The organism is Caballeronia sp. dw_19 (assembly GCF_018449515.1).
GTDB lineage: Bacteria > Pseudomonadota > Gammaproteobacteria > Burkholderiales > Burkholderiaceae > Caballeronia.
The window spans coordinates 57672-115342 of the sequence record NZ_JAAVUQ010000023.1 but is presented as its reverse complement, the minus strand read 5'-3'; the positions used below and the strand labels follow the sequence as shown (position 1 = coordinate 115342).

58 protein-coding genes (1 of these 58 only partly in view) are annotated in these 57671 nt (G+C 58.1%); 30 read left to right on the top strand and 28 right to left on the bottom strand.

Translation table 11 applies throughout. The annotated features are described in order from the left end of the window. The 4 genes from HB376_RS26530 to HB376_RS26515 all read right to left on the bottom strand — a co-directional run. On the bottom strand, positions 1-480 hold the 5' portion of the coding sequence (locus tag HB376_RS26530) for a xanthine dehydrogenase family protein molybdopterin-binding subunit (protein WP_213766699.1). The gene continues 1761 nt to the left of window position 1, outside the view; the window shows 480 of its 2241 coding nt (coding positions 1-480); it begins with the start codon at positions 478-480; its stop codon lies off the left edge, out of view. 27 nt (positions 481-507) lie between these two features. Further along, positions 508-1518: a xanthine dehydrogenase family protein subunit M gene (locus tag HB376_RS26525; protein WP_213766698.1), complete on the bottom strand. Its 1011-nt coding sequence runs from the start codon at positions 1516-1518 to the stop codon at positions 508-510. Between the two features lie 13 nt (positions 1519-1531). After that, positions 1532-2200, bottom strand: a complete 669-nt coding sequence (locus tag HB376_RS26520; RefSeq protein WP_213766697.1) for a 2Fe-2S iron-sulfur cluster-binding protein — start codon at positions 2198-2200, stop codon at positions 1532-1534. A 183-nt stretch (positions 2201-2383) separates the two neighbouring features. Further along, positions 2384-3430, bottom strand: coding sequence for an FUSC family protein (locus HB376_RS26515; protein ID WP_346730589.1), 1047 nt, complete (start codon positions 3428-3430; stop codon positions 2384-2386). A 298-nt stretch (positions 3431-3728) separates the two neighbouring features. Here HB376_RS26515 and HB376_RS26510 point away from each other — a divergent pair, with 298 nt between their 5' ends. Beyond that, positions 3729-5177 (top strand): NAD-dependent succinate-semialdehyde dehydrogenase, encoded by a 1449-nt coding sequence (locus HB376_RS26510; RefSeq protein WP_213766695.1) that lies wholly within the window; start codon positions 3729-3731, stop codon positions 5175-5177. 46 nt (positions 5178-5223) lie between these two features. On the opposite strand, the gene HB376_RS26505 is transcribed toward HB376_RS26510, so the two are convergent. The 8 genes from HB376_RS26505 to HB376_RS26470 all read right to left on the bottom strand — a co-directional run bounded on the left by HB376_RS26505 (position 5224) and on the right by HB376_RS26470 (position 14348). Next, positions 5224-5640: a PIN domain-containing protein gene (locus tag HB376_RS26505; protein WP_213766694.1), complete on the bottom strand. Its 417-nt coding sequence runs from the start codon at positions 5638-5640 to the stop codon at positions 5224-5226. After that, complete coding sequence (locus HB376_RS26500) at positions 5627-5863, bottom strand: DNA-binding protein (protein ID WP_165102037.1); 237 nt, start codon at positions 5861-5863, stop codon at positions 5627-5629. Before HB376_RS26500 ends, HB376_RS26505 begins: the two co-directional genes overlap by 14 nt. Positions 5864-6039: 176 nt before the next feature. Beyond that, positions 6040-8757, bottom strand: a complete 2718-nt coding sequence (gene acnA, locus HB376_RS26495; RefSeq protein ID WP_213766693.1) for an aconitate hydratase AcnA — start codon at positions 8755-8757, stop codon at positions 6040-6042. Between the two features lie 72 nt (positions 8758-8829). After that, positions 8830-10281 carry a bifunctional 2-methylcitrate dehydratase/aconitate hydratase gene (locus HB376_RS26490; RefSeq protein ID WP_213766692.1) on the bottom strand — a complete coding sequence of 484 codons (1452 nt, stop codon included), beginning with the start codon at positions 10279-10281 and terminating at the stop codon, positions 8830-8832. Positions 10282-10302: 21 nt separating this feature from the next. Beyond that, positions 10303-10830, bottom strand: a complete 528-nt coding sequence (locus tag HB376_RS26485; protein WP_213766691.1) for a hypothetical protein — start codon at positions 10828-10830, stop codon at positions 10303-10305. A gap of 142 nt (positions 10831-10972) precedes the next feature. Beyond that, complete coding sequence (prpC, locus tag HB376_RS26480) at positions 10973-12145, bottom strand: 2-methylcitrate synthase (RefSeq protein ID WP_213766690.1); 1173 nt, start codon at positions 12143-12145, stop codon at positions 10973-10975. A gap of 30 nt (positions 12146-12175) precedes the next feature. Next, complete coding sequence (locus HB376_RS26475; RefSeq protein WP_213766689.1) at positions 12176-13171, bottom strand: aldolase/citrate lyase family protein; 996 nt, start codon at positions 13169-13171, stop codon at positions 12176-12178. Between the two features lie 190 nt (positions 13172-13361). Then, positions 13362-14348, bottom strand: coding sequence for a malate dehydrogenase (locus HB376_RS26470; RefSeq protein WP_213766688.1), 987 nt, complete (start codon positions 14346-14348; stop codon positions 13362-13364). Between the two features lie 560 nt (positions 14349-14908). On the opposite strand from HB376_RS26470, the gene HB376_RS26465 reads away from it, so the two are divergent. The 7 genes from HB376_RS26465 to gltA all read left to right on the top strand — a co-directional run bounded on the left by HB376_RS26465 (position 14909) and on the right by gltA (position 20820). Beyond that, on the top strand, positions 14909-15697 hold the full coding sequence (locus tag HB376_RS26465) for a GntR family transcriptional regulator (protein WP_213766687.1): 789 nt from the start codon (positions 14909-14911) through the stop codon (positions 15695-15697). A 156-nt stretch (positions 15698-15853) separates the two neighbouring features. Next, positions 15854-16264, top strand: a complete 411-nt coding sequence (gene sdhC, locus HB376_RS26460; RefSeq protein ID WP_213766686.1) for a succinate dehydrogenase, cytochrome b556 subunit — start codon at positions 15854-15856, stop codon at positions 16262-16264. Between the two features lie 2 nt (positions 16265-16266). Then, positions 16267-16641, top strand: coding sequence for a succinate dehydrogenase, hydrophobic membrane anchor protein (gene sdhD, locus HB376_RS26455; protein WP_089162203.1), 375 nt, complete (start codon positions 16267-16269; stop codon positions 16639-16641). A gap of 3 nt (positions 16642-16644) precedes the next feature. After that, positions 16645-18423 carry a succinate dehydrogenase flavoprotein subunit gene (sdhA, locus tag HB376_RS26450; protein ID WP_213766685.1) on the top strand — a complete coding sequence of 593 codons (1779 nt, stop codon included), beginning with the start codon at positions 16645-16647 and terminating at the stop codon, positions 18421-18423. A 15-nt stretch (positions 18424-18438) separates the two neighbouring features. Beyond that, positions 18439-19143 (top strand): succinate dehydrogenase iron-sulfur subunit, encoded by a 705-nt coding sequence (locus HB376_RS26445; RefSeq protein WP_031362534.1) that lies wholly within the window; start codon positions 18439-18441, stop codon positions 19141-19143. 14 nt (positions 19144-19157) lie between these two features. Further along, the gene (locus HB376_RS26440; protein WP_213766684.1) at positions 19158-19430 is read left to right on the top strand and encodes a succinate dehydrogenase assembly factor 2; all 273 of its coding nucleotides are present in this window, start codon (positions 19158-19160) and stop codon (positions 19428-19430) included. Between the two features lie 88 nt (positions 19431-19518). Next, a complete protein-coding gene (gene gltA / locus HB376_RS26435) occupies positions 19519-20820 on the top strand; it encodes a citrate synthase (protein WP_213766683.1) in 1302 nt (433 codons plus the stop codon). Positions 20821-20942: 122 nt separating this feature from the next. Here gltA and HB376_RS26430 read toward each other — a convergent pair whose 3' ends face one another. From HB376_RS26430 to gspG, 11 genes are all read right to left on the bottom strand, one after another. Continuing rightward, a complete protein-coding gene (locus tag HB376_RS26430) occupies positions 20943-21413 on the bottom strand; it encodes a type II secretion system GspH family protein (RefSeq protein WP_213766682.1) in 471 nt (156 codons plus the stop codon). Further along, positions 21407-21790 carry a prepilin-type N-terminal cleavage/methylation domain-containing protein gene (locus HB376_RS26425; RefSeq protein ID WP_213766681.1) on the bottom strand — a complete coding sequence of 128 codons (384 nt, stop codon included), beginning with the start codon at positions 21788-21790 and terminating at the stop codon, positions 21407-21409. Before HB376_RS26425 ends, HB376_RS26430 begins: the two co-directional genes overlap by 7 nt. A gap of 7 nt (positions 21791-21797) precedes the next feature. Next, a complete protein-coding gene (locus HB376_RS26420; protein ID WP_213766680.1) occupies positions 21798-22280 on the bottom strand; it encodes a type II secretion system protein in 483 nt (160 codons plus the stop codon). 1 nt (position 22281) lies between these two features. Beyond that, entirely contained in the window at positions 22282-24618 is a 2337-nt protein-coding gene (locus tag HB376_RS26415; protein WP_213766679.1) for a secretin and TonB N-terminal domain-containing protein, read from the bottom strand. Between the two features lie 11 nt (positions 24619-24629). After that, complete coding sequence (locus HB376_RS26410; protein WP_213766678.1) at positions 24630-25001, bottom strand: hypothetical protein; 372 nt, start codon at positions 24999-25001, stop codon at positions 24630-24632. Positions 25002-25240: 239 nt separating this feature from the next. After that, complete coding sequence (locus tag HB376_RS26405; RefSeq protein ID WP_213766677.1) at positions 25241-25663, bottom strand: hypothetical protein; 423 nt, start codon at positions 25661-25663, stop codon at positions 25241-25243. Positions 25664-25815: 152 nt separating this feature from the next. Next, a complete protein-coding gene (locus tag HB376_RS26400) occupies positions 25816-26370 on the bottom strand; it encodes a PilN domain-containing protein (protein WP_213766676.1) in 555 nt (184 codons plus the stop codon). Then, the gene (locus HB376_RS26395) at positions 26371-27201 is read right to left on the bottom strand and encodes a hypothetical protein (RefSeq protein WP_213766675.1); all 831 of its coding nucleotides are present in this window, start codon (positions 27199-27201) and stop codon (positions 26371-26373) included. It abuts the gene before it with no gap. Continuing rightward, a complete protein-coding gene (locus HB376_RS26390; RefSeq protein WP_346730588.1) occupies positions 27182-28801 on the bottom strand; it encodes a GspE/PulE family protein in 1620 nt (539 codons plus the stop codon). Before HB376_RS26390 ends, HB376_RS26395 begins: the two co-directional genes overlap by 20 nt. Positions 28802-28902: 101 nt before the next feature. Further along, positions 28903-30159 (bottom strand): type II secretion system F family protein, encoded by a 1257-nt coding sequence (locus HB376_RS26385; protein ID WP_213766674.1) that lies wholly within the window; start codon positions 30157-30159, stop codon positions 28903-28905. A 44-nt stretch (positions 30160-30203) separates the two neighbouring features. Beyond that, complete coding sequence (gene gspG / locus HB376_RS26380; RefSeq protein ID WP_255631581.1) at positions 30204-30614, bottom strand: type II secretion system major pseudopilin GspG; 411 nt, start codon at positions 30612-30614, stop codon at positions 30204-30206. A gap of 620 nt (positions 30615-31234) precedes the next feature. Here gspG and HB376_RS26375 point away from each other — a divergent pair. From HB376_RS26375 to HB376_RS26365, 3 genes are all read left to right on the top strand, one after another. Next, positions 31235-31456, top strand: a complete 222-nt coding sequence (locus tag HB376_RS26375; protein WP_213766672.1) for an RHS repeat domain-containing protein — start codon at positions 31235-31237, stop codon at positions 31454-31456. 225 nt (positions 31457-31681) lie between these two features. Beyond that, on the top strand, positions 31682-37810 hold the full coding sequence (locus HB376_RS26370) for an RHS repeat-associated core domain-containing protein (protein WP_213766671.1): 6129 nt from the start codon (positions 31682-31684) through the stop codon (positions 37808-37810). Then, positions 37807-38217, top strand: coding sequence for a hypothetical protein (locus tag HB376_RS26365; RefSeq protein WP_213766670.1), 411 nt, complete (start codon positions 37807-37809; stop codon positions 38215-38217). The genes HB376_RS26370 and HB376_RS26365 overlap by 4 nt, the downstream gene beginning before the upstream one ends. Positions 38218-38252: 35 nt before the next feature. On the opposite strand, the gene HB376_RS26360 is transcribed toward HB376_RS26365, so the two are convergent. Together HB376_RS26360 and HB376_RS26355 are read right to left on the bottom strand one after the other, a co-directional pair. Beyond that, positions 38253-38477, bottom strand: a complete 225-nt coding sequence (locus HB376_RS26360; protein WP_213766666.1) for a SymE family type I addiction module toxin — start codon at positions 38475-38477, stop codon at positions 38253-38255. 72 nt (positions 38478-38549) lie between these two features. After that, on the bottom strand, positions 38550-38939 hold the full coding sequence (locus tag HB376_RS26355) for a helix-turn-helix transcriptional regulator (protein WP_213766665.1): 390 nt from the start codon (positions 38937-38939) through the stop codon (positions 38550-38552). 104 nt (positions 38940-39043) lie between these two features. On the opposite strand from HB376_RS26355, the gene HB376_RS26350 reads away from it, so the two are divergent. The 8 genes from HB376_RS26350 to imm40 all read left to right on the top strand — a co-directional run bounded on the left by HB376_RS26350 (position 39044) and on the right by imm40 (position 47169). After that, a complete protein-coding gene (locus HB376_RS26350) occupies positions 39044-42109 on the top strand; it encodes a CHC2 zinc finger domain-containing protein (RefSeq protein ID WP_213766664.1) in 3066 nt (1021 codons plus the stop codon). Positions 42110-42176: 67 nt separating this feature from the next. Beyond that, positions 42177-43244: a site-specific tyrosine recombinase XerC gene (gene xerC / locus HB376_RS26345; RefSeq protein ID WP_346730587.1), complete on the top strand. Its 1068-nt coding sequence runs from the start codon at positions 42177-42179 to the stop codon at positions 43242-43244. 43 nt (positions 43245-43287) lie between these two features. Further along, positions 43288-43575, top strand: a complete 288-nt coding sequence (locus tag HB376_RS26340) for a hypothetical protein (protein ID WP_213766662.1) — start codon at positions 43288-43290, stop codon at positions 43573-43575. 883 nt (positions 43576-44458) lie between these two features. Beyond that, the gene (locus HB376_RS26335) at positions 44459-44725 is read left to right on the top strand and encodes a hypothetical protein (protein ID WP_213766661.1); all 267 of its coding nucleotides are present in this window, start codon (positions 44459-44461) and stop codon (positions 44723-44725) included. Between the two features lie 195 nt (positions 44726-44920). After that, positions 44921-45481, top strand: coding sequence for an RHS repeat-associated core domain-containing protein (locus tag HB376_RS26330; RefSeq protein WP_213766669.1), 561 nt, complete (start codon positions 44921-44923; stop codon positions 45479-45481). Positions 45482-45487: 6 nt separating this feature from the next. Then, complete coding sequence (locus HB376_RS26325) at positions 45488-46009, top strand: hypothetical protein (RefSeq protein WP_213766668.1); 522 nt, start codon at positions 45488-45490, stop codon at positions 46007-46009. A gap of 59 nt (positions 46010-46068) precedes the next feature. After that, on the top strand, positions 46069-46857 hold the full coding sequence (locus HB376_RS41650) for an RHS repeat-associated core domain-containing protein (protein WP_276572817.1): 789 nt from the start codon (positions 46069-46071) through the stop codon (positions 46855-46857). Positions 46858-46860: 3 nt separating this feature from the next. After that, on the top strand, positions 46861-47169 hold the full coding sequence (gene imm40, locus HB376_RS26315; RefSeq protein ID WP_213766667.1) for an Imm40 family immunity protein: 309 nt from the start codon (positions 46861-46863) through the stop codon (positions 47167-47169). A gap of 82 nt (positions 47170-47251) precedes the next feature. Here the strand turns inward: imm40 and HB376_RS26310 are convergent, their stop codons facing one another. Together HB376_RS26310 and HB376_RS26305 are read right to left on the bottom strand one after the other, a co-directional pair. Further along, on the bottom strand, positions 47252-47476 hold the full coding sequence (locus tag HB376_RS26310) for a SymE family type I addiction module toxin (RefSeq protein WP_213766666.1): 225 nt from the start codon (positions 47474-47476) through the stop codon (positions 47252-47254). A gap of 72 nt (positions 47477-47548) precedes the next feature. Then, positions 47549-47938 (bottom strand): helix-turn-helix transcriptional regulator, encoded by a 390-nt coding sequence (locus tag HB376_RS26305; RefSeq protein WP_213766665.1) that lies wholly within the window; start codon positions 47936-47938, stop codon positions 47549-47551. Between the two features lie 104 nt (positions 47939-48042). Between HB376_RS26305 and HB376_RS26300 the strand changes: the two genes are divergently transcribed. The 11 genes from HB376_RS26300 (at position 48043) to HB376_RS26250 (ending at position 57048) form a co-directional block, all read left to right on the top strand. Next, positions 48043-51108: a CHC2 zinc finger domain-containing protein gene (locus tag HB376_RS26300; RefSeq protein ID WP_213766664.1), complete on the top strand. Its 3066-nt coding sequence runs from the start codon at positions 48043-48045 to the stop codon at positions 51106-51108. Between the two features lie 67 nt (positions 51109-51175). Next, complete coding sequence (gene xerC, locus HB376_RS26295; RefSeq protein WP_346730587.1) at positions 51176-52243, top strand: site-specific tyrosine recombinase XerC; 1068 nt, start codon at positions 51176-51178, stop codon at positions 52241-52243. 43 nt (positions 52244-52286) lie between these two features. Further along, on the top strand, positions 52287-52574 hold the full coding sequence (locus HB376_RS26290) for a hypothetical protein (RefSeq protein ID WP_213766662.1): 288 nt from the start codon (positions 52287-52289) through the stop codon (positions 52572-52574). An 883-nt stretch (positions 52575-53457) separates the two neighbouring features. Next, on the top strand, positions 53458-53724 hold the full coding sequence (locus HB376_RS26285) for a hypothetical protein (protein WP_213766661.1): 267 nt from the start codon (positions 53458-53460) through the stop codon (positions 53722-53724). A 222-nt stretch (positions 53725-53946) separates the two neighbouring features. Further along, on the top strand, positions 53947-54006 hold the full coding sequence (locus tag HB376_RS41235; RefSeq protein ID WP_255631584.1) for a hypothetical protein: 60 nt from the start codon (positions 53947-53949) through the stop codon (positions 54004-54006). A gap of 34 nt (positions 54007-54040) precedes the next feature. Next, positions 54041-54556: an HNH endonuclease signature motif containing protein gene (locus tag HB376_RS41790; protein WP_213766659.1), complete on the top strand. Its 516-nt coding sequence runs from the start codon at positions 54041-54043 to the stop codon at positions 54554-54556. A 6-nt stretch (positions 54557-54562) separates the two neighbouring features. Continuing rightward, positions 54563-55042 (top strand): DUF4265 domain-containing protein, encoded by a 480-nt coding sequence (locus HB376_RS26270; RefSeq protein WP_213766658.1) that lies wholly within the window; start codon positions 54563-54565, stop codon positions 55040-55042. Positions 55043-55194: 152 nt separating this feature from the next. Further along, on the top strand, positions 55195-55767 hold the full coding sequence (locus HB376_RS26265) for a toxin C-terminal domain-containing protein (protein WP_346730586.1): 573 nt from the start codon (positions 55195-55197) through the stop codon (positions 55765-55767). Between the two features lies 1 nt (position 55768). Further along, complete coding sequence (locus tag HB376_RS26260) at positions 55769-55966, top strand: hypothetical protein (protein WP_213766656.1); 198 nt, start codon at positions 55769-55771, stop codon at positions 55964-55966. Positions 55967-55991: 25 nt separating this feature from the next. Further along, a complete protein-coding gene (locus HB376_RS26255) occupies positions 55992-56504 on the top strand; it encodes an RHS repeat-associated core domain-containing protein (RefSeq protein ID WP_213766655.1) in 513 nt (170 codons plus the stop codon). Positions 56505-56517: 13 nt separating this feature from the next. After that, positions 56518-57048, top strand: coding sequence for a hypothetical protein (locus HB376_RS26250; protein ID WP_213766654.1), 531 nt, complete (start codon positions 56518-56520; stop codon positions 57046-57048). Positions 57049-57108: 60 nt separating this feature from the next. Here HB376_RS26250 and HB376_RS26245 read toward each other — a convergent pair whose 3' ends face one another. Next, positions 57109-57330 carry a SymE family type I addiction module toxin gene (locus tag HB376_RS26245; RefSeq protein WP_213766653.1) on the bottom strand — a complete coding sequence of 74 codons (222 nt, stop codon included), beginning with the start codon at positions 57328-57330 and terminating at the stop codon, positions 57109-57111. Positions 57331-57671 lie beyond the last annotated feature (341 nt).

Below are 57671 nucleotides of genomic sequence, written 5' to 3'. Positions count from 1 at the left end.
GTCAACGTCGCCTCGTTGCGTATCGACCGAAGGCGTGTTTTCTGCCGACATCTCCGTGCGCACATCGGGTGGGCTCGTCGAATAGCTTACCTTCACCGCGCCGGACGCCGCGGTTGCCTGCTCGAAGGTATCGGCCACCACCACGGCAATGTACTGGCCGTAATAGTAGATGTTGTCATCCTCGAACGGCGGGCGCTTCTCATCGATTCTCGCCTCAGAGGCGAAGCCGATACGATAGAACTTGCCGATATTCTCGCGTGTGAAGACCGCTTTCACGCCGGGCATTTTCGCGGCCGCGGCGGTGTCGAGCCGCGTCACGCGTCCCTTGCCGATGGTCGCGCAAACGGGCACCGCGTAGAGCATCCCGGGCAAGGTGAAATCCGACGTGTACGTCGCGAGGCCGCTTACCTTGAGCGGGCCGTCAATTCTTTGGAAGTCACCGCCAATAAATGGCTGCGCTTGCTTCGTAGCTAATTGCATTGTCTTCTCCGCGACGCGAACATCGAGTCAGGCAGTCTGGGTGGCAAGCGTGAGTGCGTGCTGAATGCAGCGCTTCGCCAACTCGACCTTGAAGCCGTTCTGGCTTTGCGGGCGGGCTGACTGAAGTGCGGCTTCGGCTGCCGCACGAAACGCAGGGGCATCGGGCGCGCGTCCGAGAAGCGCCGCTTCCGCCTCGTGCGAACGCCATGGCTTAACGCCCACGCCGCCCAGCGCGATCCTGACGTGGTCGATCCTGCCCGACGATACAGTCAGGACAACTGCTGCCGATGCCAACGCGAACTCATACGATGCACGGTCGCGCAGTTTCAAATAGACGCTGCGACTACCGGGCATCGGCGCGGGCAGCGTCACGTGGGTGATCAGCTCGCCGGCATTGAGCGACGTTTCGCGTTCAGGCGTAGTGCCGGGCAACAGGAAAAACTCGTCAATGGCGATGCTTCGCCTGGCCTCCGGACTCTCGGTGTGGACGGTCGCTTCGAGCGCCGTCATGGCGACATTCATGTCCGACGGATTGGTCGCGATGCAGTGGTCGCTCGTTCCCAGGATGGCGAGATTACGGTTGAAGCCCTCGATTGCGGAGCAGCCGCTGCCCGGTTCGCGCTTGTTGCAAGGTGTTTTCGTATCGCGGAAGTAGATGCAGCGCGTCCGTTGCAGCAGGTTGCCGCCGGTCGTCGCCATGTTGCGCAACTGCGCCGAGGCCCCCGACAGCAGCGCCTGGGACAACACGGGATAGTGCGTCTTGATCAGCGGATGATTCGCGAGATCGGCATTGCGAACCATCGCGCCTATCGTGACGCCGCCGTCGAGTGTTTCGACCTTATCGAGCGGCAGGCGGTGGATGTCAATAACCTGCGTCGGACGCTCTACGTCGAGCTTCATCAAGTCGAGCAGGGTCGTGCCGCCGGCCAGGAAGCGTGTCGATGGCATGCCTGGAGGGTTGACTGCGCTGGTCTGCGCCATTGCCATGTTCAGTGCCTGTTCGACATCGGCCGCGCGCTTGAGCTGAAAGTGTTCCATTCGTTCGCTCCGTTTAGGCTTTCTGGCGAACTTGCTGGATCGCGGAGACGATGTTCGAATAGGCGCCGCAGCGGCAGATATTGCCGCTCATTGCCTCTTTGATGTCCTCGTCGCTGTGGCCGTAGGGTTCTTTAAGCAAGGCGACGGCGGACATGATCTGCCCTGACGTACAGTAGCCGCATTGAAAGCCGTCATGTTCGACGAAGGCTGCTTGCATCGGATGCAGGTTGCCTGGCCGTCCTATGCCTTCGATAGTTGTGATCGCTTCGCCTTCGTGAGTGGCCGCAAGGCTCAGGCACGAATTCACGCGCCTGCCGTCCACATGGACCGTGCACGCGCCGCATTGGCCGTGGTCGCAACCCTTCTTGGTGCCGGTGAGGCGGAGATGTTCGCGCACGCAATCGAGCAGCGTGGTTCGCGGATCGATATCCAGTTCATGGAGCGTGCCATTGACGTTCAATCGCACATGAACGCTGTCATTGGCCGTTGGCACGCCGCCGCTTGGCGCAGCGTTCTGGCTTGCATCGTCGGAATCCGCCAGCGCCAGAGAATGAAGTTGGCCGGTGCCCATTGCGACACCCGCCGCACCGACGCGTGTCAAAAAAGAGCGGCGCGTCACGCGTTCGAAGAGCGTGGCCGGCTCATCATCAGCAGTGTCCGGCCGTTGAGGCTTGTCGTTCATGAGTCAAACTCCCGTTGAAGCACGGATAGAAGAGGACCGAGATCGTCTTGGCATTCGATACACATCATAGGCAACCACGGTGGCGTAAAGATGGCCGCGAGATGGCGGCCAGATGGCACAGCGTCTTCGAGTCGCGCGCGTGCGTTGCCTGACGACCGCCCATGGGTGGCGGCCGCTCTTTTTCTACTCGCGTTTATCCAGCACTTCGACTGTCGCGATCAGATCCCCAAAGTCCTGCACCAGCAGGTTCAGCACGAAGGGCAGGACGGTATTCTTTTCCATCGATTCACATGCGTTGTTCGATGCCGTTCTAAGCCTCTCGAACGACGCACGCGCAAGCCGGACGTTATCGTCCTGATGGCTTTGATCGGCATCGAGCGCGGCAGCTAATGTTTTGGCAGACTCCGCGAATGCGTCGGCAGTCGCGTTCAGCGCGTCGCGGTTGATTGCGCTCAGTCGCCCCGCAAGTTGTGGATCGCCGGTGAAAGCCTGACCCAGAAACAGCGCGTCGCGATGCAACCGGGTCAGCATGGGCGCGACCTTGTCGATCACGTTCCCGCGCGTGCGCTTCACCGGCACGATGATGTGCTCGCGGCCGGCTTCGGTGATGGCGTCATCGAGTGCCTGCTCCGCGGCCGCAGATTGCCGATGCAGACGCTCGGCTTCGTTCCCGTCATCGGGCTTGCGCAGAGTCAGCGTGATCAACTCGCCTAACGCCAGGACGATGTCACTCGCGCGATCGTGGGCTGCATTGATCGCGCGGTTCGGCATCAGGAACGCGACGAGAAGCGCCGCGCCCGCGCCGATCAGGATTTCAAGCACACGGTCGATCGGCCGTTCGTACGGCGAGCCCAGACCGCTTGCCGGAATCAGCACAACGACGACGAGCGTGACGCAGGCGAGCCGGAGGGTCGGACGCCAGGCGGCTAGCGCTGCGAGCGGCAAGAGTGCGATGGCGAACACGACAAGCGGCTGGGCGCCCCGCAGGATGGCGAACAAGCCGACCACGCCGACCACTCCACCGATCACCGCCCCAATGATCTGGTCGCGGCCGGTGTTCAACGCCTGGTTGAGGCTGGGCTGCGTGACGACAACCAGGGTGGTGATAACCGCCCAGTAAAGCTCGGGGAGCGTCGCGAGTTTTGCGACGTAGTAGCTGAGCAGGCAACTGATGAGCGTACGGGCGAAGCGCTGGAGTTCCGGCGCAGACGTGAGTTTTTTCGTGAGCACTAGGGGTTTATTGGGTGAATTCCGTTGGGTTTGTCTGGCTCGGGCTTGGGCGGTGCGTTTGCGAACGGCGGCGGAGCGGAATCCCTGATCGTTGCCGCCAGTCGTAGTGGTCAGTTTAAGGGCAAAGCCGCTCGCAGCGGCCCGTGGCGACGCCCCCATTCACCGCCGCGAGCAAAACCCGCCTGATCGCGTTACCATAAATGGTTAATTCGCCGGGTTTCGGATGTTGAGAATGTTGGAATGTTGAACAGACCCCGGCGGCAGTTTCCCCGATAACCACGACCATCAGGAGCCAAGCATGAGCGACAGCACTTTATCGCGTCATTATCCGAACACGCAGTTGTACATCGACGGTGCATGGCGCGCGGGCAGCCGCGACACCGCCGTCGTCAATCCGGCGACGGAAGCGGAAATCGGCCGTCTCTCGCTGGCCGGCGAACAGCATCTCGCCGACGCCGCCGAGGCCGCCGGACGCGGTTTTGCGGCCTGGCGCAAGGTATCGGCATTCGAGCGCAGCAAGCTGATGCGCCGTGCCGCGCAAAACCTGCGCGACCGCGCCGAGGAAGTGGCCGCGATCATGACCATGGAGCAGGGCAAGCCGCTGGTCGAATCGCGCATTGAAGTGCTGGGCGCAGCGGACACCATCGACTGGTTCGCTGAGGAAGCGCGGCGGACCTACGGCCGCGTGATCCCGGCGCGTGCCGGCAATGTGCGCCAGATCGTGACGCGGGAGCCGGTCGGCCCGGTTGCCGCTTTCACGCCGTGGAATTTCCCGATCAATCAGGCTGTGCGCAAGGTGTCGGCAGCGCTCGCGGCAGGGTGCTCGGTGGTCCTGAAAGGACCGGAAGAAACGCCGGCAAGCTGCGCGGCGCTGGTTCAGGCTTACATCGACGCAGGGTTGCCCGCTGGCGTGCTGAATCTCGTGTTCGGCGTTCCCGCTGACGTTTCGAAGTTCCTGATTGCGCATCCGCTGATCCGCAAGATCTCGTTCACGGGCTCGACGGCAGTCGGCAAATTGCTGGCCGCGATGGCCGGCGAGCACATGAAACGCGCCACGATGGAACTCGGCGGCCACGCGCCCGCGCTGGTTTTCGCCGATGCCGACATTCCGCGCGCCGCGAAACTCCTGGCCGGCGCCAAGTTCCGCAATGCCGGTCAGGTGTGCATTTCGCCGACGCGTTTTATCGTCGAAGAATCCGCTTATGAGGAATTCACGGAGCATTTCGTCGCGACGGCGAAGAAGCTCAAGGTCGGCAACGGCCTGGAAGAAGGCGTGCAAATGGGCGCGCTTGCCAACGGCCGCCGCCTTCAGGCGATGGAACGTCTGGTCGCCGATGCTGTTGAGCAAGGGGCCAAGGTGCTGACGGGCGGCGAGCGAATTGGCCGTGAAGGCTATTTCTTCGCGCCGACGGTGCTCGCCAATGTACCGATGTCGGCTCGCATCATGACGGAAGAACCGTTCGGCCCGATCGCACCGATTTCGACTTTCAAGTCTTACGACGAAGCTATCGTGGAAGCGAACCGTCTGCCGTATGGTCTGGCAGCGTATGCGTACACGCGCTCGAGCGCGACGTCGGCGGCGGTGGGTGAGGACATCGAAAGCGGTATGGTGTCGATCAACCACCACGGGCTGGGAATTCCCGAGACGCCGTTCGGCGGCGTGAAGGATTCGGGTTATGGCTCGGAAGGCGGCAGCGAAGCGATGGAAGCGTATTTGGTGACGAAGTTTGTGAGTGAGGCGCGGTAAGACTGGCTCGGGTCTATGGCGCGGCGAAGCCGCGCCATTCAGCGAGTTACTCAAACGGGTTAAGTAGTTTGACGCCGGTTTTCTCGAAGTCTTTGATGTTCCGAGTCACGACCGTGAGATCGTGCATCAGAGCGGTGGCGGCGATTAGTTTATCTATTGCATTTTCAGAGTTCGGGACCCGCAAGCGGCCCCAGAGTTGAGCGACGTCGTCATCGATCGGGATGACGTCCATCGCATAATCGCCCAATATTGTCCCTATCCACGCTTCGAGCATCGCAGCCTGCGGAGCGTCACCTCGATGCCTTACCGCTTCAGTTCCACGCCGTAGTTCGCCCATTGTGATGGCTGACAAGTGCAGGGGGGACTCGTCTTTGATCCTCTGTTTAATAAACTTTCGCACGCCTTTGTTGCCGTTGGTGCCTTTTCGAATTTCGCTAATAACGTTGGTATCAATCAAATACACGTGGCGCTCCACCCGTATCTTGAATCCGCTCGAAATCTGCGTCTTCTCCGACGTTGGGCATACTGGCTAACACTTCTGCCAGACTGCGTTTTTTGGGGCGGCTAAGCGCCTGAGCAAGAATTTCCCGATGCTCGGCTTCGGCGCTTCGGCCATGCGCAGCTGCGCGTTCGCGCAGGCTTTGGACCAGCGCTTCATCTATTCCACGAACCAGCAAATTTGCCATCGCAATGCCTCCCATTGAGTGTTATCAATGATAGCACTCGACACGATAAATGCAATCATTGCTATCAGATATTCTACGCAAAATCCAGCCGAAAAAAAACCCGGCCGAAGCCGGGTTCAACGTTCCCGCGCCCTGATCTCAAAAGGGCGCGGTCACCTGCAACAAATACCAAATACTTACGCTGCCAGCAGCGAGCGCAGCACGAACGGCAGGATCCCGCCGTGCTTGTAATAATCCACTTCAATCGGCGTATCGATACGCAGCAGCACCGTCACGCGTTGCGCGCTGCCATCCTTGCGATGGATCACGAGCGTCACTTCCTGCTGCGGCTTGATATCGGACGTAAGGCCTTCCAGATCGAACGTTTCTTCGCCCGTGATATTGAGCGACTGCACGCTGTCCGACCCCTTGAACTGCAGCGGCAACACGCCCATGCCGACCAGGTTCGAACGGTGAATCCGCTCGAAACTACGCGCTACGACCAGCTTCACGCCGAGCAATTGCGTGCCCTTCGCGGCCCAGTCGCGCGATGAACCCGTGCCGTACTCTTCGCCGGCAAACACGATAGTCGGCGTGCCTTCGTCGATGTACTTCATCGCTGCGTCATAGATCGACATTTCTTCGCCGCTCGGCTGGAATATCGTCACGCCGCCTTCCACGCGCGAACCGTCTTCCTTCAGCGGGATCATCAGGTTCTTGATCCGCACGTTGGCGAAGGTGCCGCGCATCATGACGTCGTGATTGCCGCGACGCGAGCCGTAGCTGTTGAAGTCGGCCTTCTGCACGCCGTTCGCCTTCAGCCACACGCCTGCGGGCGAGCTTTCCTTGATCGAACCAGCCGGGCTGATGTGATCGGTCGTGACCGAGTCACCAAAAATGCCCAACGGACGCGCGCCCTTTACTTCAGGGATGCTGTCGGCCGGCGTCATCGAGAAGTCCTTGCCGAAGAACGGCGGCTCGGCGATGTACGTCGACTTCGGCCAGTCATAAACCTGACCCGCTTCGCCTTCGATCTTGCTCCACAAGTCGCCGGTCTTCGTGAGTTCGGCGTAGTTCTTGCGGAACGCATCGGCGTCGAGTGCGTACTTGAGCAGCGCGTTGACTTCTTCGCTCGTCGGCCAGATGTCGCCGAGGAAAATGTCCTTGCCGTTCTTGCCCTTGCCGACCGGTTCCGTCATCAAGTCGACCGTCATGTTCCCGGCGATGGCGTAAGCCACGACCAGCGGCGGCGATGCCAGGAAGTTCGCGCGGATGTTCGGGTGAATACGCGCTTCGAAGTTACGGTTACCGGACAGCACGGCGGCTGCCACGATGTCGTTCTTCGTGATCGCGTCGTTCAGTTCCGGCGTCAGGTCGCCTGCGTTACCAATACACGTCGTGCAGCCGTAAGCGGCCAGTGTGAAGCCAAGCTGGTCGAGGTACGTCAGCAGGTTGGTCTTGGTCAGGTACTCGGTGACGATCCGCGATCCCGGCGCCAGCGACGTCTTGATGTGCGGTGCCACGGTCAAGCCGGCTTCCACAGCCTTCTTCGCGAGCAAGCCAGCGGCAAGCAGCACGCTCGGATTCGACGTATTCGTGCACGACGTAATAGCGGCGATCAAAATGTCGCCGTTCTTCACATCGACCTTGTTCGTGGTCACGTATTGCTTGTTGAGATCGGCGGCTTTCTTGCCGAAACCGTTATCGCTGACAGCCTTCGAGAACAGTTCGGTGAAGTTCGATTTCACATTGCCGATTTCGATGCGGTCCTGCGGACGCTTCGGACCTGCCAGCGACGGCGCCACCGTGCCGAGGTCGAGCGTGACGGTCTTCGTGTAGTCGATGTCGCCGGCCTTCGGCACGCCGAACAGGTTTTGCGCCTTGAAATAAGCCTCGAACGCTTCGATTTCGGCTTCGGTACGACCCGTGCCCTTGAAGTAGTCGATGGTCTTTTCATCGACGGGGAAGAAGCCCATGGTTGCGCCGTATTCCGGGGCCATGTTGCCGATGGTCGCGCGATCCGGCAGCGACAGCGACTTCGTGCCTTCGCCGAAGAACTCGACGAACTTGCCGACAACCTTCTCTTTACGCAGCATTTCGGTAACCGTCAGCACCAGATCGGTTGCCGTCACGCCTTCGCGAATCTTGCCCTTCAGCTCGACGCCGACCACATCCGGCGTCAGGAAATACACCGGCTGGCCGAGCATGCCGGCTTCCGCTTCAATACCGCCCACGCCCCAGCCCACCACGCCGATACCATTGATCATCGTCGTGTGGCTGTCCGTGCCGACGAGCGTATCCGGGTAATACACGGTGTCGCCGTCGACCGTCTTCTTGTGCACGCCACGCGCCAGATATTCCAGGTTCACCTGGTGGACGATACCCACGCCCGGCGGCACGACCTTGAACGTATCGAAGGCTTGCATGCCCCACTTCATGAACTGGTAGCGCTCGTTATTGCGCTGGAATTCCAGCTTCATGTTCAGGTCGAGCGCGTCTTTCTGACGGAAGTAATCGATCTGCACCGAGTGATCGACCACCAGATCGACCGGCACGAGCGGCTCGATAGCCTTCGGGTCCTTGCCCGCGCGTTTCGCGACGCCACGCATCGCGGCGATGTCGGCGAGCAGCGGCACGCCGGTGAAATCCTGCAGCACGACGCGCGAGACGACGAACGGGATTTCATCGGTACGATCCGCGACCGGCTTCCAGTTCGCCAGTTGCTTGATGTGTTCTTCGCCGATCTTCTTGCCGTCGTAGTTGCGCAGCACCGATTCCAGCACGATGCGGATCGACACCGGCAGGCGTTCGATCTTGACGTTCAGCGCCTTTCCGAGTGCGGGCAACGAGTAGTACTTGCCTTTGCCGGAACCGCTGTCGAATTCCTTGAGCGTTTTGTGGAGATTGTGGGCCATGTTTTTTTTCCTTGGTTTAAACGAGGAAATACCTTCGAAACGTTAGATCTAAAAGCGGGTGAAGAATCCTGACTAAATCACGTACAAATCTACATATTCATTGACCGGCATTGCTTCGAGCGTTGCCTGATCCAGCGATACCGCGAGGATCGCCTCTTGCTGCTTGGCTGGGAAACGCCGTGCGAGATTGGTCCTGAACTTTTCGACCAGAAGGGGGATGCCGTCTTCCCGGCGACGCTTGTGTCCAATCGGATATTCGACGACCACCTCGTCGAATTTCGAGCCGTCATTAAACTCGACCGTCAGCGCGTTAGCGATCGAACGCTTCTCCGGATCGTGATAATCCTTCGTGAATTGCGGGTCTTCCACGCATTCCATCTTCGCGCGCAACGTGTCGATACGTTGATCCTTCGCTATGCCGTCTTCGTAATCCGAAGCGGTCAGGCGACCGTGGATCAACGGCACGGCGATCATGTATTGAATGCAGTGATCGCGATCGGCGGGGTTATCGAGCGGACCCTTTTTATCGATGATGCGAATCGCCGCTTCGTGCGTGCGGATCGTGATCTTCTTGATGTCTTCAACACGCTTACCCGTTTCCGCGAGCTTGGCGTGCAAGGTCATCGCCGCTTCCACCGCCGTTTGCGAATGGAATTCAGCCGGGAATGAGATCTTGAACAGTACGTTTTCCATTACGTACGAGCCGTATGGACGCTGGAACTTGAACGCGTTGCCCTTGAAGAGCACGTCGTAAAAACCCCATGTTTTAGCGGTCAGAACCGATGGATAACCCATCTCGCCGGTCTTCGCGATCAACGCGAGACGCACGGCGCGCGAGGTGGCATCGCCGGCGGCCCACGACTTGCGCGAGCCCGTATTCGGCGCATGCCGATACGTGCGCAGCGAATGACCATCCACAAAAGCCAACGAAACAGCATTGATCAACTCATCGCGCGTCAGGCCGATCATCTGACCGACCACTGCCGTTGAAGCCAGCTTCACCAATAAAACGTGATCAAGCCCAACCTTGTTAAACGAGTTTTCCAGCGCGATACAGCCTTGAATTTCATGCGCCTTGATCATCGCGATCAGGACGTCTTTCATCGACAGCGGCTTCTTGCCAGTAGCCACCGCGTTACGCGAAAGCCAGTCGGCTGTTGCCAGAATGCCACCGAGATTGTCCGACGGATGGCCCCATTCGGCAGCGAGCCATGTGTCGTTGAAGTCGAGCCAGCGGATCATCGCGCCAATGTTGAACGCAGCCTGAACCGGGTCGAGCTGGAAAGAGGTGCCGGGCACCTTGGCGCCGTTGGGGACAATCGTGCCGGGCACGATGGGTCCCATCAGCTTGGTGCAGGCAGGATAGGTCAGTGCTTCGAGTCCGCAGCCGAGCGTGTCGATCAGGCAGTTGCGCGCGGTGTCGAGCGCGAGCGTGCTGTCGACTTGAAAGTTGAGAACGTAGTCGACGATATCGACTAATACTCGATCCGGCTCGGGCCGGACGTTGGAAATCGGTGCGGACATCGAAAAACCTCTGGTAAAAACTTACTTGACGTTCTTGATCAGTGCGTTGGATTGCGTCGGAGCCGGCGTGCCTGCTGCAGCCATTTCATCCGTCTTGCATTCGTCGGCGAGACGCGACGAGTCCTTGTCCGAGAACAACATGGCCTTGCTCGGGATCACGACGAGGTCCATGCCCGTTGCTGCATCGTGGAAGCGGTCTGCGCCGGTCGTGGTGTTTTCACGCGGCAATTGATAGTCTTTCTTCGCCCAGTTCACGGTAATGACCTGGTCACGCTTCATGTCGCCTTTCAGGTAGAAGGCCAGGCCTTCATTGCACGACCATTTCGTCGAACCTTCCGGGATCGGGTCCACTTTTGCTGCCGCTTTAGCTTCCGTGGCGGGTTTACGCTTGATCAGGCGGCGTGCCGGCGCCGGGCGTTTTGCGACTGCCTTCTTGGCCGTGGTGGTGGTAGTGGTCGTCGTGGCGTCTGCGGCCAGCGCGCTCGTGGTGGCGAGCATGCCCGAGAGGGACAGGGCGCCGACAACGCTAGCGATCAGGAGTTTATTCATCAATGACAGCCTTTCTAAATTTCGTTTAAATGTTCAATCGGGGTCGTTGCAGCGCCAGTTCGCGGGGTGAAATGACCGGCTGCATTGGCCCGTTTTGCGAAAGCACGCGCGCCGATTCGGGCTATCCGGCGCACGCAGCGCGCTATTTTCGCTTATTTATAGATTGGAACTTCAGATTTTCGGGACCGGTGTAATTTGCGCTCGGCCGAATGATCTTGTTGTCGATACGTTGTTCAATGATGTGAGCGCTCCAGCCCGAAGTCCGCGAGATCACGAACAGCGGCGTGAACATGGCCGTGGGCACGCCCATCGCGTGATATGAAACGGCGCTGAACCAGTCCAGGTTCGGGAACATCTTCTTCGCGTCCCACATCGTTGTTTCCAGGCGCTCGGCGATGTCGTAGAGCTTCGTGTCGCCGGCTTCCTTAGCCAGTTTTTTCGCGATTTCCTTGATCACCTTGTTGCGCGGGTCTGAGATCGTGTACACCGGATGACCGAAGCCGATCACGACTTCCTTCGCTTCCACACGGCGACGGATATCGGCTTCCGCTTCATCGGGCGTCTGATAGCGCGATTGAATGTCGAATGCGGCTTCGTTCGCGCCGCCATGCTTCGGGCCTCGCAATGCGCCAATGCCGCCGGTAATGGCCGAGTACATGTCCGAACCCGTGCCGGCGATTACGCGACAGGTGAACGTCGATGCATTGAATTCATGCTCGGCATACAGGATCAACGACGCATGCATCGCATCGACCCACGACTTCGACGGCGAAACACCATGCAGCAAATGCAGGAAATGCCCACCGATGGAATCGTCATCGGTCTCGGTTTCAATGCGCCGGCCATTATGAGAATAGTGGTACCAGTACAGCAGAATCGAGCCGAGTGACGCCATCAGGCGGTCGGCAATATCCTTGGCGCCGGAGATGTTGTGGTCTTCCTTCTCGGGCAACACGGTGCCAAGCACGGAGACGCCGGTGCGCATCACGTCCATCGGATGGGCGGATGCGGGAATCCATTCCAGCGCGGCTTTCAGGTTCGCGGGCAACCCACGCAAACCCTTGAGCTTGGCCTTGTAGGTCTTGAGTTCAGCGACGGTCGGCAGCTTGCCATGCACGAGCAGATACGCGATCTCCTCGAACTCGGACGTCCCGGCAATATCGAGGATGTCATAGCCACGATAATGCAAGTCATTGCCCGTCTTGCCGACGGTGCACAGCGCGGTATTGCCGGCTGTCACGCCCGACAGCGCGACCGATTTCTTCGGTTTGAAGCCGCCGGTGGCGGGTGCTTCTTTCTCTAACGTATCGCTCATTCGACCCAGTCTCCTGATATGTAGAACGCGTTACTTGTCTTGTGAAAAAAGCGTCTCCGCGCCTTCGGGCAGCGCCTGTGCCGACGCTTTCGCGCGGCGCAGCACTGACCAGTAATATCGATAACTCGCACGATCGTGCAGCGTGTCCTGATACCGCGTCGGTCCCCACTGCGCGTTTTGCGCGGCGAGCAAAATCGCCGTGGCGGTCGCAATCTCATCTTGCCGCGGCAGGAAGGCATCGACGATCGGCCGGATCTGATCCGGGTGAATGCTCCACATGCGCGTGTAGCCAAACTCGTTCCGGGCGCGCTGGGCGTCGCCCGCGACCACGCTCATATCGCGCACTTCGGTGGAGACGTTATGCGACGCCACCTTGCCATGCGCGTGGCAAGCCGCCGCGATCTCGAGTTTCGCGCGCCGCACGAGCGGATGATCGAACTGGCCGGGCGAGCGCATCGCGGTGTCGGGGATCGCGCCGTTATGCGCCGACACAAAGTCCATCAGCCCGAAGCTCAGCGCTTCGACGCCCGGAAGCGCCGCGAGTTCGAAGACCTCGGCCAGCGCGCCATGCGTTTCGATCAGCAACTGGCACGGAATAGCGTGCTTGATCCCAAGCTCACACCGCGACGCTTCGATGAACGCAACCATCTCGACGGCATCGAAGACGCTGCGAATCTTGGGCAGCGTGATATAGGCGGGCGCTTTTTTGGCGGCGCGCAGGATGATGCGCACGTCGTCGCGCCACGCGCGGTTCTGGAAGTCGTGAATACGCACGCCGACGCGGCCGAAGCGGTCGTCCTCGCTGCCCAGAAACGACGCCACCAACTCGGCGTGCGACGCTTCCTGACCGACTTGCGCGCCGTCCTCGCAATCGAGCGTGACATCAAACACCGGGCCGAGTTGCGCCTGCAGGGCGAGCGATTTCCTGATCAGCTTTTCGCTTCCTGCATAGTGATCGCAAGGGGGCATCACGGCAGGTGGAACGTCGCCTTCAAACAGAACTTCGGCGGGGGTGAGAGCGCGCATCGTCGGCGTCGGGTTGCTTGTAAAGAGGGTGGAAACGGCGGATTCGGGTGGGTTCGGACGTTCTTCAAGGCGCCTTCAGACGCCAGATGCCAAACGCACTCGAATCAGCAGCGAGCGCCGGCCTTGTGGCCAGGCGCTCACGTGAAACTCGCGTGAAACTCGCGTGAAACGCAAAGACTGCCAGACCCGCTTACTTGCCCAGCAGATGCGCAACGCCTTCACGCTCTTCGAGCAATTCGTTCAGCGTGCCGGTCATTTTCTCGCGCGAGAACGCGTCGATTTCCAGGCCTTCAACACGCTTGTATTCGCCGTTTTCGCACGTCACGGGGACACCGTAGATGATGTCTTCCGGGATTTCATACGAACCATCAGACGGAATGCCCATGGTGACCCACTTGCCGTTCGTGCCCAGCACCCAGTCACGCACGTGGTCGATAGCCGCGTTGGCTGCCGACGCCGCCGACGACAAACCACGCGCTTCGATGATCGCCGCGCCGCGCTTGCCGACGGTCGGGATAAACGTGTTGCGGTTCCATTCGTCGTCACTGATCAGCTTGGTCAGCGACTCGCCTTCCACCGTAGCGAAACGGAAATCCGGGTACATGGTCGGCGAGTGATTGCCCCACACAGCCAGCTTTTCGATAGCAGCAACCGGCTTGCCCGACTTCGATGCCAGTTGCGACAGCGCGCGGTTGTGGTCCAGACGCAGCATGGCCGTGAAATTCTTCTTCGGCAGATCCGGCGCTGACTTCATCGCGATATACGCGTTCGTGTTGGCCGGGTTGCCGACCACGAGCACCTTGATGTCGCGGCTTGCCACTTCATTGAGCGCCTTGCCTTGCACCGTGAAGATTTCGGCGTTAGCGGACAGCAGGTCCTTGCGCTCCATGCCCTTCGAACGGGGACGGGCGCCGACCAGCAACGCGACGTCGGCGTCCTTGAACGCGACCTTCGGGTCGTCGGTGACGACCACGCCGGCCAGCAACGGGAACGCGCAGTCTTCCAGTTCCATGACAACGCCCTTGACGGCGCCTTGCGCCTGCGGCAGGTCGAGCAACTGAAGGATGACCGGCTGATCCTTGCCTAGCAGGTCGCCATTGGCGATGCGGAACAGCAGCGAGTAACCGATTTGACCTGCGGCGCCGGTGACGGCAACGCGCTTTGCGGACTTAGCCATTGAGAACACTCCTGAACGGTGCGTGAAACGCTAGGGGAAAACGCCATTTTAGGCGCGTTACGCGAAGCGTTGATGAAGCATGTGAATCGAACTGCGCGGGCCGCCCCGAAAATCCAATGGCGCCGCGCCTGAAGCGAGATTGTCATTGTCTTTCCGGTAGCATGCCGGCAATCGCAGCCCAACCCTCGTGCTGGGAATCTGGCTCTGCGAGCATGGGAATTTGCGCTGGATCCTGCTGGTTCAGCGCCGCGCAACACCTCATGCGTCGCGTTTTCGAGGGCGCGCGGGCGTTGCAAGAGCGGGGCACTGGCAGCGGCAGCGAACACGAAAGCCGTTCGGCTTGAGGCGGTGAGCGGCAGGGCGTTCTGGTGACCAGCGCTAGGCTGGCCGACGCACCGGGTGCGCCGCATGACACACGCAGCATCCCGCAAACCCTTGCTCGCCAAGGAGTGTAGGATTCGATCAAGGCAAAGTCAACCGTATCATATGTCTTATATAAGACATAGGAATGTCCGGGAAAACGCTAGACGCGGCTCGGCGCTTTATGATGAAATGCGCGCATGAATTCGAACCCAGCGAGCACCACGAACCTTCCGGGCGCAGCCGGCGCGACGGAAGTCGTGCCCGCTTCGTCGCCGACGTTCAGCCCGCTATACCAGCAGATCAAGGCCCTGATTACCCAAGGGCTTGAATCGGGCGAATGGAAGCCCGGCGAAATGATCCCCAGCGAAGTCGAACTCGCGGCCCGCTACAAGGTGAGCCAGGGGACGGTGCGCAAAGCCATTGACGAACTCGCCGCCGGCAACCTGCTCGTGCGCCGTCAGGGCAAGGGTACCTTTGTTGCAACGCACAACGAAGATCGCGTACAGTTCCGCTTTCTCCGGTTACTGCCGGAAGACGGCGACCTTCATCCCCACGTGAGCCGATTGCTGGAGTGCCGCCGTTTGCGCGCACCCGCCGAGATCGCTCGCCAACTGGACCTGAAGCCGGCCGACCCCGTCGTGTGTATCAAACGCTTGCTGCAATTCGACGGTGAAACCACCGTTCTGGACGAAATCTGGTTACCCGGCGCGGTTTTCCGCGGGCTGACGGCTGAGCGCCTGGCGGATTACAAAGGCCCGCTTTATGCAATGTTCGAAACGGAATTCGGCACGCGCATGATCCGGGCATCGGAGAAAATCAGGGCGGTGGGCGCGGACGGCACAGTCGCGGAATTGCTTGGCGTGGCCGTCGGGTCGCCGCTGTTGTCGGTCGAGCGGGTGTCGTACACGTATGGCGACCGGCCGGTGGAAGTGCGGCGCGGGTGGTATGTCACGAACGGCTATTACTATCAAAACGATTTGAGTTGAAACGGGACGTGGATGGCTTGGCGGCGAACCCAAGGGGCGCCTTAAAAGCCTTTCTCACGCGATCAGCAATAGCCTCTTGCGCGGCATTTCGCTGCAGCGCGATATAAAAAGGCGCTAAAATCGCGGACTAGTGTGATAACAAAGTTGGGGTCTAGCATGGCTGAAGCCGTAAAAAAACCAAGACCTGAGTACCGGAATATCGGAATTGCTCAGCTAGCAACCTACCGCTTGCCACTAGCGGGGAAGGTTTCAATTCTTCACCGTATCAGTGGTCTGCTTCTATTCGTATCGCTGCCGTTTCTGCTCTATCTGCTGGACCAAAGCCTGACGTCGGAGATTAGTTTCGACTCCTTCAAGGGCTTTCTCGCCAATCCCCTCGTCAAGATCGTCGTCCTCGTGCTTTCGTGGTCCTTCCTGTTCCACTTTTGCGCAGGCATCCGCTTCCTGCTGCTCGATACCCATCGCGCAGTGAGCAAGGAAGGCGGCAAGCAGACGTCCATCGTCGTCCTCACGGTGTCATCTCTGCTGACAATCGTCGTTGCGCTTAAACTCTTCGGAGCCTTCTGAGAATGGCAGCGAATAACAACAATCGAATCGGTCCCAAGCGCCTCGTCGTTGGCGCGCATTACGGCTTGCGCGACTGGCTGGCGCAACGCATTACCGCCGTCGTGATGGCCCTGTACACGCTGGTCCTGCTGTTCTGGTTTTTCGGTGCGCGTGATTTTTCGTACGACGGCTGGGCATCCATATTCGCCATGCAATGGATGAAGCTCGCGACGTTTGTCGCGCTGCTCTCGCTCTTCTATCACGCGTGGGTTGGCATCCGGGACATCTGGATGGACTACGTGAAGCCGGTCGGCTTGCGCCTGTTCCTGCAAGTGGCGACGATCCTCTGGCTGGTCGGCTGTATCGGCTACGCGGCACAGATTCTCTGGAGAGTGTAAAGAATGGCTGCAATTAAAACGTCCCTGCCGCGTCGCCGTTTCGACGTAGTTATCGTAGGCGCAGGTGGTTCCGGCATGCGCGCGTCACTGCAACTCGCTCGCGCGGGTCTGTCGGTCGCGGTGCTGTCGAAGGTGTTCCCGACGCGTTCGCACACCGTCGCGGCTCAAGGCGGTATTGGCGCGTCGCTCGGCAACATGAGCGAAGACAACTGGCATTACCACTTCTACGACACCATCAAGGGCTCCGACTGGCTCGGCGACCAGGATGCGATCGAATTCATGTGCCGCGAAGCGCCCGGCGCCGTCTACGAACTCGAACACATGGGCATGCCGTTCGACCGTAACGCCGACGGCACGATTTACCAGCGTCCGTTCGGCGGCCACACGGCGAACTACGGCGAAAAGCCGGTGCAGCGTGCATGCGCCGCCGCCGACCGTACCGGCCACGCGTTGCTGCACACGCTGTATCAGCAGAACGTCGCAGCCAAGACGCACTTCTTCGTTGAATGGATGGCGCTGGACCTGATCCGCGACGCCGACGGCGACGTGCTCGGCGTGACTGCCATGGAAATGGAAACGGGCGACGTCCACATTCTCGAAGGCAAGACCACGTTGTTCGCCACGGGCGGCGCGGGCCGGATCTTCGCGGCATCGACCAACGCGTTCATCAATACCGGCGACGGCCTCGGCATGGCGGCCCGCTCGGGCATCGCTTTGCAGGACATGGAATTCTGGCAATTCCACCCGACTGGCGTGGCCGGCGCGGGTGTGCTGATTACCGAAGGCGTACGCGGCGAAGGCGGCATCCTGCGCAATTCCGACGGCGAGCGCTTCATGGAACGCTATGCGCCGACGCTGAAGGATCTGGCGCCGCGCGACTTCGTTTCGCGTTCGATGGACCAGGAAATCAAGGAAGGCCGCGGCGTGGGTCCGAACAAAGACCACGTCTTGCTGGACCTGTCGCACATCGGCGCCGAGACCATCATGAAACGTCTCCCGTCGATCCGCGAGATCGCGATGAAATTCGCGAACGTGGACTGCATCAAGGAACCGATCCCGGTCGTGCCGACCATCCATTACCAGATGGGCGGCATTCCTACGAACATTCACGGCCAGGTCGTGGGTACGCTGAAGGGCGGCTACGAAGAGCCGGTCAACGGCTTCTACGCGGTCGGAGAATGTTCGTGCGTGTCGGTGCACGGCGCGAACCGCCTGGGCACGAACTCGCTGCTGGACTTGGTGGTGTTTGGCCGCGCGGCCGGCAACCACATCATCAAGCATGCGCTGGAAATGAAGGAACACAAGCCGTTGCCGGCCGATGCCGCCGACGCCGCGCTTGAACGCCTCGCCGTGCTGGAGAACTCGTCGTCGGGCGAATACACGCAATCGATCGCTAACGACATTCGCGCGACCATGCAGGCGCATGCCGGCGTGTTCCGCACGTCGAAGCTGTTGGCGGAAGGCGTGGACAAGATCAAGGAATTGTCCGAGCGCGTGAAGCACGTGCATTTGAAGGACAAGTCGAAGGTCTTCAACACCGCGAAGGTCGAAGCGCTGGAACTCGCGAACCTGATCGAAGTGGCGCGTGCGACCATGATTTCGGCTGAAGCGCGCAAGGAAAGCCGCGGTGCGCATGCGCAAAGCGACTTCGAAGTCCGCGACGACGAGAACTGGATGAAGCACACGCTGTGGTTCAGCGAAGGCGACAAGCTCGATTACAAGCCGGTGCACATGACGCCGCTGACGGTCGAATCGGTGCCGCCGAAAGCGCGTACCTTCTAAGGCAAGGAAATCGAAATGGCAAAGCGTACTTTTGAAATCTACCGCTACGATCCGGACAAGGACGCGGCGCCCCGCATGCAGACGTACGAGATCGAGATCGACTCGCACGAACGCATGTTGCTGGACGCGCTGCTGAAGCTGAAGTCCGTCGACGAAACGCTGTCGTTCCGCCGTTCGTGCCGTGAAGGCGTGTGCGGTTCGGACGCCATGAACATCAACGGCAAGAACGGTCTGGCCTGCTTGCAGAACATGAACGACCTGCCGCAGAAGATTGTGTTGCGTCCGCTGCCGGGCCTGCCTGTTGTGCGTGACCTGATTTGCGATTTCACGCAATTCTTTAACCAGTATCATTCGATCAAGCCGTATCTGATCAACGACACGCCGCCGCCGGAAAAAGAGCGTCTGCAAACGCCGGAAGAGCGCGACGAGCTCGACGGCCTGTACGAGTGCATCCTGTGTGCTAGCTGCTCGACTTCATGCCCGAGCTTTTGGTGGAACCCGGACAAGTTCGTAGGTCCGGCGGGCCTGTTGCAAGCCTATCGATTCATTGCGGACAGCCGTGACGAAGCGACGGGTGAACGTCTCGACAACCTGGAAGATCCGTACCGTCTGTTCCGTTGCCACACGATCATGAATTGCGTCGATGTGTGCCCGAAGGGACTGAATCCCACGAAGGCTATCGGCAAGATCAAAGAATTGATGGTGCGCCGCGCTGTCTGAGAAGGACTTGTGTCATGAATGACTCCGGGCATCAGTCCGACCCTCTACGCCGCGCACGCCTTCGCTGGCGCGCGCGGCGCGGTCTGCTGGAAAACGATCTGATCTTCGAGCGTTTTTTCAGCCGATATGAGCATGACCTCAGTGACGCGGACGTTGGTGTTTTGACGAAACTGCTGGAACTGGGCGACAACGACCTGATGGACTTGCTGCTGGCACGCAAGGAACCGGAAGGCGAACTGGCCTCGCCGGATATGAGCCGCGTGCTGGAGATGCTGCGCTCGGCCTGAGTTAGTCCACTGAGCCAGCCATGCGGCGCGTGCAAGAGTCGTGCGAATTATCGAAAACCTGTTTCCATACTTCGATTGAGGATGTGCTATGACCCCGTCAGATGTTAAAGCCACGCTATCGTTCAGCGACAACTCGCCGAGCGTTGAAATGCCGATCTACAAGGGCACCCTGGGCCCGGACGTAATCGACATCCGCAAGCTGTACGGCCAGACCGGCAAGTTCACGTACGATCCGGGCTTCATGTCGACGGCGGCGTGCAATTCCGCAATTACGTACATCGACGGCGATAAGGGTGAGTTGCTGTACCGCGGGTATCCGATTGAGGAACTCGCGGTCAAGGCGGACTTTCTCGAGACCTGCTACGCGCTGCTGCACGGCGATCTGCCGACGGTCGAGCAGAAGGCCGAGTTCGTTGAAACCGTCACGAAGCACACGATGGTTCACGAGCAGATGCATTTCTTCTATCGCGGTTTCCGTCGCGATGCACACCCGATGGCGGTGCTCGTGGCAGCCGTTGGTGCGCTGTCGGCGTTCTATCATGACTCACTGAATATCAACGACCCGCGTCACCGTGAAGTGTCGGCGATTCGCATGATCGCGAAGCTGCCCACGCTGGTGGCGATGGCGTACAAGTTCACGATCGGCCAGCCGTTCGTTTATCCGAAGAACGATTTGTCGTACAGCGCGAACTTCATGCACATGATGTTCTCGAACCCGTGCGAAGAGTACAAGGTCAATGATGTCCTCGTGCGTGCGCTGGATCGTATTTTGATCTTGCATGCGGATCACGAGCAAAATGCTTCTACGTCGACCGTGCGTTTGGCTGGGTCGTCGGGTGCGAATCCGTTTGCTTGTATTGCTGCTGGCATTGCTTGTTTGTGGGGCCCGGCGCATGGCGGTGCGAATGAAGCCGCGCTGAACATGCTGGAAGAAATCGGTTCCGTCGATAATATTCCTGAGTTCATCAAGCAGGTGAAGGACAAGAATTCGGGCGTGAAGCTGATGGGCTTCGGGCATCGCGTTTATAAGAACTACGATCCGCGCGCGAAGCTGATGCGTGAAACGTGCCATGAAGTGCTCGAAGAGCTGGGTCTGCATGATGACCCGTTGTTCAAGCTGGCAATGGCGCTGGAAAAGATCGCGCTGGAAGACGAGTATTTTGTGTCGCGTAAGCTGTATCCGAATGTTGATTTCTATTCGGGTATTGTGCAGCGTGCGCTGGGTATTCCGACAGCCATGTTTACGTGCGTGTTTGCAATGGCACGGACCGTGGGCTGGATTGCGCAGTGGAACGAAATGATCGCTGATCCGGAACAGAAGATTGGCCGTCCGCGTCAGTTGTTTATCGGCGATACGCCGCGCGAAGCGAAGGCGATTGATAAGCGGTAAGTTGTAGTGGTTGTTTGCGCAGGAAAGCCTGTTCGGGGCTGAAAACCGCACGGTATGAAATGGGTAAAGGAACGCGCCAACGGGTCGACCGTTGGCGCGTTTCGTATTGCGCTGTCGCAACCTTACGGCGCATAAATAAACTCCCACTGCTGGTAACTTCGCGCTGCTGAAAATGCCGTTTGATCCTTCGGAAACCCGGCTGCCTTAGCTGGTTTGCGACGCGACGCGCTGTGCACACCCATTACACCGCCGCCCGGAGCGGGAATCAGGATAAATGCTGCTCCTGTGACAGGATCTGGATAGAGCCTGCGCAGATACCGGCGTATTACCGGGTAGCGCGGGTCGCGCAGCAGATCGCTCACTTTCTCCGGATACGGCTTCCCACCGACGGGCGTGCTTTGCGAATACTGCCGAATAGCGTCCCGATATAGATTGCCGGTGTAGAGCAGTTCTGTCTCACGGTTGCGCTTGTCGGTCATCGCGACATTTTCAAGCAGCTTGCCGAGACCCAGCGTGATGAATAGCACCACCAATAGCGCCCAAAAATACGTGACACCCCGCTGTCGTGCCGAACTTGCGCGGTTCTTCACCACGAGTTGTATTCCGTGCCGTCGAGCGCCTTGCCGGGCGCGCCACTCTTCACATCGACAATAGTCTTGTCGTCTTCATCGACACCCGCCACTGGCGCCCAACTATCGGAGCGGTTGGTCACCGGATCAAGCGGCAGCGCGCGCAGATAGTGCCGTTCGGTTAGCGCTGACAGTTTTTCCGGGTACGTTCCCGTGTCGCTGTAATACTGATCGAGCGCCCGGCGCAGGACCGACAAATTTTCTTTCAAAGCCGCTTCCTTTGCACGGTCAGCTTGGTGAACGTAGCGCGGCGCAACTATTGACAGCAGCGTTGCCACGATCGCTAAGACGACCAGCAGTTCGATCAGCGTAAAGCCGCGGCTGCGCAGTTTCAGAGTCATCTTCTTCTCACCATTTCCGATAAGGGATTCCGTTAGTCCCCTTCCTGTCGTTTTGCGAATACACGTCGTACACGTCGCCGTCCTCTTGCGGATCGTCAGCTTCGCTGGAGTAGCTGCGTATTCCCCAACTGTCCTGGGCGGATTCAGACTGTGCTGGATTCATAGGATCGCGCGGCACGCGGCGAAGGAAGTAAATCTTTTTACCTTTCGGGTCGCGCTTATCCACAACACCTTTCGACAGTTCGTCCAAGGATGGTGGATAACCGGTCGAATCAGCGGAACGTGCAATCCTGCCCTCGTCACCTGCTTGTTTGTAGACATCAATCGCAGTCCGAATCTCTCGTAGAGCCTGTTTTAATTCACGCTCTTTCTCACGCTGTTCATGCATCTTGACAAACGGTGTCGCGACCGAAGCAATGATCGCAACCAAGGCAACAGTGACGATCATTTCGATCAACGTAAAACCGGAATGGAGCGACCTCTTCTTCATGTCACGGCGACACCAGAATCTGTTTTGGAAGCGCCACCGTGACGGCCAACTGCTCATGGTTTTCGTTCTCCACCTTCAGGTTCTGCAAGGACAGGTTGAGCGGTCCGTTCGTCGGGTGATCTGCCTGGAATGTGATCATTGCGAGAGAGCCGGTAGCCGCCGCTTTTCCGATCGTGATATGGAATCGGTTGCCATCCTGCTTCGCATCCACCTTCACACCCGTGCGCGGTTCAACCTTGAGCAGTTCAATCTCGGGTTGGTCCAACATGAGATCTAGTTCGGCTGTTTCAAAGCTCGGGCCATTGGCTAGCAGATTGACCGTAAAACTCGTCTTCGACGCAGCCTGAGACGGTACTGCCAAGTCAAACCGTACAGAGTTCGTTTTGCCCTGCGGGTTTGTCGGATCGGTTGCGACGTGCACGACTGAGGTTGACGCAATAGCGGCGGCGCTCAGTCCCGATGAGGGCGGCGGAGCGACCGGAGCAGGCAAGCTATCAGAATCACTGTATTGTGCGGCGGGCGTCAGACGCAGTGGGCGAGCTGACACTTGCTCGGCGGTCCCGCTTGGGAACGCCTGCGCATAGGAACCTGGTACTGCCAGCGAGCGCGTCACATGCGGCGTGATCAGCAAAACGATTTCAGAGCGCGCGTTGGTATCGTTGGTGTTGGAAAAGAGCCGCCCAAGTCCCGGAATTTTCCCTAGACCCGGAATGTGGGTACCGGATTCCTGGCTATCGGTCTTGATCAATCCAGCCAGAACCTGAGTCTCACCGTCACGCAGGCGCAGTACGGTATTCGCGTTCCGTGTGCCGATCTGATAGGCGAGCAGGCCAGTAGCCGATGAGCGGACTTCCTTGATGATGTTGCTGACTTCCAGCGAGACGTGCATTGTCACATCGTTGTCGATATGAATTTCAGGTTCCACTTCCAGCTTCAGGCCGACATCAAGATAGCTGATCGATTCGGTGATCGCATTTGAATTCTGATTCACGGTTGACGTGATGACGGGCACCTTATCGCCGATCATCACGCTGGCCTTCTCTCGATTGAGCACCCGAATGCGAGGGTTTGCCAAGGTGTGCGTACTACCGCTTGTCTGACGCAGGTTCAAGACAGCAAAAGGATCGGGAAAGGTCAACGGAAAACTGTTTTTGTTCAAGCCTTTCAGTTGATCGAGTGTCAGGCTGGCAGGGACGCCGGCCGGACCCACGAGGCTTGCGCTAACACTGGTCGGAAATTGGACGCCCAAGTTGAGCAAGTCGTTGGAATTTACCTCTAGGACTTCCACCTCGAGAATTACCTCCGGGCTCGCAATGTCGTATAGGTCGATCAGGCGAAGAATAGTGTCCTGTACTGATTCGGTGTCACGCACCACCAACATCTTCAGGCGCTCATCGACGTAAATTGACTTCGGCGCCACCACCGCGCGCAGCATTTCCTGAACTTTCTTGGGGTCTGCGCTGTTCAGGTAATAAGACCTCACGACCAGATCGTCATACCGCTTTCTTTTCTCGTCGTTCGCCGGATAAACGAGAACGGTGGTGTCGTTCAGTATCTTCTTGTCGAGCTGGGACGTCTGCAGGATCAGGTTCAGAGCGTCAGCGACCGTAGTGTTTCGTGCGTAGATTGTGGTTCGGAGATCGGGGCTGACGTCCTTATCCAGTACGAAACTGATGCCAGACGTCTGCGTCAGGATCGCGAGGACGGAGCGGATGTCGACGTCCTTTAGTTCCAGCGTTACTGGAGTCTGCAGGGACTGGTTTAGCGCCGGCAGCACCATTGCAGCGCGTGTGGACTGCGCGTCGATCTGCTGCAGCATCTGGCGCGCTTGGGTATGGCTGGGGTTTTCAGACAGGATGGCATTAAGCAATTGCCTGGCGGTGGCGGCATCGCTCTTGCCGATCGCTGCTCGCGCCTCGTCCAGTTCAGTCTTTTCGCGCTGCTCGCGCGCGATCAATCCAACACCACGCAATGCCTCGGTATTCTGAGGGTCATAATGCAGCACGTCCTGATACGCGGCTAGCGCTTCGTCGGCATGGTCGTCGTAGCGTGCTGCTGTAGCCTTTTGCATGATCGACTGCATTTCGCGATCACGCTGGGCGATGAACTTCATCCGGTACTGTTCCGGATTTTCTGCTGATGCCTGCTGCATTTTCCCCAAGCCTTCGCTAACCTTACCTTCCTTAATCAGTTTGTCTCCATCCCGCCAGTCGCTGTAGCCGGCACACCCACCGATACTGAATACGACTGCGCTGACGCACAGCGCTAGCGTCGGTCGTTGCACATGACTGACTGCGTGCGCGCAGAAACGTTGCTGCCAAAACCGCTCATTACTCATCCGTCTGCCTGTTAGTCGGCCTGTTGCCGTTGTTTGGTTGGGCTCGCGAGAAAACGGTGGCCGACCTGAGTCGGCGCAGCGCCAATCGGATGCGTTTCAGCGCTGCCGCCTGTCGCAATAAGCCGCGTTTCCCCGGTTTGCAAGTGATGAAGCGCGACATCGGTTGGCGTGATCGCCTGAATGCGCCAGATGCCGTTCAGCACTTCTCCGATGCTCAAGACGACCGGATCACCGTTCGATGCAAAAAAGACCTGTACCTTGCCGTCCTTGATCATCCGGCCCAGATAAACCACGTCGGGTTGCGTCATTGCGTCTGGAAGCGGAGGCAACGGCGGCGTAGAGCCCGTGACCGCGGTACTACCCGCGCCCGGAAGAGGGGGCATTCCTGAAGCTTGCTGAGCGGTCGGCTTGGGTGCCACGGGATCGGGCAGCACCGGACGACTCCACGGTCGGTCCTCTCGCTCAGAAATTTTCGAGGCTGCGGTCTCCCTTCCTGCAGTGGACGACGCCCTCGCAAGGGGAGGCAGAGGCAGTTCGACAGATTCAGGCCGGAGTAGCAAGAAGATCGAGCCCACCACTGTCGTCATCAATACCAACTGCACCGGTGTTGAAACAGTTAGCTTCACGAGGCTGCCTTTGGGAGCAGCCGGTAGTAAAGATTGAGGTCCAATTTTTGATCGAGCTTCGCGGCTCCATCTGCACTCTTCGTATATGCGAGACGCGCGACCGACAAGTTTGGAAACGCGTTTAGCGTCGTTCGCAAGAACGACTGTTGCTGCGCTTCGTCTCCTCTCACGTCCATGCGTAATGCGAGCTTCCTGATCGGCAGCGCGGGCAACTGTTCGTACCGGTAATCGATGCGCGTGATGACGACGCTGTTTTTGTCCGCCAGCGAGTTCAACGCACGAAGCTGTTCTACGTGCTCGTTGAATTCAGGCAGCGAGGCTACGAAATCATGCGCCAGATCGCGTGGTGTTAAGTCCCGCTTGGCCAAGCGGGGCTTTGCCTGTTCAAGGGCTATGTGCGGAGCCAGCCGCGATGTCATCTGTCGAGAATCCGCGTGTAGCGGATAATCGATTGCGCAGATCAACGTCACCCATAGCAGCACAAGCCCCACTGCAATGGTGTATTGCCACTCGAACCAGTCCAAGCCACATGCGATATACCAGGAGACTATTTGCCGAAGCTTTTTCCGGTTCACGGTCGTCCCCATTCGGCTATCAGCGAGAAGGAAACGCTGCGCCGCGAGGCTGTGGGCAGCCCCGGAATTATCGAACCGTTGACCTGTGGTAACCCTGTGTCGTCGTTTCTGGTCTGGCTGACGAGTTCCACCGAAGACCACGAGGGGTCGCTCTGCAGCGCCGCCATTAAGTCGAACACATCTTTCGGCTGATCTGCTACCCCGCTGATATGCACACGACGGATCGCGCCGGCGTCCGGCTCCAACGTGAGCAATTCAAGACCCGGTTTCGTTACATGCTGCAGACTGTTCAGTACATCGACCCATGGATAGCGCATTTCCGCAAATACCAGGTTGAGTGCGGCAGGTGCAGGAACAGAAACGGGATGCACGCGGGCTGCTGCACGGCGAGACGCTCCCTCAGCTTTCCCTATCATTTGTTCACGCTGCTGCAGCAGGTCATGCCGCCACCAGAGCGCATGAACGCAACCCAATAGCGCAACGACGCAGATTGCCGCCCACGATTGAGTCCACCAACGACGCTGGGCAAAATCCCAGTTCAGACGAGCCATTCAGAGCACCCCGCAAAGTGCGTACGCGAAGCGTGGGTCATCGCCGGAAATCGGGCCTTGCAGCGCCAATTCTTCTCCCGTTGGCGCAGTGATGTTCCGCGGCGGGAAAAGGTATGTAATGTCGCTCGGGATGACTGGCGACCGCTCTTCGGAGAAGGGCTGGACCGATACGGAAGTGAATTGCCCGCGGTCATAGCTCACGCGCAGCAGACGCTGTCCCTCAACGAGCGCAAGCACACCAGCATCGTTTTTCATTCGAGCGAAGAGACTGTCCCAGACCACACTTAACGCCGGTGTTATCCGTCGGGAGCGGCAGTGGTGGCGCGACGCAAATTCGTTAAGTTCGAAGAGCAATTCGGTCGGAATCAGTGCCGTCAGTCGCGGGCGACCGAACGCGAGGCGTGCGAATCGCAACTGGTATGCAGAAAACGAAATGTCGCTTCCGGAGAACTGTTGCGCGAACAGCGCAGCTGCCAGCGTGTGGCAAAACGGCCTGCTTGAGAGACGCTCATCCCACGGCAACAACAGATAACGGACATAGTCGATGCCAACGACCCATTCGATCACGCCCCGGATCGGATGCACGTTCAGCCATTCGGTCAAGGCGCCGAGGGCAGCCGTGACACCGTGGGTGTCATCGCAGTCCAGCGTGGCAACGGGCAAGATGGCCTTCATTCGTACCACTGGCCGGAATCGGCCTTTCACTACACAGACTGCCAATCCGCCCCGGCTGAGGTAAATCAGCAGACGCTCGGGACGGCTGAGTCTTGCACGGAGCGTGCGAATGCTTCGAGCGAGATGAGTCAGCAAACTATCCAGTAAAGGTGACACGATTAATCTCCTCCAGCGTGGTCTGCCCCAGCCGCACTGCATCCACGGCTTGTTCGCGCATAAAGCGCATACCGCGTTGGCGCGCCATTTCCTTTAGTTGACTTGCCGGGACCTGTTGCAGGATCGCATCGCGCAGGTCGTCGTCTAGCACGAGAACTTCCGCCAAGGCGCGCCGGCCGCGATAACCGCTGCCGCGACAATGCGCACAACCAGCACCTTTCATCAGATGGCCGTCCGCTAGCGATTCGCGCGTTACACGGGAATCCTGCAGGAGCGCGTCGTCTGGTGTGAACGGCGCTGAACAGTGAGTGCAGACAAGCCGTACGAGCCGTTGCGCCACCACGCCGTTAAGTGCGCTCACGAAGCTATATGGGTCAATCTGCATATGCCTGAAACGGCTCAGCACATCGAACACGTTGTTCGCGTGAACCGTGGTGTAGACCAGGTGACCGGTTAGAGCGGCCTGGATCGCAATCTCGGCCGTCTCTCGATCGCGGATCTCGCCTACCAGGATCCGATCGGGATCGTGTCGCAGAATCGAGCGAAGCCCGCGCGCGAACGTCAGCCCTTTTTTCTCATTCACCGGAATTTGCAAGATGTCTTCGAGTTGGTACTCAACTGGGTCCTCGATAGTGATGATCTTGTCGTCACCACGTTTAATCTCGGAAAGAGTTGCGTATAGCGTGGTCGTTTTGCCGGAGCCGGTCGGCCCAGTAACAAGCAGCATGCCGTACGGCTGATTCGCCAATCGCCGCATCACCTCGCTTGTCGTCGCATCAATACCTAACATGTCGAGATTCAGTTGCGCCATGTCGGTTGTCAGTGACTGTCGGTCCAGAATGCGTAATACGGCATCCTCACCGAACAGCCCGGGCATTATCGATACGCGGAAATCTACTTCGCGAGCCTGCAGCGATACCGAAAACCGTCCATCCTGTGGAACCCGCTTCTCACCAATATCCAACTCCGCCATCACTTTCAAACGTGAAACCACTTGCTCGGCCAGACCAGGATCCGGTAGCGCGCGTGCAGTGGAAATCACACCGTCGATCCGATATTTGATCGTCAGCCCGCGCAGGGAGTTTTCGAAATGGATGTCGGAGACACGGTTGCTGTGTGCGTCGTAGAGCGTCGAGTTCACCAGGCGCACTACTTGGCTTTCATCGCCGGCGATCGACGTGAGAGAAATCTCTTCGAAATTTAGTGTGTCTGTCTTCGTCCTGTCCAGCCGGATCAGTTGGGACAACGCCTCTTGATCATTGCCAAAGCGAGCGAGCAGCGCCTTGAGTTCGAGCGGATGAGCAAAAGCCAGATCGAAGTAACCCGGCAGTCGATAACTTGCGAGTGAAATCAGGGCGCTGTTCCATGGATCGTCGCAGACGAAGATCCGGCTGAGTTCTTCACTGCCAGTGTTATCTCCGTAGCTCGCGACACCGGTTAGAACAACGCAATTTTGCCGGAGACAGTCTGCGTAACTGAACACGGAGAAATCCGGCGTCGACGACTCCATCTGCGCAAGGCGTTGAACCGGCATGCCGCTTTCGCTCGTGGCGAATAGCAACATTTCGTCGGGTGTGAATTTTCCAAGCTTTTCCAGCACGGTCAGAATCGGCGCGCCATCGGCTAGCGCGAGTTCTTTCGCCTGCGCGATCAGTGAGGCATGCCGTGCGACGTCTGTAAGTGGCTTGCTATCCTGACCGATCACTGCAGACTCCCAGCCAGATCAAAAATAGGCAAATACAGTAGAACGACGATCGAGCCGATTCCCAATCCCATTATCAGCATCAGAACGGGCTCAATCAGGCGGGCGAACCGATCAACCCATTGCGTGATCTCACGCTCGTGAAACATTGCGGCCTGCTCCAGCATTCCCGCAATCTGGCCGTTACGCTCGCCAGCGCGCAATAGGCGCAGGGCAACCGAAGTCATCAGACTTTCGTGTTCCAGGCTCTCGCTCATCTTCTTGCCTTGCGCAATGCTCAACATTGACCGCGTAAGGCCGGCCTGGAGCGGGAGAGGTAATAGCTCACGCGTCATAGTGAGGGAGGGGAGCAGCGCAACGCCGCCTTGCAACAACATCCCTAGCGAACGATAGAAGCGGGCCAGTTGCATCAGCTTCAACATTGCGCCTATCCATGCGATGCGTCCGAGCAGTACGAGGCATCGCTGCTGCACTGCCGGGCGCATCGACAGTACGACGGTGGCCGCGAACGTGGTGGTCAGGCAGACGAGCGACGCTAGCGTATGGTCGCTGACAAACAGTCCGAAGCTGATCAGCCACTGCGACATCAGCGGTAGTTCCGCATGTGTCATTCCCTCGTACACATGTCCAAAGCGCGGCGCGAGAAACCAAAGTAGGAAAAAGGCGACAACCATTCCCGTGATCAGCAACATCACCGGGTACAGCGAGGCCGCAATGATTTTCTGCCGCACAAGACTTACCTGACCGTCGTATTGCAGATAGCGCTCGAGCGCCTGTGTCATCCCGCCCGTCTGCTCGCTTGCTGCCACCATGGCGACGAACAACGCGGAAAAGCAGTCAGGATGCGCGGCTAACGAAACTGAGAACGATTTTCCTTGCTGCATTAGGCGAATCAATTCGGACAGCACATAGTGCCCTTTCTCTTCCGCTGCTCCTGGCTGGTTTTGCCGCCGGCGCTCGTCTAGCGTTTCGAGTGCCTCGGTCAGAGCTAGCCCTGCGCGCAGCAACGCTAGGAGTTCATAGACGAACAGGGATAAGTCGAAACGGGCCCTCCGAAACATACGAGCAAATGACATATGTTGACGGGAGAACCCCGTCTTGCCAGCGCGGGCGGCGCAGACTTCCACTACCTGCACATCGGCTTGCCTTGCGCGCTGCGCGGCCTCTCGCTGAGCCTCATCTTCATTCAAAGCGAGCAGGTCGAACTGCTGTAGCTCACCGCGCGCGTTCAGGCCGAGCAACACATATTTTGTCACAGTGTGAATTGCTCACTTGAAGACGTCAGGGAAAAGGAGGTAGCTTAGTTATGGATGTCCGCGTTCTCATTGGTGCCTGTCGGCCTCTTGTCCGCACCGTACGACTCAATGTCGTAATCCGGATTGCGCTTCCCAGGATAGACGTAGTGGTACGGCATGCCCCACGGATCCAATGGCACAGCCTTGGTCAAATAGGGTCCGCTCCAGCCCGGGGTACCGTCGGCAGGCGGCGAAGAAAGCAAGGGCAATCCTTCTTGCGCGGATGGGTAGCGGCCGATGTCCAACCGCAGTTGATCAACTGCTTTGCTCAACACGCTGATTTGTGCCTTTGCCGTAGTCACCTTCGACTTGTCCACATTGGCAAACAGTCGTGGTCCGACGATTCCCGCGAGCAATCCGATGATCACCAGAACAACCAGCAGCTCGAGCAGGGTGAAGCCTTGTTGCTTTCCCATCTTTGAAATTTTCATAGTTTTACTATGTATTGGTCATTTTTTTTCCAGGCGCGCCACCGCCCGGCTGGTATTTCAAGATGGTCTGTAATCTGCTGTTTCGCGGGCAGTTGCGTGCGTTGAATACCGACCCCGCGACGCGACTGCGGTGAAATCCAATCGATGGGTCAGTGCAGTTTCACAAGCTGGAAAGTTAATGAGATAGATGAGCTGTACTACATAGATTGGTATGTGTCTTTCTTCAAGAGGATTTAAAGCATTGCACGTTATCGTTCCGGTTGGCAATATTTTTTGGCGTTTGTGACACTTTATATCTGTTGTTGTTGACGCAGTTCGGATTTCCAGTTGCTCGTGGAGTTATGCGTTGATCGGGTGTTAAGTAGTATGTAAGATTCGTTGGCATTCAGCGATACTGAGAGATTATGTCGAGGCGCTCTCAGGCAAGTAACGCGGCCCGGAACAGGTAAGGCATCACTGCATTAGTGGGACTATGGCTCGCCCCTTCAGCACGATGATCGTTACGACCAACAGAAATTAAAATAGGGGATTTTGAGATGTGGGTGAGAACAGGCGTATCGGAATGCAGGTCGGGCGAGCAGCCCGATGCTGTTCGCAGTCACACGATGCACAAGAGAATTCTGCAGACGGCGGGTCTTGTGGTGAGCGTGGCATTGCTAGCGCTTTCAACAGTGGCGTTTGCCGCGAGCAACGCTAACTACACCTATGACGCACTGGGACGGCTAACCAAGATCGCGTACAGCGACGGTGTCAAGACTACTACCGTCACCTATAGCTATGACACCGCCGGTAACCGCACCAGCGTTGTCACGAGCGCACCGTCGTAATCGGTGCCACGACTGCACCTGCCGGAAAATAAGCTTGACGGATCGGCAGCGCCGCTAGAAACCTTCTGCACGCTTTCGGCTTTACGCAGACTGGATTTCGGCATCTATTAATTCGTTAACCTAATTAGTAAATCTTCCCCTTCGAACCGGGGAGGGTGCACTGCGCGCGCAAATTCGGCAGCAGTGAACAGCACGCAAAAAACAACAATTTTCGAGGAGATTTCGATGCCCGATACCGCATCAATAGAGAATCGCGCGATCAGTCGCAGCGCTACTCGCATACGTAAATCAGTCCGTCCCGCTGTGATTAATACACTGCTAAGCCTGCTCACCCTGTTTGTGAGCACGGCTGAAGCGGGCAATGTTCAGTTCTCCAGCACCACGCCTGCTGTCGTTGACAACTCAGCTGCAGCGAATGCCGAGCAATCTGGGCCACAGCCGGTTATCCGCCGCGGTCGCGAGCCGTCCAAGCCGAAGTTGCTGCGAGCCGGCCCAACGGATTCGGTTCAGGAATTTGCTCCCCAGCCGAACAGCATTCGAGCAGTCATGCTACCGGTTACGGAAGCAGAAGCCATGGCGCACGATAGCCAGGTGGCGCGCGACCTGCCTGCGGGTATCAACCTTGGTGGCACGATAGAAACGCTCGCGAAGCTGGACACCAAGCGCACGCATTCAGCGGCTGATGATGTTCGCCTGCAAAAATTCGAACCACCGAAGCAAGGATTGCTTCGCAGTGGCGGCGTCACGGGTGCTAATGGCATTGTCAGCAACGACGCTCCGCCCGGCCCCGCTTCGATCGAAGAACTCGCCCGGGCGCTGCGCTACCACCCAGACCTGATTTATCAATATGTTCGGAATAATATTGAGATCGATCCCGTCCGGGGCATCCACAAAGGTGCGCTCGGCGCGTTGCTCGATAATCAGGGTAGTGCGTTCGATCAGGCACAACTGATGGTCTCGCTGCTGCGCACGTCTGGATACGACGCGCGTTTTGTTCGCGGCGTGATCAAGCTTAGCGCTCAGCAGTTTACTGATTGGTACGGTTTGCCGACCACGAATGTGTGCGCCGTACTGAACCTGATGGGCGAGACTCAAATCCCGGTGTACAGCATCAACGCACCGCAGGCGGGCACATGTCCCTCGTTGAATGCGCCAATGACCGACATCTCGATCGAGCACGTATGGGTTAAGGCAAATATTGGCGGCACTTGGTATACGTTCGACCCTAGCTATAAACCACATTCGGTAAAGTCCGCTGTGGACTTGAATGTCGCATCAGGTTACAACGCGGCAGCGTTTCTCAAGAACGCCACCTCGGGCGCGACCGTCACGCCTGATCTGGTGCGCGGTTTGAACCGGGCAGGTATTCGGACCGACTTGCAGACCGCCTCGACCAATCTCGCGACCTGGATCCGAAAAAATAAGCCGACTGCGACTATCAGTGACATCATTGGCGGCAAATCGATCACGCCTTTCTACGCCGGCACGCTTCGGCAGACGCAAAATCCGTTGCTTGATGCGAGTTGGAACACGCAAGAGTGGGTCGACATTCCTGTTGGCTTCAAACCAACCGTGCGCGTGGTTTATCAGGGCATCGATCAAACCTTCACGTCCGACGCAATTTACGGTAAGCGCCTGACGATTACATACAACGCGTCGAACCAACCGGTGCTTAAACTCGAGGGTCAGGCTGTAGGTGCACCTGGAAATCCGGTGGCGCCGGGCGCCGACAGCGTCATTAGCTTTGTCGTTTGGCATAACGGGTATGTCAACGGAAATGCTGATCATGCTTTTGACCAACACATCAAGGGTGGCGGCACGTACTTGGTAGTTAATGGTTGGGGGCCGACTGGTCGCGGACTGTCGCAAAATTATCTGAAAAATCTGGAAGATCTCCGTGCGGCCGGTAATGCTGAAACCAGCGAAGCAGTACTTGGCGCAAGCCTTGGTGTGTTGGGTGCGCAGTGGGTATCGCAGACGACAAACAGCGCCTCCATTACGGATCGCCTCGCGAATGCGTACACAATTCAACATCACCAGGTTGGCATTGCTGGCTATGAGCAGGGCCCGTACGTCGATCTTCCCAGCAACATAAGCTCAACGGTCCAGATGGCCGGTGATTGGACACTTGAAAAGGCTGTGTTCCAAAGCAACGGAATGCATTTGTCGATACTCGAGTCCACGGCGGTCAATCAAACCTCGGGCGTATCAGCAGTATCAACAGTTAAGCTGCTTGATTTGGCGATGAGCCAGGGACTGACTATCTACAATACCGGGGGCGGCCGTTACACGAATGTAATTCAGCCCGCGTTAGTCAACTGCCAGGCTCATCTCACCAACTTCCAAAACTATTTGAAACAGGGCTATCAGTTGTTGATCCCTGGTAACTGTCAGCTGGCCGAGAACACTTGGAAAGGCGTTGGGTATTTCGTTCTTGGTACGGCCGATACGCTCTTACTGGGTTCTACAATTAGTGGGGGGCTCTCGGGCGGTTTTTATACCAAGCCCGTTCCAGCGGCGGCTAATAACGTTTCCACAATCAACAATTCGCAGTCGCAACAAAAACAGACCAATGTGCCTGCGTCCTCGGAGTCGCTAACCAAAGACCCGATTGACATGGTGCACGGCAATTTTCTCTACGAGCATCAGGACATCAAAACCGGCTACGGTGATTGGCCGGATAGCCTGAAATTCCAGCGTCTTTACAGCAGTGGAATGAAGACTCAGAGTGGCGCATTAGGCAAAGGCTGGTCACACAACTATGACATTCGCTTTCGTACCGCGTCGGACGGCTTCATCGGGATGGGCGACCGGCTTGCAATCGATGCGGTGGGTACCATCATCGAGCACAAGGCAGCGCTAGATCTGCTAAATGATAGGACCGCTCCGGCGGAAAAGTTCCTCAGCGCGGTCATAGCGCAACGCTGGTTCGGTGACCAACTGGTCGACAACACGCGAATTGTGACACTCGGCTTGAACAGCGATGTTTTCGCGCGTTTACCGGATGGCAGCTTTAGTGCCCCGCCGGGTAAGGCCGTGCGTCTCGATGTGTCAGGCACCACAGCGCAATATGTAACGCTAGCCGGTACATCCTATTATTTTAATGGCGATAAGGTTGCCTATTACCTCCATTCGGATAACAGGCTAGTAAACTTTACTTGGAGTGGTGACCTGCTTACGCGAGTGGACAACAGTTCCGGCCGCAGCTTGACGTTTGCTTACGCGAACAATCGCTTACAAAGCGTCAGTAGTCCACAGCAGACTGTACGCTACACCTACGACTCAAAAGACAACTTGATCAGCGAGGCTGATCCCGACGGTTTTACAACGCGCTTTGAGTACGATCTGCCGGGGCGTATGACGAAGTTCTTCCAGCCAACCTTTCCTAATACCGCGGTCGCCACCAATGCCTATGACACGCTAGGCCGCGTACAGACGCAAGTGAGCGCTGCAGGTAACTTATCCAATTACTATTTCGCGGGTTATCGCAGCGAAGAAGTGGGGCCTGGCGGATCGACCCGTACCAACTATGTCGACAGTGAGGGCAACCTACTTCAGGTCAGTGATCCGGTCGGCAATTGGACAACCAAAGAATATGATGGGCAAAGCCGCCTTGTTCGTGAAACGCGTCCAGAGGGAAATCGCACCGAATACACGTACGACGATGCAACGTGCGTTAGTTCTACCAGCCAGCTCAAGGGGTGCACGCATAACGTCCTGACTATTTCCCGGTTTCCAAAGTCGGGCTCAGGTGATTCTGTCTTGACGCAGCGCTTCACGTACGACCCAATGTTCGGCAATGTCAAGACTGTTACTGATGCCAAGGGCCAGAGAAGTGAATTCTCGTACTTGCGATGGCTCCCGACATACGTGACGCGGTCTTTGACGGGCGCGCCGGCCGACCCGGCCACCAGCTTCTTCTATGAGTCCGTCCTGTCTACCGCGAAAGGTGGCCCCGCCTACTTAAGGCCGATACGGAGCGTCGAAAAAATCGATTCAACTCGGACTTCCACGACGACTACCAGCTACGCGGCGGACTACACACCCGCAACCATGGTCAAGGACGCGGACGGATTGGCGACCAAAACCGTCATGACCTTTGACAACGAAGGGCGACTGCTCACGAGCAAGCGTGATGGCGTTGCGACGGTCACAAACACCTACGACAAGCGCGGCAATGTGATACGCAGCAACGCAAACTTGCTCGGCGCCGACGAAGTTATCGGATACGACGCCGACAGCCGCGAGATCAGCCGTGGCGTGGCGGTTATCGGCGGAGCGATGGTGACATGCAAACGCTACAACGCGATGGGTGATGTGACGCGTGTCTGGGGACCTGGAAAAACCGCCGGTGTGAGCACGTGTCCCGTTGAACTCGCGCCGACGCCGTACAACGATACAACGTACGACGACCATCATCGTCCCTCCTTGGTGGTGCGCTTCATTGATGCGTCGGACGGCGGTAACCGCGTCACGAAGATGGAGTACAACGCGGACGATAGCGTGAAGAGCATCCGGAAGGCGGTGGGCACCGGGCTGGAGCAGAGCTACGTGAGTTACGTTTACAACCCGAACGGCACAATTGGGTTGACAACGGACGCGAAAGGCAACACGACGGTCAACCTGTACGATGGCCACGATCGGCTGTATCGCACGCACTATCCGCTGAACGGCCAGCCAGGCATGGGGGATGGGAACAACTACGAACAGTACACATGGGATGCGAACAGCAACCTCATTGCTTTGAGAAAGCGCGATGGCCAAACGATCACTCAAAGCTTCGATTCTCTAGACCGGCTGGTGACGCGCACGTTCCCTAGCGGGGTGGGTAATGTGCAGTTCAGCTATGACCTACGGGGCCTGAAGACAGCGTCGCAGTACGGCGACGGTAGCCATACCGTTACGAACAGCTACGACGGGCTAGGGCAGTTGACGCAGACGAGTGCTGCGGGTAGGACGCTGCGCTACAGTCATGATACGGCGGGCAATCTGACGGACATCGTTTGGCCTGATGGGTTTCACGTAGCGACTACTTACGATAGCTATCGTCGTCCAACGCAGATGCTGGAGAACGGCACGCAGAGCCTGGCGAAATACACCTACGACACGCTAAACCGCCGGACCTTGGTGGAGCTGGGCAACGGTACACGCACGGAGGCGGTGTATGACGGGTCGGGATGGCTTGTGAACCTGAACCACCGCTTCACGAGCAGCACTGAGGATTGGTTGGGAAGTTTTACACGGAACCAGCTTGGAGAGATCAAGCAGGCGAGCGTGACGAACAACCGGTACGGATGGACACCGGTGGCTGCGAGCACTGCTTACGCGTCGAACGCACTGAACCAGTACACGAGTGCAGCGGGAACGGCGGTGACATACGACGGTAACGGCAATTTGACGGGCGACGGATCGTGGACGTATAGCTACGATCCAGATAACCGGATGAAGACCGCAAGCCGCTCTGGCACGAGCGCAACGCTCGGATATGATCCAGAAGGCCGGTTGGTGCGGACCACGGTGAATGGTACGGACACGAACCTGATGTACGACGGGCAGAACCTGGCGGGTGAGTACAACAGCGCCGGCCAGCTGACGCGTAGTTATGTATTCGGTCCGGGAGTGGACGCGCCGCTGGTACAGTACGAGGGAGTCGGCACGACCGCAAAGAGCTGGCTGTACGCGAACCAGCAGGGCAGTATTGTGGCGCTGGCGAACGTAACGGGTGCGACGACGAGCAGCCAAGCGTACGGGCCGTTCGGGGAGACCCAGGGCACGCCGACCTCGCGTTTCGGATACACGGGGCAGCAGTACCTGGCGCCATTGGGGCTGTACTATTACAAGGCCCGGATGTACTCGCCTGCGTTGGGGAGGTTCCTGCAGACGGATCCGGTGGGGTACAAGGCTGACCTGAACTGGTATGCGTATGTGGGCAACAACCCGATTAATCTGACTGACCCGACGGGGCTGACGCCTTGTTCAGACAAAGCGTTGAAAGAGCAACAGGAAGAGCATGCTTTGCTCGCAAAGGAGCGCGCAGCGCTTGGTCAGTCGACGATCGCGAGCATGGCCGAAGACGGCAAGATCGGGGTGCCTGGACCAGGGGGCGGAGCACTTGGGCTTGGCTCAACCGGACGAACGGTTGCAAATAGCCTGAACGAGCAACTAGCGATGAAGCAAGCCATTTCTGATCCCGGAAAAGGATCCGTCGTTCCTCTGAAGAGCGGTATGACTGACGCACGTTGGCCTGGCTCTGAAGGGTGGGTGAAAATGACGCAAATGGTCAATGGCATTGAGGTGCATTACGTGAGAAATGTGACAACGGGAGCAGTTGATGATTTCAAATTCACTAAGTGAAAATCATGCGCGTAACCTGCAAAAGTAATAGTGGGCGAGACTTGACAGATATGTATCTTCGTCTTGGCTACACCACCGGGTCCGAATTCTCGGTTGTAGTCGACAAAGAATATGAAGTATTCGCTATGTCGTTGTGGTGCGGAGCAATTCAGGTTCTTTTGGCAGATGAATATCATTTGCCTAATTGGTTTCCACTGGAGATATTTGAGCTTTGTAATCTTAAATTACCAGGCGATTGGTTCTACGCGGCTAGTCTGCATAACACAGGGGGGCTGCAGTCTCTCTGGGGTTATGAGAGGCTGATTACTGATCCATCGCACTACGACGGCCTTTTAGAGCGCGATCCGGACGCGTTACGTCATTTTTACGAAGAAGAGGGTCGCTGGCGCGACAGCACGATAGTGTAAAAGATGAAGGGCCGCTGACGCGGCCCTTCGTTGTTTTAAGCGGCGGTGATGATGAGTTTGCCGTGCTCGACGGTGACGCGTACTTGCTGACCGGGGAGGAATCCGGCGTGTTCGATCCAGAGCCCGGAGAGCTTGATCCATGGGTAAAGCTTGGGCGGCTTGTTCAGGTGTGAAGGCCAGGCTTGATAGCGAAGAGACTGTTGAACCTTGACGGAGCGTTCAGGAAATCCAGCGGCTGCTTTATGATTGGCGTTAGCCATGGTCAACTCCTTCAGTGAGTTGGTTGTGGTCAGCGGGCCGTGAGTGTTGACGCACTCACGGCCCGCGCTTCGTTAACGGATCGGGCTCTGTTCCGGGGTCCGGTTATTCCATCTGCGTGCTTCGTACTTGAGGATCAAGCCCTCGAGTAGTTCGCGCACGACGTGCTTCTCTTCCTGTGAAAACTGATTGATGGCCTCGAACTGCAAGGTGAGATCGCTGTCGGGACCGCGCTCGTGTTCATCGAAGAGCAAGAAGTCGGCGGTGACATGGAGGGCCACGGCCATCTTCTTCAAGACTTCGGAGGACGGCAGAGCCTGGCCGCTCTCGTACTTCTTCCAACTGTTGACATGAACGCCGATGGCGTCGGCCATGACTTGTTGAGAAAAGCCGCGCTGCTTGCGCAGCTCGGTCAAGCGGGACGGGAAAGACATGGCTGGCGACCAAGAAAGTGCATAGACCATGATGCTATCCCCTGAAAATACACTTACCTGACTAAAGTACAGTATAGTAAACTTTATAAATCCACTCAAGTGGTCTTGACAGGTTTTTAGCCGAAGGACGATTCATGGCCCGTATTCCCGAAACTGAGCTTGAGCGCATGAAGGCCGAGGTGTCGGTTGAGCAGCTCGTGCGTGCGCACGGGATTGAGCTGGCGAAGTCGGGCCGTGATTGGCGCGGGCGCTGTCCGTTTCATGCTGACGGCACGCCCTCGCTGGTGGTGACGCCGTTGAAGAACCTGTGGCACTGTTTTGGGTGCGGGATCGGTGGTGGTCCGGTGGATTGGGTCATGAAGGCGAACGGGATCTCGTTTCGGCACGCGGTGGAGTTGCTGCGGGAGGGGATTCCTTCTTTAGCCGCTATTGGCCCGGTGCGCTCGACGGTGCGGGTGCTGGAGTCGCCGGTATCGGTGAGCGCGGATGACGCGGCGCTGCTCGACCAGGTGGTGGATTACTACCACCAGACGCTGAAGGGTTCACCCGAGGCGCTGGTGTATCTGGAGAAGCGCGGGATTGCGGGGGCAGTGGAGCACTTCAAATTGGGGTTTGCGAACCGGACGCTTGGGCTTCGTCTGCCGCTGAAGAACCGCGGTGCGGGCGATGCGATCCGCAGCCGCTTGCAGCAGATCGGCGTGATCCGCGAGAGCGGGCATGAACACCTGAACGGCAGCATCGTGTTCAACTGGCGTGACGAGGCGGGACACGTTGCGGGCTTGTACGGGCGCAAGATTGGCGACAACCTGCGCCCGGGGACGGCGTATCACCTGTACTTGGCCGGGCCACGCCGGGGCGTGTTCAACGCCGAGGGCTTGCGTGGTCAGAAGGAAGTGATCCTGTGTGAATCGGTGATCGATGCGCTGACGTTCTGGTGTGCGGGGTATCGGAACGTGACAGCCTCGTGGGGCGTGGAGGGGTTCACAGCGGATCATCTGGCGCTGATCCACGAGGTGGGGCTTGAGCGCGTGGTGATTGCGTATGACCGGGATGAAGCGGGTGATGCGGCAGCGGTGAAGCTGGCCGAACGGCTGACGGAAGAAGGGTTCGGGTGTTACCGGTTGCGGTTCCCGCACGGGCTGGATGCAAACGAATACGCGCTGAAGGTGAGCCCGGCGGTGAAAAGTTTAGGCGTGCTGATTCGCAGCGCCGAGTGGCTGGGAAATGGGGAGGGGCCGGTGCGTAGTGTGGCGTCAGTGGCGGTGAAGCCAGGCGCTCGGGAAGTCCAGGCGTTACGCGGCAATGCTGTTGCTGTTGACGATGATGAGGCCGCGACGGCTGCTGCTGCGCCTGCGCCGGCTCCTCTCTTAGCGGCTAAATTAGCGGCTAAAGAAGAGCCGGAACCCGAGGCAGTGCAAGCCGAAGTGACGCAAGCTGACGTGGCACAAGCCGAAGCGCCGGAGATCGCAACGGTTGCGGCCAGCGTTGCGCCTGCCGCGCCGGCACTTGCTCTCGAATGCGTGGTGAGTGACGCGGAGATCGTGTTCACATTGGGCGCGGTGCGGTATCGGGTGCGCGGGTTTGACGCGAAGGCTGCTGGCCTCTTGAAAGTGAACGTGCTGGCCAGTTGCCACGAATGGTTCCACGTCGACACGTTTGATCTGTATCACGCGAAAGCGCGGGCGAATTACGTGGCGCGAGCGGCGGCTGAATTGCGGCTAAAGGAAGAGACGGTGAAGGCCGATCTCGGGCGCATGTTGCTGAAGCTGGAGATGTTGCAGGGGGCGGCTGCTGCGCCCGCGACCGGCGTGCAGATGAGCGCGGCCGACGAGCGCGCAGCGCTGGAGCTGCTGCGCGAACCGGATTTGCTCGGGCGGATTCTGGCGGACTTCGCGGCGTGCGGGGTGGTGGGCGAGGAGACGAACAAGATCGTGGGGTATCTGGCGGCTGTGTCCAGAAAACTGGATGCGCCGCTGGCGGTGGTGATCCAGAGCTCGAGCGCGGCGGGCAAGAGTTCATTAATGGACGCGGTGCTGGCGTTCGTGCCGGAGGAGGAGCGGATCAAGTACTCGGCGATGACCGGGCAGAGCCTCTTCTACATGGGCGAGACGAACCTGAAGCACAAGGTGCTGGCGATCTGCGAGGAGGAGGGCGCGAGCCGCGCGGCGTATGCGCTCAAGCTCTTGCAAAGCGATGGTGAGCTGACGATCGCGAGCACGGGCAAGGATGCGCAGACGGGCAACTTGGTCACGCAGGAATACCGGGTGGAAGGGCCGGTGTCGATCATGCTGACGACGACCGCCATCGAGATCGATGAAGAGCTCTTGAATCGGTGTCTGATCCTGACGGTGGACGAAGGGCGCGAGCAGACCGAGGCGATTCACCGGCTGCAACGGCAGAAGAGAACGCTCGGCGGCTTGAAGCTGAAGACGCAGAAGGAACAGATTCTGGCGTTACACCGTAACGCGCAGCGGTTGTTAAAACCGTTGGCGGTGGTGAACCCGTTTGCCGATCAGTTGACGTTCCTGTCGGACAAGACGCGCATGCGGCGTGATCATGAAAAGTACTTAACCCTGATCGACACGATCGCGCTGCTGCACCAGCACCAGCGGGAGGTCAAAACGGTGCGGCACGCGGGGGCGGAGCTCGCGTATATCGAGGTGACGGTCGGCGATATCGCGAGCGCGAATGCGCTGGTGCATGAGGTCTTGGGGCGAAGTCTGGACGAGTTGCCGCCGGTGACGCGGCGGGTGCTGGAACAGATTGTGTGCGCGGTAAAACTGAAGCCGTTGCCGCGCGAGTCGGTGCGGTTCAGCCGGCGGGAGGTGCGCGAGTGGACGGGCGCGAGCGATACGCAAGCGAAGCTGCACCTGTCGCGCCTGGCCGAGCTTGAATACATGCTGATTCACCGAGCGCCGCGCGGTCAGGGCTTCGAATATGAACTGGTGTATGACGGCGATAGCAGCGCGGCGGCTCACCTGTCGGGGCTCATCGACATAGAACAATGGCAGTACGACGCGCAGCGGTCGGGGGTCAACGCCGAGCGGTCGGCCCCTGGTCGGGATGCAGTTGGCCCAAGGTCGGCGGGTGGACGGGATGGTCAAAACGCCGCCGAGGCAGACAGCGTAAAGCTGAGCGCCGATCAGTCGATGAATGGCGCCGACACACACTTCAGAGAGAATAAAAATCTGGCGTCGTAAGTCCTGCGTCGTCCCCCAAGGGGACTTCCTCCGGGGCGTACACGCAAGGACCGATGTGACGGCGCGCGTGAAACAGCGGTTGCGCAAACAGCGCGAAGGCGGTTGGCGCACGCAGGAGAAGCCGACGAATGCGCTGATGGCGTATGTGCATCTGTACGTGGATTGGCTGGCGATGACCGGCTGCACGCCGGCGACACAGCGCACACGCCAGCGGGGGCTGGAGCAGTTCGTGAAGTGGTTCGATACGCGGGGCTTGAGCCAGCCCGAAGAGATCACGCGGGCGGTGCTGGAGACGTGGCAGCGGCATCTTTATTTGCATCGAAAGACGGACGGTCACGCGTTGGCGATCCGCACCCAGCATACGTTGCTGGTGGCGGTAAAGGGGCTGTGCCGGTGGCTCGCCCGGCAGCGATACGTGCAGTACAACGCGGGCTCGGAACTGGTGCTGCCGAGAAAGCCTCACGCGTTGCCCAAGGTGGTGCTGTCGGTGGCGCAGGTCGAGGCGCTGATGGGGCAGCCGGATCTGGAGTCGGTGACGGGCATGCGCGATCGCGCGCTCCTGGAGGTGCTGTACAGCACGGGGATGCGCCGGATGGAGATCGCGCAGTTGCAGTTGGGCGATATCGACCTGGATACGCGCACGATTGCGATCCGGCAGGGCAAAGGCCGGCGTGACCGGTTCGTGCCGATCGGCGAGCGTGCGTGCGCGTGGGTTGAGCGTTATCTGCTCGATGAACGCACGGCGCTGGTGGTGCATACGGAGCAATGGACGCTGTTCCTGACGGACTACGGGACGGCGTTCACGCTGGGACAACTGAGCGCGATCGTGACGCGGTACATGCGCCGTGCGGGAATCGATAAAGGCTCGTGCCACGCGCTGCGCCATGCGTGCGCGACGCACATGCTGGATAACGGCGCGGACGTGCGGTTCATCCAGATGCTGCTGGGGCACGCGGATCTGACGAGCACGCAGATTTACACGCATGTGTCGATTGGCAAGCTTCGGGAGATTCATGCGGCGACGCACCCGGCGGGGCTGGATGCCGCTTCTCTCTTAGCTGCTATTGAGGCGGAAGCGGACGATGACGATGGCGACGAAGTGAATGACGAGGAATCAACGACGATGTCAGAATGAAGAAAGCAAGCAGAGGTCAATCGTTGCACCAAGGAGATTAAAAGTGATTGAGTGGCTGGGATTGCTGTACACGGCTGGGAAGGATTTGAAGGAGTATCTCGTTTTTAGTGAAGAACAAAAGCAAGTCGACAATGAGTGGCTTGAGAAATCAGGTCTCAAGGCAGAAATGGATGCCAAAGATATAAAACTAGCCTGGAGCCAACCCGACCGGATCGCTTCTCGACAAACCGATGGATGGGAGGTCGTCTACGAGGTTGACAAGATCAAACGGATTCGGCGAAAGCTGGTGCGATATGACGGAACGGTCCTCATTAAAAAGCAAGAAAAATGACCGACGCAACGTCACCAACGATGCCGGATGAACGAAGAGTCAACGACGTATCCAGGTGAACGAATCAAGGCGCACAGGCATCGTGTGCGGGCCTGTCGGCCCGAAGGCTGAGTAACAAGCGGTCCAGCGGCCTTGCGGCCGGGGAACGAGGCCGGGGGTAAATTGGCCTGGCGGCCAATTGAACATAACGCTTGGAAATTAGCGCTGGGCGCCGGGTAGGTGCGCGTTGCGCCCTGTCCCGTCGCCCATCGCTAATTTGCGTTATGTCTGGCGCCCCCGGCCGGGTCACGCGCGTGCGCGCTTGAAGAGATCAGGGCCGCGTGGCGGCCGGCGTGGAATACGCAACACCAAGTCATGCAAGGCGCTTCACGCAGGACATAACAGGGGCCGCGTCGCGGCCAGGAAAGGGAATGAGCCCGGCCCGCCCGGGCCGTCTGCTGCGCTCGGGCTTCGGCCGCAAGCGGCCTCTCGCTCCGTGCTCGCAGCCCTCCCCCCGTCCGCCCCCAAGGGGCTCCCCAATCAGCCGTTACTGCGTAACGGAAAACCCACCGATACGAAGCATCAAAAGCTACGGCGTTGTTCATGCGGTGCAAGCCTAAAACCCGTCTTGCACCGCATGAACCAGCGTCGAGAACCGATGGCCGTCAAGGCCAAGCCCTGCGGGCGCTACGCGGCCTTGACGGGGTCGGCGCTGGCGGGTTCGTTGAGCGGTCGCGGGAGTTGTTCAGCGTACCGGTGTGCGGCGGCCGAATCCCCAACCCAGTCTGAAAAAAACCCGTTACGGCGTAATGAAAAACCAGCCCTCACGTTAGCCGTTTGGCTAGTTACGTGGGGACGCACGAACCGATATCGTTACTGGGTAACGGACAACACAGGAGCAGTGATGGCAATGAGCAGTGCGCAGCGGCAAGCGGCGTTTAGAGAGCGGCATCTGAAAGACGAGAACGGCCAAGGCGAGCGGCTAAGCCTGGTGATCGACCTGCACGCGAAGCGCGCGCTTGAGCGTGTGGCGGCTTGTTACGGGCTCACGCAGCGGGCGATGCTGGAACGGCTGCTGACGCAGGCCGAAGAGGTGGCGCTTGCTCGGGCGGGCAAATCGAGCGGCGGCCAGGCCGACTATTACGATGGACGGCTCAGATTGGATATCTGAAGCGTTACGCGGTAACGCTGGCGACGTCTGCGTTACCGCGTAACGATCCGAATGTTGAACTTGTTTCGAGATGCGAAGTAATGGAAACTCGCGTCTGGAAAAATTCCCCTTCTAACGGGACGTGATAGGCGGGAAACCTTGCTAGGTAAGGGATTGCTGTCCGTGCGAGGGGAGTGTGCGTCAAGGCAAACAGATTTGGGGCTGTACTATTACAAGGCCCGGATGTATTCGCCTGCGTTGGGGAGGTTTCTGCAGACGGATCCGGTGGGGTACAAGGATGACCTGAACTGGTATGCGTATGTAGGCAACAATCCGGTGAACTTTAGTGATCCGGACGGATTGGCTGCTTGTACGAAGCTCGATCCGTTCGGGCAGGGCGCTGGCAAGAGCAATGCAATTACGCCTGTATATCCGGAGGCTGCTTTAGTCCCGGCATTGAGAATAGCGCAAGCTATTTACAACGCGATCGGCGTGGCGGGAGGTCCGGAGGCAGCGGGTGCATCGACTGGCCGGGTAGACGTTACCATCGGGCGTAGCACTCCAAATGCGTCAGTCGACCTCACCCGTGCTCAGTTTGAAAGTAATCTGTTGAGCAATGGATTCTCCGCGAGCTCGAAGGGCGGTGCAAAGGATGTTACGTTATATACAAAGGGGGACGTGCAGTACACGGTGCGGAATGAAGCCACGTCCACAGGAGGACCTTCTGCCGACTTTTTGGTGGGCGGGGACTTAGTTAGCAAAATTCGCTTGAAGTGACTACCTATGACTTATATAGATGATGCCGCCATGTACGAACGAATATCGACTCAAGCGAGTTCGCTAAAGCATTGGCAGGTCGATAGAAAAAATTCACAAGCATCACTTCATTATTTCGAATGGAGTGAGTTTCTGGTGAAGGGATTCTGGCCGTATATCGTTGAACTCAGTCGACTTAGCGAGGACGAGACCGTCTATTTTTATGATATAGAGCAAGGAGAAAGTACCGAATTTGAGAAAAAATTCGGTGTATTTCCCTTGATTCAATTGGATATCAGCATGACAGCGAGGGAGTATATTGAGGCACTCCATGAAGCGCCCAGTAAAGATGCGGGTCCCGTGTTTGCGCTGTCGACTACTAATGCTTATCTTCTCTTTCCCGCATCTATGAAGTGGCATGTTCACGGCGAATATTCAATTGAGCTCGCGGAGTTGGCGACGACGGTCGGTTTGCCTCAATCGCCTGAGTTCCCGCACGACTTCTGGGAACCATCGGAAGCTATGCGGCGATTTAGTTTGTTAAAGTGATTGCACGATAGGGATACTTGTTTTGGAGTGCCCTGCCTAGTTCTGTAGCATAAAGCTGCTTGAAACAGACGCTGGCGCGGATATTAGGTCTCGTCAATGATGGTGTGAAAATGAAGGGCCGCGTCAAGCGGCCCTTCATTGTTTTAATCGGCGGTAATGATGAGTTTGCCGTGTTCAACGGGAAACACCTACTTGCTGACGTCCCGACCACATCTACGATTGGCGACGATACGTGTCCACACGGCAGTGAATTTGTAGCACCGTTGGGGCTGTACTATTACAAGGCCCGGATGTATTCGCCTGCGTTGGGGAGGTTTCTGCAGACGGATCCGGTGGGGTACAAGGATGATCTGAACCTGTATGCCTACGTTGGCAACAACCCGATCAACTTCAGTGATCCGACGGGGCTGACGGCTTGTGCAGACAAGGCCGCTGCAGAACAGCAGCAACTGCGGGCAGCACAGGAGAAGGAGCGTGCAGCGATTGGCCAGTCGTCTGCAGCCGCTATGGCGGCCGCCGGCAAGATTGGAGTGCCAGCGAACGCTTTGGCTGCGGGTGCGGCAGGTGCAATGAGTGGAGTGCAGTCCGCAACGGCAAAGAGCTTCTTTGAGGGAACACAATATTCGCCCAAGGTTCTTGCGCAGGCTTCGTCAGGCGACTATCACGCTTTTCCTCAGTCGGTCGGTGCTTTCTCAGGAGAGGGAACTGTTAAATCGATCGTGGGTGGCGACGGCGTCACACGCTCCCAGTTGACGATTCCAGGCGAATACAATGGAAAAACTGGAGTCTTTGAATACATCCGCGACGCGGCGGGCGCCATAAATCACCGACTATTCGTTCCAAACTAAACGATGCCAATATCTAAAATCCTTGAGCTGTATGCGCGAAGCGGACGCAGCCTAATTGCCAAAGGTTTGAATGAGGCTGCGCTTCCGCTAGCAGATGCACATGTAGCGCTTGAGTTATTCAATGAGCAGCGATGGCGTGTTTTAGGTGGTGATGTGTATCGGATGACCAAAGATGGTGAATTCGAATTGACCTACGAAGACTGGTTCTACGATGGAGAAAGCGTGGAGCAAAGCATTGGCCTAGCTTATGAAGTCGTGAACCGGCTTGCAGGGCAGCCGGTCTACATCGTGTTTGTCGTTAATGCTTCATGAATCGACCGAAGAAAGCGCTGACGTAAATTAGATCTAGGAGATGATGAAAAATGAAGGGCCGCGTGAGCGGCCCTTTGTTGTTTTAAGCGGCGGTGATGATGAGTTTGCCGTGCTCGACGGTGACGCGTACTTGCTGACCGGGGAGGAATCCGGCGTGTTCGATCCAGAGCCCGGAGAGCTTGATCCATGGGTAAAGCTTGGGCGGCTTGTTCAGGTGTGAAGGCCAGGCTTGATAGCGAAGAGACTGTTGAACCTTGACGGAGCGTTCAGGAAATCCAGCGGCTGCTTTATGATTGGCGTTAGCCATGGTCAACTCCTTCAGTGAGTTGGTTGTGGTCAGCGGGCCGTGAGTGTTGACGCACTCACGGCCCGCGCTTCGTTAACGGATCGGGCTCTGTTCCGGGGTCCGGTTATTCCATCTGCGTGCTTCGTACTTGAGGATCAAGCCCTCGAGTAGTTCGCGCACGACGTGCTTCTCTTCCTGTGAAAACTGATTGATGGCCTCGAACTGCAAGGTGAGATCGCTGTCGGGACCGCGCTCGTGTTCATCGAAGAGCAAGAAGTCGGCGGTGACATGGAGGGCCACGGCCATCTTCTTCAAGACTTCGGAGGACGGCAGAGCCTGGCCGCTCTCGTACTTCTTCCAACTGTTGACATGAACGCCGATGGCGTCGGCCATGACTTGTTGAGAAAAGCCGCGCTGCTTGCGCAGCTCGGTCAAGCGGGACGGGAAAGACATGGCTGGCGACCAAGAAAGTGCATAGACCATGATGCTATCCCCTGAAAATACACTTACCTGACTAAAGTACAGTATAGTAAACTTTATAAATCCACTCAAGTGGTCTTGACAGGTTTTTAGCCGAAGGACGATTCATGGCCCGTATTCCCGAAACTGAGCTTGAGCGCATGAAGGCCGAGGTGTCGGTTGAGCAGCTCGTGCGTGCGCACGGGATTGAGCTGGCGAAGTCGGGCCGTGATTGGCGCGGGCGCTGTCCGTTTCATGCTGACGGCACGCCCTCGCTGGTGGTGACGCCGTTGAAGAACCTGTGGCACTGTTTTGGGTGCGGGATCGGTGGTGGTCCGGTGGATTGGGTCATGAAGGCGAACGGGATCTCGTTTCGGCACGCGGTGGAGTTGCTGCGGGAGGGGATTCCTTCTTTAGCCGCTATTGGCCCGGTGCGCTCGACGGTGCGGGTGCTGGAGTCGCCGGTATCGGTGAGCGCGGATGACGCGGCGCTGCTCGACCAGGTGGTGGATTACTACCACCAGACGCTGAAGGGTTCACCCGAGGCGCTGGTGTATCTGGAGAAGCGCGGGATTGCGGGGGCAGTGGAGCACTTCAAATTGGGGTTTGCGAACCGGACGCTTGGGCTTCGTCTGCCGCTGAAGAACCGCGGTGCGGGCGATGCGATCCGCAGCCGCTTGCAGCAGATCGGCGTGATCCGCGAGAGCGGGCATGAACACCTGAACGGCAGCATCGTGTTCAACTGGCGTGACGAGGCGGGACACGTTGCGGGCTTGTACGGGCGCAAGATTGGCGACAACCTGCGCCCGGGGACGGCGTATCACCTGTACTTGGCCGGGCCACGCCGGGGCGTGTTCAACGCCGAGGGCTTGCGTGGTCAGAAGGAAGTGATCCTGTGTGAATCGGTGATCGATGCGCTGACGTTCTGGTGTGCGGGGTATCGGAACGTGACAGCCTCGTGGGGCGTGGAGGGGTTCACAGCGGATCATCTGGCGCTGATCCACGAGGTGGGGCTTGAGCGCGTGGTGATTGCGTATGACCGGGATGAAGCGGGTGATGCGGCAGCGGTGAAGCTGGCCGAACGGCTGACGGAAGAAGGGTTCGGGTGTTACCGGTTGCGGTTCCCGCACGGGCTGGATGCAAACGAATACGCGCTGAAGGTGAGCCCGGCGGTGAAAAGTTTAGGCGTGCTGATTCGCAGCGCCGAGTGGCTGGGAAATGGGGAGGGGCCGGTGCGTAGTGTGGCGTCAGTGGCGGTGAAGCCAGGCGCTCGGGAAGTCCAGGCGTTACGCGGCAATGCTGTTGCTGTTGACGATGATGAGGCCGCGACGGCTGCTGCTGCGCCTGCGCCGGCTCCTCTCTTAGCGGCTAAATTAGCGGCTAAAGAAGAGCCGGAACCCGAGGCAGTGCAAGCCGAAGTGACGCAAGCTGACGTGGCACAAGCCGAAGCGCCGGAGATCGCAACGGTTGCGGCCAGCGTTGCGCCTGCCGCGCCGGCACTTGCTCTCGAATGCGTGGTGAGTGACGCGGAGATCGTGTTCACATTGGGCGCGGTGCGGTATCGGGTGCGCGGGTTTGACGCGAAGGCTGCTGGCCTCTTGAAAGTGAACGTGCTGGCCAGTTGCCACGAATGGTTCCACGTCGACACGTTTGATCTGTATCACGCGAAAGCGCGGGCGAATTACGTGGCGCGAGCGGCGGCTGAATTGCGGCTAAAGGAAGAGACGGTGAAGGCCGATCTCGGGCGCATGTTGCTGAAGCTGGAGATGTTGCAGGGGGCGGCTGCTGCGCCCGCGACCGGCGTGCAGATGAGCGCGGCCGACGAGCGCGCAGCGCTGGAGCTGCTGCGCGAACCGGATTTGCTCGGGCGGATTCTGGCGGACTTCGCGGCGTGCGGGGTGGTGGGCGAGGAGACGAACAAGATCGTGGGGTATCTGGCGGCTGTGTCCAGAAAACTGGATGCGCCGCTGGCGGTGGTGATCCAGAGCTCGAGCGCGGCGGGCAAGAGTTCATTAATGGACGCGGTGCTGGCGTTCGTGCCGGAGGAGGAGCGGATCAAGTACTCGGCGATGACCGGGCAGAGCCTCTTCTACATGGGCGAGACGAACCTGAAGCACAAGGTGCTGGCGATCTGCGAGGAGGAGGGCGCGAGCCGCGCGGCGTATGCGCTCAAGCTCTTGCAAAGCGATGGTGAGCTGACGATCGCGAGCACGGGCAAGGATGCGCAGACGGGCAACTTGGTCACGCAGGAATACCGGGTGGAAGGGCCGGTGTCGATCATGCTGACGACGACCGCCATCGAGATCGATGAAGAGCTCTTGAATCGGTGTCTGATCCTGACGGTGGACGAAGGGCGCGAGCAGACCGAGGCGATTCACCGGCTGCAACGGCAGAAGAGAACGCTCGGCGGCTTGAAGCTGAAGACGCAGAAGGAACAGATTCTGGCGTTACACCGTAACGCGCAGCGGTTGTTAAAACCGTTGGCGGTGGTGAACCCGTTTGCCGATCAGTTGACGTTCCTGTCGGACAAGACGCGCATGCGGCGTGATCATGAAAAGTACTTAACCCTGATCGACACGATCGCGCTGCTGCACCAGCACCAGCGGGAGGTCAAAACGGTGCGGCACGCGGGGGCGGAGCTCGCGTATATCGAGGTGACGGTCGGCGATATCGCGAGCGCGAATGCGCTGGTGCATGAGGTCTTGGGGCGAAGTCTGGACGAGTTGCCGCCGGTGACGCGGCGGGTGCTGGAACAGATTGTGTGCGCGGTAAAACTGAAGCCGTTGCCGCGCGAGTCGGTGCGGTTCAGCCGGCGGGAGGTGCGCGAGTGGACGGGCGCGAGCGATACGCAAGCGAAGCTGCACCTGTCGCGCCTGGCCGAGCTTGAATACATGCTGATTCACCGAGCGCCGCGCGGTCAGGGCTTCGAATATGAACTGGTGTATGACGGCGATAGCAGCGCGGCGGCTCACCTGTCGGGGCTCATCGACATAGAACAATGGCAGTACGACGCGCAGCGGTCGGGGGTCAACGCCGAGCGGTCGGCCCCTGGTCGGGATGCAGTTGGCCCAAGGTCGGCGGGTGGACGGGATGGTCAAAACGCCGCCGAGGCAGACAGCGTAAAGCTGAGCGCCGATCAGTCGATGAATGGCGCCGACACACACTTCAGAGAGAATAAAAATCTGGCGTCGTAAGTCCTGCGTCGTCCCCCAAGGGGACTTCCTCCGGGGCGTACACGCAAGGACCGATGTGACGGCGCGCGTGAAACAGCGGTTGCGCAAACAGCGCGAAGGCGGTTGGCGCACGCAGGAGAAGCCGACGAATGCGCTGATGGCGTATGTGCATCTGTACGTGGATTGGCTGGCGATGACCGGCTGCACGCCGGCGACACAGCGCACACGCCAGCGGGGGCTGGAGCAGTTCGTGAAGTGGTTCGATACGCGGGGCTTGAGCCAGCCCGAAGAGATCACGCGGGCGGTGCTGGAGACGTGGCAGCGGCATCTTTATTTGCATCGAAAGACGGACGGTCACGCGTTGGCGATCCGCACCCAGCATACGTTGCTGGTGGCGGTAAAGGGGCTGTGCCGGTGGCTCGCCCGGCAGCGATACGTGCAGTACAACGCGGGCTCGGAACTGGTGCTGCCGAGAAAGCCTCACGCGTTGCCCAAGGTGGTGCTGTCGGTGGCGCAGGTCGAGGCGCTGATGGGGCAGCCGGATCTGGAGTCGGTGACGGGCATGCGCGATCGCGCGCTCCTGGAGGTGCTGTACAGCACGGGGATGCGCCGGATGGAGATCGCGCAGTTGCAGTTGGGCGATATCGACCTGGATACGCGCACGATTGCGATCCGGCAGGGCAAAGGCCGGCGTGACCGGTTCGTGCCGATCGGCGAGCGTGCGTGCGCGTGGGTTGAGCGTTATCTGCTCGATGAACGCACGGCGCTGGTGGTGCATACGGAGCAATGGACGCTGTTCCTGACGGACTACGGGACGGCGTTCACGCTGGGACAACTGAGCGCGATCGTGACGCGGTACATGCGCCGTGCGGGAATCGATAAAGGCTCGTGCCACGCGCTGCGCCATGCGTGCGCGACGCACATGCTGGATAACGGCGCGGACGTGCGGTTCATCCAGATGCTGCTGGGGCACGCGGATCTGACGAGCACGCAGATTTACACGCATGTGTCGATTGGCAAGCTTCGGGAGATTCATGCGGCGACGCACCCGGCGGGGCTGGATGCCGCTTCTCTCTTAGCTGCTATTGAGGCGGAAGCGGACGATGACGATGGCGACGAAGTGAATGACGAGGAATCAACGACGATGTCAGAATGAAGAAAGCAAGCAGAGGTCAATCGTTGCACCAAGGAGATTAAAAGTGATTGAGTGGCTGGGATTGCTGTACACGGCTGGGAAGGATTTGAAGGAGTATCTCGTTTTTAGTGAAGAACAAAAGCAAGTCGACAATGAGTGGCTTGAGAAATCAGGTCTCAAGGCAGAAATGGATGCCAAAGATATAAAACTAGCCTGGAGCCAACCCGACCGGATCGCTTCTCGACAAACCGATGGATGGGAGGTCGTCTACGAGGTTGACAAGATCAAACGGATTCGGCGAAAGCTGGTGCGATATGACGGAACGGTCCTCATTAAAAAGCAAGAAAAATGACCGACGCAACGTCACCAACGATGCCGGATGAACGAAGAGTCAACGACGTATCCAGGTGAACGAATCAAGGCGCACAGGCATCGTGTGCGGGCCTGTCGGCCCGAAGGCTGAGTAACAAGCGGTCCAGCGGCCTTGCGGCCGGGGAACGAGGCCGGGGGTAAATTGGCCTGGCGGCCAATTGAACATAACGCTTGGAAATTAGCGCTGGGCGCCGGGTAGGTGCGCGTTGCGCCCTGTCCCGTCGCCCATCGCTAATTTGCGTTATGTCTGGCGCCCCCGGCCGGGTCACGCGCGTGCGCGCTTGAAGAGATCAGGGCCGCGTGGCGGCCGGCGTGGAATACGCAACACCAAGTCATGCAAGGCGCTTCACGCAGGACATAACAGGGGCCGCGTCGCGGCCAGGAAAGGGAATGAGCCCGGCCCGCCCGGGCCGTCTGCTGCGCTCGGGCTTCGGCCGCAAGCGGCCTCTCGCTCCGTGCTCGCAGCCCTCCCCCCGTCCGCCCCCAAGGGGCTCCCCAATCAGCCGTTACTGCGTAACGGAAAACCCACCGATACGAAGCATCAAAAGCTACGGCGTTGTTCATGCGGTGCAAGCCTAAAACCCGTCTTGCACCGCATGAACCAGCGTCGAGAACCGATGGCCGTCAAGGCCAAGCCCTGCGGGCGCTACGCGGCCTTGACGGGGTCGGCGCTGGCGGGTTCGTTGAGCGGTCGCGGGAGTTGTTCAGCGTACCGGTGTGCGGCGGCCGAATCCCCAACCCAGTCTGAAAAAAACCCGTTACGGCGTAATGAAAAACCAGCCCTCACGTTAGCCGTTTGGCTAGTTACGTGGGGACGCACGAACCGATATCGTTACTGGGTAACGGACAACACAGGAGCAGTGATGGCAATGAGCAGTGCGCAGCGGCAAGCGGCGTTTAGAGAGCGGCATCTGAAAGACGAGAACGGCCAAGGCGAGCGGCTAAGCCTGGTGATCGACCTGCACGCGAAGCGCGCGCTTGAGCGTGTGGCGGCTTGTTACGGGCTCACGCAGCGGGCGATGCTGGAACGGCTGCTGACGCAGGCCGAAGAGGTGGCGCTTGCTCGGGCGGGCAAATCGAGCGGCGGCCAGGCCGACTATTACGATGGACGGCTCAGATTGGATATCTGAAGCGTTACGCGGTAACGCTGGCGACGTCTGCGTTACCGCGTAACGATCCGAATGTTGAACTTGTTTCGAGATGCGAAGTAATGGAAACTCGCGTCTGGAAAAATTCCCCTTCTAACGGGACGTGATAGGCGGGAAACCTTGCTAGGTAAGGGATTGCTGTCCGTGCGAGGGGAGTGTGCGTCAAGGCAAACAGATTTGGGGCTGTACTATTACAAGGCCCGGATGTATTCGCCTGCGTTGGGGAGGTTTCTGCAGACGGATCCGGTGGGGTACGAAGGATGATCTGAATCTGTATGCGTATGTGAAGAACAATCCGGTGAACTTCACGGATCCGACGGGGATGACTGCGTTGGAAGGTTTCGCCAACGCGAAGGCGTTTACATACACTCCGGGGTACATCGGTCCGGGCGTTCAGGTTGCGGTTGTACCGCTGTTGCCGTTTCTGGCTCTCGGATTGGCCGCAAATGAAATTGCAAATAGCGACGTGCCAATGATTGGTGGGATGCTTGGCAAGGGAGTAGCAGCGGCTGCGGAAGCAATGCCCCTAATCAAGGCTGGCGCTGCTGGCGGCGCAACAGCAGGTAAAGCTTTTCCGCAGGCCGTTAAGGATGCCGCAAAAGCTGAGAATCCACTTTCAATTTGCGTATACTGCCGGGCAGAGGGGACTGCAACTCAGGTTGATCACGCGATTCCAAAGGCCAGAGGTGGAAATGCAACGCTTGAAAACGCTCAAATGGCTTGTCCGCATTGCAACCCTTCAAAAGGCGCGCGCGACTTTCCTGTTAATCCGCCCCCGGGGTATCGTGGTGGATGGCCCCCTTCACACTGGTAAAAACACATGAAGTATGAAACTGGAGAGTACGAAGCGGTTCACCAAACGCCGGTTTGGCGTGATCGTGCAGATTTTGTATTTGCTGCTCACCTTGGAATCAAGGACGGGAAGAACGAGTGGGAGCAACTGTGGGGCCAGAAGACCGGGACCTACAAATTTATCCTGTGCTGCATTCCGTTTTTTGTTCATGACGTGGCCCTAGGTGACGAGGTGGAAACCGACTCTGACTTTGTCCTTCAGCGGGTTGTTCATTGTTCCGGGCAAACCACCTATAGAGTATGGTTTGGTGCGAAGGATAAGGCGGCGCAAGAAGCACTAGTGCGGGAGATAGAAGCTATGAAACCTCTAATGGAATGGTCTTCAGAGAATTTGCTTGCACTTAGCATATCTGGTGACGCTGAAGCGCAGAGCATCGCCAATTATTTACAGGCCGGCGAAGAGAAAGGTTTGCTCCAGTATGAGACAGGGAGGACTGCTCATCCATGAGTGCTCCGCGATTCAGTCAACTTAGTTTCAACAGTCGCGGTTGAGTCAAAGGACGAGCAGGCAAAGCCTAAGCGACTAGCAGGGAATTCTGTTGCATTGACGAAGGGCCGATTCGGCCCTTCGTTGCTTTAAGCGGCGATGGTGATGAAACTGTGTTGCAGTTGGGGCTGTACTATTACAAGGCCCAGATGTACTCGCCGACGCTGGGGAGGTTCTTGCAAACGGACCCGGTGGGATACGCGGATGATCTGAACTGGTATGCGTATGCGGGTAATAACCCGGTCAACTTCAGCGATCCGACAGGGTTAGCGGCCTGCTCTGAAAAGTCGGCACTTACGGATATGGCACTGGGTGGACCGCCAAAACTTGACAGCAGCGGTTGCATTTCGACAGGTGGGCCAAGTGTTTGCTTAGGGGTGGCAAGTGTTAAAGAAGTTAGCAGTGCTTTGGCTGGCGCTGTCAACTCAGTCGCTCGGGCAGTATCTGGTCCGGTATATGCCACCACAAAAGAGGCGACTGCTGCTGCGGAGGCGCTTGGATATAGCAAAACCTCAGCAGTGGTAAATGGTCAAGCCGTTTATCAAAAGGGAAACAACTTTATCACCAGAGATATTGACGGACATAATGGAGGAGCTTGGAAGATGGCCGATTCTGTTAAAAATTTGACGTCCAAAGATACGCGCTTAGGAACATTTAGTACCGACTTGACCCGTATAGGAAACTAATGTGAAAACCGACAATCCGGAATCTCCTGAATGGATTTATCGAGGAAAATCGATTCGTGGGCTAATTCAAGAGCTTCAAACTTTTGAGGATCTAGATCTAGAGGTGAAAATTTCAATCGATGATGGCAATACTCGAAAACCTATTAGCTTAGTCGTAAGATCTGATGGGCAATGCCTATTAAAGTTCTGCGGTGATTGACAACCGCTTGTCGATGAGAAAATGAATGCCTGGGGCCGCTGACGCGGCCCCAGGCATTTCAGCTGTGGTTGTCGAAAGCATCAATTTGGGGCTGTACTATTACAAGGCCCGGATGTACTCGCCGGTGCTGGGGAGGTTCTTGCAGACGGATCCGGTGGGGTACAAGGCTGCCCTGAACTGGTATGCGTACGTGAAGAACAACCCGGTCAACTTCAGCGATCCGATGGGGCTGATTGCGGCGAAAACCCAAACGGGAAGTAATTTTAATACCAATATAGCGGCGGCTCCGGCCACGAATCTGAATGCACCGGCGATCAGCATGCCGGCCAGTCAGATGGGCGATGCGACTCAAGTCGCTGGCGTGAAGAACGGCGACACTATGGGGAACAATGCCCGTGAGAATAGGCAGGCCCAAGACGTTGCCGTGCAGCTTCGTTTAAGCATTCCACAAGCCGATGAATTGCACCGTGCGATTACTAAGCAGGGATATGACTATCAAGAGATACTTAGGATTGGAAGGGAAATAGCTGGTAAATAGTGGAGTTAATAAAATGCTAAACGTAGAAGATATTTTTGCTCCGGTGATTGGGGAAATCGCTTTCTCAATTACGCAGACTCACGGAAGTTGTTTTTTTATCGAGTTTGGAAGTCCTCACTTGAGAATTCGTGAACCCAGTGATCCGAGGCCCGACGCAACAGACAGAGTGGCAATCAACCTTCGCAGGCGTCGAGTGTATGTTGTTGGGACGTGGTCGCTTCTTGTCCAAGATTGCAATTGGGCGCTGACAAACGAGCAAAAATCTGTCTGTCAGGCGGATACGCCGGAGGATATGGAGAAGCTGTTTCGAGGTGTCGAAGGACAATATCTCGTATCTGCACGCGTCGTCGAGGCGACGAAAACATGCACGCTGGAATTTGATCTTGGCGGAAGTTTGAAATTGTGGCCACGAATCGATAGGGATCCTGATCTCAATCCTAATGAACATCAATGGCATCTCAGTTATAAGGATGGATCATCGGCTGGTTATACAAACGATGGCTCAATCGCGATTGAGTCAGCTACTGATTCTGACAAAACCTAAGCGATTGCGAAGGGATACCGTTGCATGAACGAAGGGCCGCTGACGCGGCCCTTCGTTGTTTTAAGCGGCTGTGATGATGAGTTTGCCGTGTTCGACGGTGATGCGCACTTGCTGACCGGGGAGGAATCCGGCGTGTTCGATCCAGAGCCCGGAGAGCTTGATCCAGGGATACAGCTTCGGCGGCTTGTTCAGGTGTGAAGGCCAGGCTTGGCGAAGAGACTGCTGAACCTTGACGGAGCGTTCAGGAAATCCAGCGCCTGCTTTATGATTGGCGTTAGCCATGGTCAACTCCTTGAGTGAGTTGGTGGTGGTCAGCGGGCGGTGAGTGTTCTAGTACTCATCGCCCGCGCTTCTTTACGGCTTTCTACATCTGCTACGTGAGCGGCCTATCGCCGGCGGTTCATGACCTTCTGAACCTGCGTCTTCCTGTTGGGGCTGTACTATTACAAGGCCCGGATGTACTCGCCTGCGTTGGGTAGGTTCTTACAGACCGATCCGGTTGGAACCGCTGACGATCTGAACCTGTATGGGTACGTGAAGAACAATCCGATTACGCTCAATGCAGGAATAGGACTCGGTGTGAGCTGAGCAGCAGGGAAACGGAGACCGGTCGTACTACTTGT

Excerpts from the sequence above, each read along its gene's own strand:
- HB376_RS26525 (WP_213766698.1), bottom strand. The coding sequence starts at position 1,518 with ATGGAACACTTTCAGCTCAAGCGCGCGGCCGATGTCGAACAGGCACTG.
- HB376_RS26520 (WP_213766697.1), bottom strand. The coding sequence starts at position 2,200 with ATGAACGACAAGCCTCAACGGCCGGACACTGCTGATGATGAGCCGGCC.
- HB376_RS26510 (WP_213766695.1), top strand. The coding sequence starts at position 3,729 with ATGAGCGACAGCACTTTATCGCGTCATTATCCGAACACGCAGTTGTAC.
- HB376_RS26500 (WP_165102037.1), bottom strand. The coding sequence starts at position 5,863 with ATGGCAAATTTGCTGGTTCGTGGAATAGATGAAGCGCTGGTCCAAAGC.
- acnA (WP_213766693.1), bottom strand. The coding sequence starts at position 8,757 with ATGGCCCACAATCTCCACAAAACGCTCAAGGAATTCGACAGCGGTTCC.
- HB376_RS26490 (WP_213766692.1), bottom strand. The coding sequence starts at position 10,281 with ATGTCCGCACCGATTTCCAACGTCCGGCCCGAGCCGGATCGAGTATTA.
- HB376_RS26485 (WP_213766691.1), bottom strand. The coding sequence starts at position 10,830 with ATGAATAAACTCCTGATCGCTAGCGTTGTCGGCGCCCTGTCCCTCTCG.
- prpC (WP_213766690.1), bottom strand. The coding sequence starts at position 12,145 with ATGAGCGATACGTTAGAGAAAGAAGCACCCGCCACCGGCGGCTTCAAA.
- HB376_RS26475 (WP_213766689.1), bottom strand. The coding sequence starts at position 13,171 with ATGCGCGCTCTCACCCCCGCCGAAGTTCTGTTTGAAGGCGACGTTCCA.
- HB376_RS26470 (WP_213766688.1), bottom strand. The coding sequence starts at position 14,348 with ATGGCTAAGTCCGCAAAGCGCGTTGCCGTCACCGGCGCCGCAGGTCAA.
- HB376_RS26465 (WP_213766687.1), top strand. The coding sequence starts at position 14,909 with ATGAATTCGAACCCAGCGAGCACCACGAACCTTCCGGGCGCAGCCGGC.
- sdhC (WP_213766686.1), top strand. The coding sequence starts at position 15,854 with ATGGCTGAAGCCGTAAAAAAACCAAGACCTGAGTACCGGAATATCGGA.
- sdhD (WP_089162203.1), top strand. The coding sequence starts at position 16,267 with ATGGCAGCGAATAACAACAATCGAATCGGTCCCAAGCGCCTCGTCGTT.
- sdhA (WP_213766685.1), top strand. The coding sequence starts at position 16,645 with ATGGCTGCAATTAAAACGTCCCTGCCGCGTCGCCGTTTCGACGTAGTT.
- HB376_RS26445 (WP_031362534.1), top strand. The coding sequence starts at position 18,439 with ATGGCAAAGCGTACTTTTGAAATCTACCGCTACGATCCGGACAAGGAC.
- HB376_RS26440 (WP_213766684.1), top strand. The coding sequence starts at position 19,158 with ATGAATGACTCCGGGCATCAGTCCGACCCTCTACGCCGCGCACGCCTT.
- gltA (WP_213766683.1), top strand. The coding sequence starts at position 19,519 with ATGACCCCGTCAGATGTTAAAGCCACGCTATCGTTCAGCGACAACTCG.
- HB376_RS26425 (WP_213766681.1), bottom strand. The coding sequence starts at position 21,790 with ATGACTCTGAAACTGCGCAGCCGCGGCTTTACGCTGATCGAACTGCTG.
- HB376_RS26420 (WP_213766680.1), bottom strand. The coding sequence starts at position 22,280 with ATGAAGAAGAGGTCGCTCCATTCCGGTTTTACGTTGATCGAAATGATC.
- HB376_RS26415 (WP_213766679.1), bottom strand. The coding sequence starts at position 24,618 with ATGAGTAATGAGCGGTTTTGGCAGCAACGTTTCTGCGCGCACGCAGTC.
- HB376_RS26410 (WP_213766678.1), bottom strand. The coding sequence starts at position 25,001 with ATGCCCCCTCTTCCGGGCGCGGGTAGTACCGCGGTCACGGGCTCTACG.
- HB376_RS26405 (WP_213766677.1), bottom strand. The coding sequence starts at position 25,663 with ATGACATCGCGGCTGGCTCCGCACATAGCCCTTGAACAGGCAAAGCCC.
- HB376_RS26400 (WP_213766676.1), bottom strand. The coding sequence starts at position 26,370 with ATGGCTCGTCTGAACTGGGATTTTGCCCAGCGTCGTTGGTGGACTCAA.
- gspG (WP_255631581.1), bottom strand. The coding sequence starts at position 30,614 with ATGGGAAAGCAACAAGGCTTCACCCTGCTCGAGCTGCTGGTTGTTCTG.
- HB376_RS26375 (WP_213766672.1), top strand. The coding sequence starts at position 31,235 with ATGCACAAGAGAATTCTGCAGACGGCGGGTCTTGTGGTGAGCGTGGCA.
- HB376_RS26370 (WP_213766671.1), top strand. The coding sequence starts at position 31,682 with ATGCCCGATACCGCATCAATAGAGAATCGCGCGATCAGTCGCAGCGCT.
- HB376_RS26360 (WP_213766666.1), bottom strand. The coding sequence starts at position 38,477 with ATGGCTAACGCCAATCATAAAGCAGCCGCTGGATTTCCTGAACGCTCC.
- HB376_RS26355 (WP_213766665.1), bottom strand. The coding sequence starts at position 38,939 with ATGGTCTATGCACTTTCTTGGTCGCCAGCCATGTCTTTCCCGTCCCGC.
- HB376_RS26350 (WP_213766664.1), top strand. The coding sequence starts at position 39,044 with ATGGCCCGTATTCCCGAAACTGAGCTTGAGCGCATGAAGGCCGAGGTG.
- HB376_RS26335 (WP_213766661.1), top strand. The coding sequence starts at position 44,459 with ATGGCAATGAGCAGTGCGCAGCGGCAAGCGGCGTTTAGAGAGCGGCAT.
- HB376_RS26325 (WP_213766668.1), top strand. The coding sequence starts at position 45,488 with ATGACTTATATAGATGATGCCGCCATGTACGAACGAATATCGACTCAA.
- imm40 (WP_213766667.1), top strand. The coding sequence starts at position 46,861 with ATGCCAATATCTAAAATCCTTGAGCTGTATGCGCGAAGCGGACGCAGC.
- HB376_RS26310 (WP_213766666.1), bottom strand. The coding sequence starts at position 47,476 with ATGGCTAACGCCAATCATAAAGCAGCCGCTGGATTTCCTGAACGCTCC.
- HB376_RS26305 (WP_213766665.1), bottom strand. The coding sequence starts at position 47,938 with ATGGTCTATGCACTTTCTTGGTCGCCAGCCATGTCTTTCCCGTCCCGC.
- HB376_RS26300 (WP_213766664.1), top strand. The coding sequence starts at position 48,043 with ATGGCCCGTATTCCCGAAACTGAGCTTGAGCGCATGAAGGCCGAGGTG.
- HB376_RS26285 (WP_213766661.1), top strand. The coding sequence starts at position 53,458 with ATGGCAATGAGCAGTGCGCAGCGGCAAGCGGCGTTTAGAGAGCGGCAT.
- HB376_RS26270 (WP_213766658.1), top strand. The coding sequence starts at position 54,563 with ATGAAGTATGAAACTGGAGAGTACGAAGCGGTTCACCAAACGCCGGTT.
- HB376_RS26255 (WP_213766655.1), top strand. The coding sequence starts at position 55,992 with ATGCCTGGGGCCGCTGACGCGGCCCCAGGCATTTCAGCTGTGGTTGTC.
- HB376_RS26250 (WP_213766654.1), top strand. The coding sequence starts at position 56,518 with ATGCTAAACGTAGAAGATATTTTTGCTCCGGTGATTGGGGAAATCGCT.
- HB376_RS26245 (WP_213766653.1), bottom strand. The coding sequence starts at position 57,330 with ATGGCTAACGCCAATCATAAAGCAGGCGCTGGATTTCCTGAACGCTCC.